Annotated in this window: 48 protein-coding genes and 1 pseudogene (1 of these 49 running past the window's edge); 24 read left to right on the top strand and 25 right to left on the bottom strand. The window is 63.6% G+C overall.

Going from position 1 to position 50,047, the window contains the following annotated elements:
- Positions 1–250 carry the 5' end (the start) of a beta-1,3-glucanase family protein gene (locus VMW12_00895; protein HUZ48275.1) on the bottom strand. 971 nt of this gene lie to the left of the window's left edge, so 250 of the gene's 1,221 nt are visible here — the first part of the coding sequence; the start codon lies at positions 248–250; its stop codon lies beyond the left edge, outside the window.
- A 284-nt stretch (positions 251–534) separates the two neighbouring features.
- Here VMW12_00895 and VMW12_00900 point away from each other — a divergent pair.
- Positions 535–843 (top strand): annotated as a pseudogene (locus VMW12_00900) (transposase).
- 124 nt (positions 844–967) lie between these two features.
- Here VMW12_00900 and VMW12_00905 read toward each other — a convergent pair.
- Positions 968–2,206 (bottom strand): NAD(P)/FAD-dependent oxidoreductase, encoded by a 1,239-nt coding sequence (locus VMW12_00905; protein ID HUZ48276.1) that lies wholly within the window; start codon positions 2,204–2,206, stop codon positions 968–970.
- Positions 2,207–2,316: 110 nt separating this feature from the next.
- On the opposite strand from VMW12_00905, the gene VMW12_00910 reads away from it, so the two are divergent.
- Both VMW12_00910 and VMW12_00915 read left to right on the top strand, forming a co-directional pair.
- Positions 2,317–2,646: a hypothetical protein gene (locus VMW12_00910; protein HUZ48277.1), complete on the top strand. Its 330-nt coding sequence runs from the start codon at positions 2,317–2,319 to the stop codon at positions 2,644–2,646.
- Entirely contained in the window at positions 2,643–2,990 is a 348-nt protein-coding gene (locus tag VMW12_00915; protein ID HUZ48278.1) for a hypothetical protein, read from the top strand. The genes VMW12_00910 and VMW12_00915 overlap by 4 nt, the downstream gene beginning before the upstream one ends.
- 5 nt (positions 2,991–2,995) lie before the next feature.
- On the opposite strand, the gene VMW12_00920 is transcribed toward VMW12_00915, so the two are convergent.
- From VMW12_00920 to VMW12_00930, 3 genes are all read right to left on the bottom strand, one after another.
- The gene (locus VMW12_00920; protein ID HUZ48279.1) at positions 2,996–4,156 is read right to left on the bottom strand and encodes a M20 family metallopeptidase; all 1,161 of its coding nucleotides are present in this window, start codon (positions 4,154–4,156) and stop codon (positions 2,996–2,998) included.
- Between the two features lie 102 nt (positions 4,157–4,258).
- On the bottom strand, positions 4,259–5,011 hold the full coding sequence (locus VMW12_00925) for a TonB family protein (protein ID HUZ48280.1): 753 nt from the start codon (positions 5,009–5,011) through the stop codon (positions 4,259–4,261).
- Between the two features lie 254 nt (positions 5,012–5,265).
- A complete protein-coding gene (locus VMW12_00930; protein HUZ48281.1) occupies positions 5,266–5,634 on the bottom strand; it encodes a hypothetical protein in 369 nt (122 codons plus the stop codon).
- A 413-nt stretch (positions 5,635–6,047) separates the two neighbouring features.
- Between VMW12_00930 and VMW12_00935 the strand changes: the two genes are divergently transcribed.
- The 7 genes from VMW12_00935 to VMW12_00965 all read left to right on the top strand — a co-directional run bounded on the left by VMW12_00935 (position 6,048) and on the right by VMW12_00965 (position 12,432).
- Positions 6,048–7,001 carry a thiamine pyrophosphate-dependent dehydrogenase E1 component subunit alpha gene (locus VMW12_00935; protein ID HUZ48282.1) on the top strand — a complete coding sequence of 318 codons (954 nt, stop codon included), beginning with the start codon at positions 6,048–6,050 and terminating at the stop codon, positions 6,999–7,001.
- A 43-nt stretch (positions 7,002–7,044) separates the two neighbouring features.
- Positions 7,045–8,070, top strand: coding sequence for a thiamine pyrophosphate-dependent dehydrogenase E1 component subunit alpha (locus VMW12_00940; GenBank protein HUZ48283.1), 1,026 nt, complete (start codon positions 7,045–7,047; stop codon positions 8,068–8,070).
- Entirely contained in the window at positions 8,061–9,062 is a 1,002-nt protein-coding gene (locus VMW12_00945) for an alpha-ketoacid dehydrogenase subunit beta (protein HUZ48284.1), read from the top strand. The genes VMW12_00940 and VMW12_00945 overlap by 10 nt, the downstream gene beginning before the upstream one ends.
- Entirely contained in the window at positions 9,062–10,426 is a 1,365-nt protein-coding gene (locus tag VMW12_00950) for a dihydrolipoamide acetyltransferase family protein (protein HUZ48285.1), read from the top strand. The genes VMW12_00945 and VMW12_00950 overlap by 1 nt, the downstream gene beginning before the upstream one ends.
- 99 nt (positions 10,427–10,525) lie before the next feature.
- Complete coding sequence (locus VMW12_00955; GenBank protein HUZ48286.1) at positions 10,526–10,888, top strand: hypothetical protein; 363 nt, start codon at positions 10,526–10,528, stop codon at positions 10,886–10,888.
- Positions 10,889–12,076, top strand: coding sequence for an aminotransferase class I/II-fold pyridoxal phosphate-dependent enzyme (locus VMW12_00960; GenBank protein ID HUZ48287.1), 1,188 nt, complete (start codon positions 10,889–10,891; stop codon positions 12,074–12,076).
- Positions 12,077–12,153: 77 nt separating this feature from the next.
- The gene (locus VMW12_00965) at positions 12,154–12,432 is read left to right on the top strand and encodes a hypothetical protein (protein HUZ48288.1); all 279 of its coding nucleotides are present in this window, start codon (positions 12,154–12,156) and stop codon (positions 12,430–12,432) included.
- Between the two features lie 19 nt (positions 12,433–12,451).
- Here VMW12_00965 and VMW12_00970 read toward each other — a convergent pair whose 3' ends face one another.
- The gene (locus tag VMW12_00970) at positions 12,452–13,318 is read right to left on the bottom strand and encodes a DUF4438 domain-containing protein (GenBank protein HUZ48289.1); all 867 of its coding nucleotides are present in this window, start codon (positions 13,316–13,318) and stop codon (positions 12,452–12,454) included.
- An 88-nt stretch (positions 13,319–13,406) separates the two neighbouring features.
- On the opposite strand from VMW12_00970, the gene queD reads away from it, so the two are divergent.
- The 6 genes from queD to VMW12_01000 are packed head-to-tail and all read left to right on the top strand — an operon-like array spanning position 13,407 to position 18,573.
- Entirely contained in the window at positions 13,407–13,778 is a 372-nt protein-coding gene (gene queD, locus VMW12_00975; GenBank protein ID HUZ48290.1) for a 6-carboxytetrahydropterin synthase QueD, read from the top strand.
- A 2-nt stretch (positions 13,779–13,780) separates the two neighbouring features.
- Positions 13,781–14,356, top strand: coding sequence for a 7-carboxy-7-deazaguanine synthase QueE (locus VMW12_00980; protein ID HUZ48291.1), 576 nt, complete (start codon positions 13,781–13,783; stop codon positions 14,354–14,356).
- Between the two features lies 1 nt (position 14,357).
- On the top strand, positions 14,358–14,963 hold the full coding sequence (gene mqnB, locus VMW12_00985; GenBank protein HUZ48292.1) for a futalosine hydrolase: 606 nt from the start codon (positions 14,358–14,360) through the stop codon (positions 14,961–14,963).
- A complete protein-coding gene (locus VMW12_00990) occupies positions 14,960–15,802 on the top strand; it encodes a 1,4-dihydroxy-6-naphthoate synthase (GenBank protein ID HUZ48293.1) in 843 nt (280 codons plus the stop codon). The genes mqnB and VMW12_00990 overlap by 4 nt, the downstream gene beginning before the upstream one ends.
- Before the next feature lie 15 nt (positions 15,803–15,817).
- On the top strand, positions 15,818–17,053 hold the full coding sequence (locus tag VMW12_00995) for a DUF1343 domain-containing protein (GenBank protein ID HUZ48294.1): 1,236 nt from the start codon (positions 15,818–15,820) through the stop codon (positions 17,051–17,053).
- A 2-nt stretch (positions 17,054–17,055) separates the two neighbouring features.
- On the top strand, positions 17,056–18,573 hold the full coding sequence (locus tag VMW12_01000) for a DUF2723 domain-containing protein (GenBank protein ID HUZ48295.1): 1,518 nt from the start codon (positions 17,056–17,058) through the stop codon (positions 18,571–18,573).
- On the opposite strand, the gene VMW12_01005 is transcribed toward VMW12_01000, so the two are convergent.
- A complete protein-coding gene (locus tag VMW12_01005; GenBank protein HUZ48296.1) occupies positions 18,550–19,116 on the bottom strand; it encodes a PilZ domain-containing protein in 567 nt (188 codons plus the stop codon). The two genes, VMW12_01000 and VMW12_01005, sit on opposite strands and share 24 nt — an antisense overlap.
- A 3-nt stretch (positions 19,117–19,119) precedes the next feature.
- On the opposite strand from VMW12_01005, the gene VMW12_01010 reads away from it, so the two are divergent.
- From VMW12_01010 to VMW12_01035, 6 genes are read left to right on the top strand one after another with little or no spacing between them, the layout of a single operon-like run.
- The gene (locus VMW12_01010; protein ID HUZ48297.1) at positions 19,120–20,502 is read left to right on the top strand and encodes an FAD-linked oxidase C-terminal domain-containing protein; all 1,383 of its coding nucleotides are present in this window, start codon (positions 19,120–19,122) and stop codon (positions 20,500–20,502) included.
- On the top strand, positions 20,499–21,701 hold the full coding sequence (locus tag VMW12_01015; protein ID HUZ48298.1) for an FAD-binding oxidoreductase: 1,203 nt from the start codon (positions 20,499–20,501) through the stop codon (positions 21,699–21,701). The genes VMW12_01010 and VMW12_01015 overlap by 4 nt, the downstream gene beginning before the upstream one ends.
- A 5-nt stretch (positions 21,702–21,706) precedes the next feature.
- The gene (locus tag VMW12_01020; protein ID HUZ48299.1) at positions 21,707–22,771 is read left to right on the top strand and encodes a DUF2600 family protein; all 1,065 of its coding nucleotides are present in this window, start codon (positions 21,707–21,709) and stop codon (positions 22,769–22,771) included.
- A 23-nt stretch (positions 22,772–22,794) separates the two neighbouring features.
- Positions 22,795–24,612 (top strand): M28 family peptidase, encoded by a 1,818-nt coding sequence (locus VMW12_01025; protein ID HUZ48300.1) that lies wholly within the window; start codon positions 22,795–22,797, stop codon positions 24,610–24,612.
- A complete protein-coding gene (locus VMW12_01030; protein HUZ48301.1) occupies positions 24,612–25,931 on the top strand; it encodes an aminopeptidase P N-terminal domain-containing protein in 1,320 nt (439 codons plus the stop codon). Before VMW12_01025 ends, VMW12_01030 begins: the two co-directional genes overlap by 1 nt.
- Positions 25,913–26,755 carry a TIGR01777 family oxidoreductase gene (locus tag VMW12_01035; protein ID HUZ48302.1) on the top strand — a complete coding sequence of 281 codons (843 nt, stop codon included), beginning with the start codon at positions 25,913–25,915 and terminating at the stop codon, positions 26,753–26,755. Before VMW12_01030 ends, VMW12_01035 begins: the two co-directional genes overlap by 19 nt.
- On the opposite strand, the gene trxB is transcribed toward VMW12_01035, so the two are convergent.
- The gene (gene trxB / locus VMW12_01040) at positions 26,752–27,690 is read right to left on the bottom strand and encodes a thioredoxin-disulfide reductase (GenBank protein ID HUZ48303.1); all 939 of its coding nucleotides are present in this window, start codon (positions 27,688–27,690) and stop codon (positions 26,752–26,754) included. The two genes, VMW12_01035 and trxB, sit on opposite strands and share 4 nt — an antisense overlap.
- Before the next feature lie 87 nt (positions 27,691–27,777).
- On the opposite strand from trxB, the gene VMW12_01045 reads away from it, so the two are divergent.
- Together VMW12_01045 and VMW12_01050 are read left to right on the top strand one after the other, a co-directional pair.
- Positions 27,778–28,662, top strand: coding sequence for an MBL fold metallo-hydrolase (locus tag VMW12_01045; protein ID HUZ48304.1), 885 nt, complete (start codon positions 27,778–27,780; stop codon positions 28,660–28,662).
- The gene (locus VMW12_01050; GenBank protein HUZ48305.1) at positions 28,663–29,370 is read left to right on the top strand and encodes a methyltransferase; all 708 of its coding nucleotides are present in this window, start codon (positions 28,663–28,665) and stop codon (positions 29,368–29,370) included.
- 14 nt (positions 29,371–29,384) lie between these two features.
- On the opposite strand, the gene VMW12_01055 is transcribed toward VMW12_01050, so the two are convergent.
- The 17 genes from VMW12_01055 to VMW12_01135 form a co-directional block, all read right to left on the bottom strand.
- Positions 29,385–29,756, bottom strand: a complete 372-nt coding sequence (locus VMW12_01055) for a hypothetical protein (GenBank protein ID HUZ48306.1) — start codon at positions 29,754–29,756, stop codon at positions 29,385–29,387.
- A gap of 11 nt (positions 29,757–29,767) precedes the next feature.
- Positions 29,768–30,541: an ABC transporter permease gene (locus VMW12_01060; protein ID HUZ48307.1), complete on the bottom strand. Its 774-nt coding sequence runs from the start codon at positions 30,539–30,541 to the stop codon at positions 29,768–29,770.
- Entirely contained in the window at positions 30,538–31,347 is an 810-nt protein-coding gene (locus tag VMW12_01065) for an ABC transporter ATP-binding protein (GenBank protein ID HUZ48308.1), read from the bottom strand. The genes VMW12_01060 and VMW12_01065 overlap by 4 nt, the downstream gene beginning before the upstream one ends.
- Positions 31,257–31,982 (bottom strand): metallophosphoesterase family protein, encoded by a 726-nt coding sequence (locus VMW12_01070; GenBank protein HUZ48309.1) that lies wholly within the window; start codon positions 31,980–31,982, stop codon positions 31,257–31,259. Before VMW12_01070 ends, VMW12_01065 begins: the two co-directional genes overlap by 91 nt.
- 6 nt (positions 31,983–31,988) lie before the next feature.
- Complete coding sequence (locus tag VMW12_01075) at positions 31,989–32,822, bottom strand: hypothetical protein (protein HUZ48310.1); 834 nt, start codon at positions 32,820–32,822, stop codon at positions 31,989–31,991.
- A gap of 25 nt (positions 32,823–32,847) precedes the next feature.
- Entirely contained in the window at positions 32,848–35,247 is a 2,400-nt protein-coding gene (locus VMW12_01080) for a bifunctional YncE family protein/alkaline phosphatase family protein (protein HUZ48311.1), read from the bottom strand.
- A 70-nt stretch (positions 35,248–35,317) separates the two neighbouring features.
- Positions 35,318–36,799 (bottom strand): PLP-dependent aminotransferase family protein, encoded by a 1,482-nt coding sequence (locus VMW12_01085; GenBank protein HUZ48312.1) that lies wholly within the window; start codon positions 36,797–36,799, stop codon positions 35,318–35,320.
- Positions 36,768–37,460 carry a response regulator transcription factor gene (locus tag VMW12_01090; GenBank protein HUZ48313.1) on the bottom strand — a complete coding sequence of 231 codons (693 nt, stop codon included), beginning with the start codon at positions 37,458–37,460 and terminating at the stop codon, positions 36,768–36,770. The genes VMW12_01085 and VMW12_01090 overlap by 32 nt, the downstream gene beginning before the upstream one ends.
- A gap of 18 nt (positions 37,461–37,478) precedes the next feature.
- Positions 37,479–38,921, bottom strand: a complete 1,443-nt coding sequence (locus VMW12_01095) for an NAD-dependent malic enzyme (GenBank protein HUZ48314.1) — start codon at positions 38,919–38,921, stop codon at positions 37,479–37,481.
- 21 nt (positions 38,922–38,942) lie between these two features.
- Positions 38,943–40,271, bottom strand: coding sequence for a TldD/PmbA family protein (locus tag VMW12_01100; GenBank protein HUZ48315.1), 1,329 nt, complete (start codon positions 40,269–40,271; stop codon positions 38,943–38,945).
- Complete coding sequence (locus VMW12_01105; protein ID HUZ48316.1) at positions 40,264–41,670, bottom strand: metallopeptidase TldD-related protein; 1,407 nt, start codon at positions 41,668–41,670, stop codon at positions 40,264–40,266. Before VMW12_01105 ends, VMW12_01100 begins: the two co-directional genes overlap by 8 nt.
- An 18-nt stretch (positions 41,671–41,688) precedes the next feature.
- Positions 41,689–43,125 (bottom strand): D-alanyl-D-alanine carboxypeptidase/D-alanyl-D-alanine-endopeptidase, encoded by a 1,437-nt coding sequence (gene dacB, locus VMW12_01110; GenBank protein HUZ48317.1) that lies wholly within the window; start codon positions 43,123–43,125, stop codon positions 41,689–41,691.
- A 52-nt stretch (positions 43,126–43,177) separates the two neighbouring features.
- Complete coding sequence (locus tag VMW12_01115; GenBank protein ID HUZ48318.1) at positions 43,178–45,742, bottom strand: M1 family aminopeptidase; 2,565 nt, start codon at positions 45,740–45,742, stop codon at positions 43,178–43,180.
- The gene (locus VMW12_01120) at positions 45,739–46,497 is read right to left on the bottom strand and encodes an SDR family oxidoreductase (protein ID HUZ48319.1); all 759 of its coding nucleotides are present in this window, start codon (positions 46,495–46,497) and stop codon (positions 45,739–45,741) included. Before VMW12_01120 ends, VMW12_01115 begins: the two co-directional genes overlap by 4 nt.
- Positions 46,494–47,123: a DsbA family oxidoreductase gene (locus tag VMW12_01125; protein HUZ48320.1), complete on the bottom strand. Its 630-nt coding sequence runs from the start codon at positions 47,121–47,123 to the stop codon at positions 46,494–46,496. The genes VMW12_01120 and VMW12_01125 overlap by 4 nt, the downstream gene beginning before the upstream one ends.
- Before the next feature lie 52 nt (positions 47,124–47,175).
- Entirely contained in the window at positions 47,176–48,222 is a 1,047-nt protein-coding gene (locus VMW12_01130; protein HUZ48321.1) for a copper amine oxidase N-terminal domain-containing protein, read from the bottom strand.
- Between the two features lie 40 nt (positions 48,223–48,262).
- A partial coding sequence (locus VMW12_01135; GenBank protein ID HUZ48322.1) for an efflux RND transporter permease subunit occupies positions 48,263–50,047 on the bottom strand: 1,785 nt, incomplete at its 5' end.

Consider the following 50,047-nt stretch of genomic DNA (forward strand, 5'->3'; position numbering starts at 1 on the left):
TCGCAACATATATGCGCGCCCCCTTCAACTGAGGCAGGAAGACCGTCTCCGAATTTCCCGTACCGCCCGACCAGGCGATCGGAATGACCGAAGAACCTCCCGTCAACGGGTATATTGAACCATCGGCCTTGACGCCTTCGTAGGGAGTGTTGCCCGATCCGTTCTGCTGTCCGTAAATGTACACTCGAATGCTGCTCGACGTGACGGCCGGGTTGTTGTTGACGATCGTCGCAGCGATGGTTCCAGGCACGCCGGTGGGCTGCGCTGACGGCGAGGCGGAGGGGCTGGCCGACGGGCTGGTCGACGGGCTGGTCGATGGCCCCGGTGCTGGCAACGAAGGAGCTACGACGTTTCCTCCGCCGCACCCGGCAATAGCGATTGCAGTAAACGCTAGGATCGGGAAAAGGAAACGCCGCATCGCTCTCACCTCATGTGCTCCTACGATTAGAAGCGCGCACTTCTCAAGAACTGCGAAAGACCCCTGCGGTGTAGTGTAAAGATTAGCTATCGTCCTGGTATGATTTGTACATGAGCATGCGCGGGCAAATGACGTTAGCGACAACCGGGTTCGAGCGGCATTCGAAGGTGACTCGGCGCGAGAAGTTTTTGCGAAAGATGGATCGCATTGTTCCCTGGAAGCGCTTGCGACAGATCGTCAAACCGTTCTATTTCAAGGGCGATGGCGTCGGACGCCGCCCCATCGAACTGGAGCGCATGCTCCGTATCTATTTTCTTCAATAGTGGTTCAACCTCAGCAATCCGGGAGTGGAAGAAGCGCTCTACGACATGCTCTCGATGCGCGCATTCGCGCATATCGATTTGAGCGAAGCCGGTGTGCCCGACTAAACGACCGCAGCGACCACGAACGGAGTAGATGATTTCGCACGAAGCGAAATCCGCGCGCGTCCCCGGAAAACCGGCATAGCCCGCCAGGCTTTTTAGACCACTACACGCGGCCGGACAGCCCTCAAGCGGTCCAGTCGAGCAATGCGTCCCACTCGGGCTTCGGGTAGTGCTCTTTGGCTTTGATGGCTTCGACGTACTTGCGTTTGCCGGCGCGATTGCCCTTACCGAGCATCAGGCCGCCGACCAAACGATCCTGCCAGAAGTAGAGCGCGCGATACCACTGCTTCTCCGCGTCGATTTTGTAGGCGGTCTCGATCTCGGGCTGCAGATCGGGCGAGAGGCCGAATTGCGTGATCGTCTGCCCTTTGAAAAGCAGCGATGAATACTCGGGGACGTCGTGATACTTCTGGCTGCCACCCATCATGTTGAGGGCGACGACTTTGCCGTGCGCGCCCGCATTGTTCCACGTGCCCATGCGATAGCGCATCTCCAATATCGGGTCGAAGAAATCGGCGATGTCGCCGGCGGCATAGATACCCGGTATGCTGGTTTCGAGTTCGTCGTTGCAGACGATGCCGTTCTTGCTCGTTTCGATTCCGGCCGCTTGCGCTAACTCGACGTTCATGGTGAGGCCGAAGCCGACGCCGTAGCAGTCGGCCTCGATTTCGAGGCCGCTCTTCGTGCGGACTTTGGTTGCCACGCCGTTCGAGCGGACGAAGCCCTCAACTTCCTCGCCGTAGTGCATGTGGACGCCGTCGGCTTTCGCCGCCGCATCGACGTAAGCGCCCGCAGCTTCGTCGAGCATGCGATGGAGGAAGCGCGGGCCGCGAATGAGCCAATGCGTCTCGACCTTGCGGGTGGAAAACGCTTCGGCGAGTTCGTAGGCGATGTACGATCCGCCGATTGCGACCGCGATCTTCGCGGTCTCCAAGTGTTCTGAGATCGCGCGCGTGTCGTCGAGATATTGAAAGTTGAAGAGATTGTGCGCTCCCTCGCTACCTGGAGCGCCGATCGGGTTCGGACGCCCGCCGGTGGCGATCAACAGGGCGTCGTAGGGATACGAAGCGCCGTTCGCGATAACGACGCGCTCTTCGGGAACGATGCGTTCGACCGGCGTGCGCAGTTTGAGCGCGATGCCGTGCTCCTCGTGCCATGCTTCGGTGCGCATCATGACCTTGGCTTCGGGAATCTGTTTGCGCAACATGGGCGGTAAGGAGATGCGGTTGTACAGCGGGTAGGGCTCGTCGCCGAAAAGCGTGATCTCGCAGGTGGGATCGTGCTTGCGTAATTGCTCCGCGGCCGTCGTCCCGGCAAAGCCGTTCCCGACGATCACATATCGGCGGACCTGTGTATCTAGCACCGCGGGCTCCTTTTCGCATACGATATGCGAGGCTCATTCGTTATGCTCGTTAGGTAGGCGGGATTCGCCCGCCGGCCCTGCAACAGGAGGGTATTCTGGACGTTCGGCTCGTGCAGCTCATGGCCTCATTCATCGGCGCGCGCAATCAATACACGCTGGTCAGGCTGGAGTTTGCCATGAAGTACGCCGAAGTTCCCGCGCCGCCGCCGATCGCCCGCCTCGGCGAGCCCTCCGAACGCGCTCTCTCGCAAGAATGGCCGGCGATCGAGGAGCAGCTCGAAAAGGCGCTGGCCTACGCGAAACGATTGGAGCGCGAGCGCGGTAAGAAGTTCGTAAACGACCCGGCTACCCAATGGCTCCTGCGGAGCGTGCGCGAAATGGACCAACTCAACCGCGCGATCCGCTGGGTGCTCACCGTCACCCAAAGCGAGGATGTATGAACGACGACGTCATGCGTAAGGTCATGGAACAAGCCAAGGACCTGCAGCAAAAAGTGACCGAGGCGATGGCCAAAGGCCAGGAGCAAGCCCAGCCGTATATGGAGCAGGCCATGAAGCAGGCCGACACGTTGCGCCAGACGCTCCTGACCCAAGCCCGCGATAGTGCCGACAGCACCCACGAGCAGACGAACAAGGCGCTCGATCAACTCGATGCTGCGCTCAAATCCGGCAGCGAGGCGCTCAAGGCGCAAGCCAACGCTGCCAAGCCGCTCTTCGACACCTTCTTGCGCAGCGCGCGAGAAGCCGTCGACCACGTTTCGAAAACGTTCGACAACAAGCCGTAGCGAGGCTAGCCGTGGAGCGCTAGGCCGACCATCATGCCGTAGCCGATTTCGAGCGCGCGCTCGTCGATGTCGTAGCGCGGGCTGTGCTGCGGCTCGTGCCCAATTTCGGGTCCTCGCACGCCGACGACGAAATATGCTCCCGGGCGCTCCTGTTGCATGTACGACATGTCCTCGGACCACATCATCAGGTCGTGCGGATCGACCACGTTCCGTTCGCCGACGAGTTTCGCTCCGACCGCGCGCACCACATCGTTCATCGCCGGATCGTTGACCGTCGGCGGATAGCCCCAGAGATACTCCAGTTCGTAATCCAAGCGCAGCGCGTCGCACAGCCCTTCGACGATGCGCTCGATGCTCTGTGGAATCTGGGCTCGCACCTCGGGATCGAAGCAACGCACGGTTCCGAGCATATCCGCATAATCGGGAATGACGTTAAACGTCGTTCCCGACGAGAGCTTGCCGACCGTGACGACGATCGGATCCTTGGGCGCATATTCACGGCTAGGAATCGTCTGTAGCAACGTCACCAGTTGCGCGGCACCGACGATCGGATCGACGGAGAGCTGCGGCATCGCGCCGTGGCCGCCGCGGCCTTTGAGCAGAATCGAGAAGCGATCCGAGGCCGCGAAGAACGCCCCGTCGCGTACCCCGACCTTGCCCGCTTCGAGCCCGCTATAGAGATGCAACGCAAAGGTCCGGTCAACGTGCGGATTTTCGAGCGCGCCGTCGTCGATCATCAGCTTGTTGCCGGCCGGCCCTTCTTCGGCCGGCTGAAAGCAGAACACGATCGTCCCGCGCACTTGCGCGCGCATCTGCATCAAATCGCGAGCGGCGACGAGCAGCATCGCCATGTGGCCGTCGTGCCCGCACGCGTGCATCACCCCGGCTCGGGTGGAGCGATACGGGACGTCGTTGGTCTCATCCATCGGCAGCGCATCCATATCGGCCCGCAACAATGTGACGGGGCCCGGGAGGCCGCCATGGAGCGTTGCCAGGATGCCGGTCTGCCCGACGCCCGTCCGCAACTCGTCGTAGCCGAAACTGCGCAGTTCGCGCTCGATATACGCGGCGGTCGCGTGCTCTTCCAGCGAGAGTTCGGGATGGGCGTGGAAGTGCCGGCGATACCGGACCAAATCAGCCACCGGCGCCTGCAATACAGCGGTCATCGAGCCGCAGTTCAACGAACGGTCAGCACCCTCCGCCCTTGCGGTCGCCGGCGAGAGAGCGCCTCGCATCGCGAGCGCTGGATCTCGCGATACTTGAGATGCTCAACGCATATTGAAGTCGAGCCGAAAGAGATAGAAGCCGGCCGCTGCGCTGCAAAATGAGCGACCTGCTTTATAGCTGCTTTTACGCACGGCTTTCAGCGCCGCCTCATCGAATTCGCGATAGCCCGATGGGGAATACACCCACGCATCGTCCAGCTTATCGTCGGCACCCACCGCAATCTCCACAAGCACGACGCCCCGATAGCGATCGTCTTGCATCGCGAGCGGAACGTCCGGCTGGGCGTAATGCGTCGCAACCGCGCCTAAGAACGGCTCTTTGCAGTCAAGCGGTCCGGGGACGCCCGCGATAGCGGCGGTCGCCACAGCGGCGTTCGGCCCCGGAGGCGCTTGCAATGCGTGTTTCGCGTCGATATCGGTATCTGGATTTATATGCAAGGGATTGTTCGCCATGCCGATACCGGCCGGAGCTTGGCAGGTCACGTCGCCCCTCGCATCCCAACCGAAAATTTGATCGCCGCTACTTTGCGCATCGCCCACATACATGTATTGCACCATAACGGGATGCGCGAAGCGCACGTATAGCACCGGCGACCGAAACACCGAGCGCGTGTACGCCGAGGTCCTACCGCGCATGTGCAGCGTTTGCTGCGTCAACGCAACCGAAGGAAACGCGGCTGTAAACCAACCGTCGCTCGTCTTAATGGTAACGTTGCCGCGAGCCGACCGAGCGCTGAAAGCCGCCAACCGATACGCGTAGAGACTCGACGGCGCACTCGCCCCGGAATCGGGCACGGCATACCCCTGCACGCGGGTCGGACAATACTCAGCGTAAGCAGACGCGTGGCCGCAAGTGAGCCATAGACATGCGGATAGCGCAATGAAAGCAACCGTTGTTGTTCTTCTCAAGCTAAGCCCTCGTACATAATCGGCGCAAAAGGTAATAGCAGCAGGGAATCGTCTGTAAAAACGCGCTGCTGCGGGAAAACTGCAGTTCGCAGCAAACGCTATTAAGCTTACAAATCCGACGGGCGCCCGGAGGCACACACTCATCCGGGCGGCACATATGCCTTAAAAACGATCGTGTCGACTGCGGGGCGCCAGGATCCGATCATTGCCATCGGATTGGTCGAAGCCTTTTCCAGAAAATATAACAGCCCACTTTTCCCAAAAAGCAGAAAACTTCCACGATTGCCTCGTTCGAAGAACTCCGCTTCCGCTAAAAGCCTGGAGTGCTCGACCGAGTGCGGAGCCGGCTGAACCAGATCGTGAAAGACAAATCTCAAATCGTGACACGGACCCTCTTCCACCACGCGACATGCCTCAAGCTGCTTGAGGTAAAATTCATTTCCGGCAAAATCAAGCGAACAAAGCCTAACCAAAACCTCGTACTCGTAGGGCGTAAGCTTGCGACCCACCGTAGGACTAAGGGCCTCCAACAACGATGTAGACGCTCCCTATTGCTGCAGAGAATCGGCTTAAACGCACTTTACCTCTCACCCTCGCAAGGTTAAAAATCCAGCAATTTTTGATCACTTGCCAAAAAAGGACGTACTTAGACGATAGTAACGCAGTAACTTTCGCCCAAACCCACTACGCAGTTATTACCAGCGCGAGAAGCCTCCTGCCTGTTAGCTTCAACCGCTTAGGAGGGTCGTGCGTTAGCGCCCCCCGCATTCGTACTGCTGCCTCGCGGTGCCGATGCCAATCCCTTCGCGCAGGATTTCGGGCTCGCGGCGGGCGAGTACGATGCGTTGTGGCTTCCAAAAACAAATCCCGCGAAGTGACGCGATTCGAGCGTCATGGGCTCGGCGACGAGCAACTGGTCGCGATGCTGCGCACGATGGTGATGCAGCGTACCCTCGAGAACCGCGGCTTTCAACTCAACCGCCAGGGCAAGATTCCGTTCGCATCGGCGAGCGAGGGGCATGAGGCAGTGCAGGCCGGCGCCGCGCTTGCCTTCGAGCGCGGCAAAGACGTCTACGTTCCCTACTATCGCGATCTCGGCTTGAACCTGGGGATCGGCCTGACGCCGTACGAGGTGCTGCTCTCGCTCTTCGCGCGCAAGGACGACCACAGCGCGGGGCGGCAGTTCCCGCACCACTACGGGAGCAAACGCCTGGGGTTGTACACGATCAGCTCGATCATCGCCGCCCAGATTCCGCATGCCGTCGGCGCTGCGTACGCGATGAAGTACCGCAAAGAAGATCGCGCCGTACTCGTCACCTTCGGCGACGGCTCGACCAGCGAAGGCGAATGGCACGAGTCGCTCAATTTTGCCGCCGCCCATCGCCTGCCGATCGTTTTTCTGTGCGAGAACAACCAATGGGCGATCTCGACCCCGCTCGCCAAGCAAATGGCTCAGCCAGACGTCGCGGCCCGCGCCGCCGGCTACGGGATGCCCGGGGTTATCGTGGACGGCATGGATCCGGTCGCTTGCTATGCCGCCGTGAAGGCGGCCCTCGATCGGGCCCGCACGGGCGGCGGCCCGACCCTGGTCGAGGCCAAGTGCTATCGGTTCCTCTCCCACACCACCGACGACGACGACCGGACCTATCGTTCGCGCGAGGAGGTCGAGGAGCAGCGCAAGCGCGATCCGGTTCCCGTCTTCGAGCGCACCCTGATCGAGGCGGGCGTCCTCACCGCGGAAAGCGCCGATGCCTTGAAGCGTTCGGTGCTGGCCGAGGCGAACGATGCTACAGACCGGGCGGAGGCGATGCCCTACCCGGCCACGGAAGATCTCTATACCAACGTGTACGCGGACGCGTGGCAGCCTTGGCGCTAGCCGCGCTATCCTAGCGCCCTCTTCATCTTAACAGGACCGATTCATGGCGAAAACCGAGACCAAGGCGACGAGCCTCGAGCGTCACGGGCTGACCGACGAGCAATTGCGGCAGATATTCCGCAACATGCTCATGCAGCGGCAGCTCGATAACCGTGGCTTTCAACTCAACCGTCAGGGCAAAGTGCCGTTCGCGCTAGGCAGCGAAGGGCACGAAGCCCTACAGGCGGGCGCGGCGATGGCATTTCATCGCGGCAAAGATATCCTCGCCCCTTATTACCGCGATCTTGGGCTGGCTCTGGGCATCGGGCTCACGCCGTACGAGATTCTGCTCTCGCTCTTCGCGCGCGCGGCCGATCACAACGGCGGGCGTCAATTTCCGAATCACTACTCGTCCAAGGCCGCCGGGCTGATGTCGTTCTCGTCGATTCTGGCGGCGCACATCCCGCACGCCGTCGGCGCGGCGTATGCGATCAAGTATCGCAAAGAGGCCGAACGCGCGGTGCTGGTGACGTGCGGCGACGGAACCACGAGCGAAGGCGAATGGCATGAATCCATGAATTTCGCGGCGGTTCACAAGTTGCCGCTCGTGATGCTGGTTGAAAACAACGAGTGGGCGATCTCGACGCCGCTCCACAAGCAGATGGCGCAACCGGAGATCTGGAAGCGCGCGGCCGGCTACGGTATGCCGGGTAAGCGCTTCAACGGATTCGACCCGATCGCCACGTACGGCGCGGTGAACGAAGCGCTCGAACGCGCGCGCTCCGGCGGCGGCCCGACGTTGCTCGAAGGCACCTGTTATCGCTATCTCGCGCACTCGACCGACGACAACGACATGACGTATCGCACCAAAGAAGAGGTCACCGAACATCGTAAGGACGATCCGGTGCCGCAGTTCGAGCGATTGCTCCTGGACGCGCGCGTGATGTCGATGGCGGATGTCGACGCGATGAAGAAAGACGTCCTTCGCGAGACGAACGACGCGACCGATCGTGCGGAAGCCATGCCCTACCCGGCAGCCTCCGATCTCTATACGCACCTCTACGAAGGAGCCTGGCAACCGTGGCAGTGACAACCTCATCGAAAGTCCTCAACAACGTCGAAGCGGTGCGCGAGACGCTCTACGAAGCCATGAAGGCCGACGACCGCACGATCATCTTGGGTGAAGATGTCGGCAACCGCGGCAACGTGTTCCTCATCACCAAGGACTTCATCAACGAATTCGGGCCGGAGCGCGTCATCGATACGCCGATCGCAGAAGCTTCGATCGTCGGCATCGCGGTGGGTATGGCGATGGAAGGGCTACGCCCGATCGCCGAGATTCAATTCGCCGACTTCATCTATCCGGCGTTCAACCAAATCGTCGGCGAGGCAGCCAAAACGCGCTATCGCAGCAACGGCGAGTACACGTGTCCGCTCGTGATTCGCACGCCGTACGGCGGCGGCGTTCGCGGTGCGCTTTCGCACTCGGTCTCGATCGAAGCGCTGTTCTATCACGTTCCCGGCCTAAAGATCGTCGCGCCGGCGTTTCCCGCCGACGTCAAAGGCTTGCTGAACGCGGCAATCGACGATCCCGATCCGGTGCTGTTCCTCGAGCATAAGAAAACCTATCGTCTCATCAAGGGCGAGGTTCCGGACGGCCACTACACGATTCCGCTCGGCAAAGCGAACGTTGTCAAAGAAGGCACGCAACTAACCGTGGTTTCGTATGGCCTCTACGTCCATTGGGCGCTCGAAGCGGCGCAGCAGTTGCAGAGCGAAGGCCTCTCGGTTGAAGTGGTCGATCTGCGTTCGATTCGTCCGATGGACAAAGCGACGATCTTGAGCAGCGTGGAGAAAACCCGCAAGCTGCTCATCATTCACGAGGACAATAAATTCGGCGGCATCGGCGCGGAGATTTCCGCGATGGTTGCCGAGGAAGCGCTCTTCCATCTCGACGCGCCGATCCGTCGCCATTGCGCGCCGGACGTGCCCGCAATGGGCTACGCGCTCCCGCTCGAGGAAGAGTATATGTCTTCGCCGGCCGAGATGGCGCAAGCGATGCGAGAAATGGTGAAATTCTAATGGCCACAACGATCACGATGCCGCAACTCGGCGAGACGGTAACCGAAGGGACCGTCGCGCAGTGGCTCAAGAAAGTCGGCGACAGCGTCGAAAAATACGAAGCCTTTGTCGAAGTCTCCACCGACAAGGTGAATGCCGAAGTGCCCTCGCCGGTTACCGGCGTCATCACGCAGATGCTCGTTAAAGAAGGTGAAACGGTTCCAACCGGCGCGCCGATCGCGATCATCGATGAAGTCGGTGCCGCGAGCGGCACCAACGCCGCAGGAACCGAACCGACGCAACAGGTTGCAAACGCTGCCGGTGCGCCCGCCGCCCCCGCTGCCGTCGCGCCCGCACACTCCGGGAACGGTTCGAGCAACGGGCAGCGCAATGCGACCGATGCCAACGCCGACGCGGCATTACGTTCGGCATCGCCCGCGGTACGCAAGCTCGCGCGCGAGCATCACATCGATATCCGTACCCTGAGCGGGTCGGGAGCGAACGGACGCGTCACCGCCGACGACGTGCTCACGGCCTCGCGCATGGGGCCCGCCGCCGCGGTCGGCCAGGCGATCGGCGTCGGGACCAACTTCGGTGCGACCGGTGCTCCGGCCGCGATGCCGGGCGCACCTTCGAAACCGCCTGCAGCGCCTCCCGCCTCGGGAACGTCAACCTACGCCGACCCGATTCCGGGAACGTTGATTCCGCTCAATCAGGCGCGACGCATCATCGCCGAGCGCATGGTCGAATCCAAGCACACGGCCCCGCACGCGTGGTCGATGGTCGAGATCGACGTGACGAATGTGTGGAAATGGCGCACGCGCGAGAAAGATCGCTTCGAACGTGAGACCGGCTACAAGCTCACGCTGTTGCCCTTCTTCATGCGAGCGGTCGTTGAATCGCTGGCCGCATTCCCGCTGATGAATGCCAAGTTCACACCCGAAGGGCTATATGTGAACAAGGACGTCAACATCGGCATTGCAATCGGACTTTCCACGAACTTGGTCGTACCCGTCATCAAAAATGCCGACAAACTCTCCGTTAAGGGTTTGGCGATTGCGGCGGGCGAGTTGATCGATAAAGCGCGTCGCAACAAGCTCGGCGTCGACGATCTCTCGGGCGGCACGTTCACCGTCAATAACAACGGCGCCAACGGCAGTTGGGCTTCCGCACCGATCATCAATGCGGGCCAGGCCGGCATCGTGACGATGGAGACGGTCGTCAAGAAACCCGTGGTTCGCGAAGACGATGCGATCGCGATCCGTCAGATGATGAATTCGTGCCTCTCGCTCGACCACCGCGTCGTTGACGGCTATGTCGCAAGCGGATTCCTCGCCGATCTCAAAAAACGCCTCGAACGCATGGGGCCCGACGGCGCATTGTAGCGCCCCATCGCCCCCATACGCTATCGAAGAGCGGCCGATACCATCGGCCGCTCTTCGGTTATCAAGGAGGTCGGCAACACCGGGCGCGAAAGGGCCACCATGGACGAACGATCCTACACGCACGTCGCCCGTATCTTGAATGCCTACGGGGTATGGACAAGTTGGTGTAGCGTCTTCCTCACGGAAGCGGGATTTAAATTAATCGGCATGCCGCATTTGGAGCGCTCGCTGCGCAGTTGCGGCTGGACGGGAAAAAGTCTCACCTTGCACACCGATATCGACGTCGGCGCCGGCTTTGGCTACGGCAATATTTTAGTTGACGAATCGACCCTCGGCGACCACGCCGACCGCTGGCTCAAAGCCGCGCAGGACCACGTGACCGAGCGCCACATGAGCTACGTGAACGAAGGCAAGCGCACGCTCTGTACGCCCACCCCCAAAACCCCGCGGATCACCCTTTAAGTGTACCCGGAGCGCGAGTTCGCGATCGAAACGCGGCTCTTGCACGCCGATCGCTCGCAGTCCGACGGCTCGAGTGTAGCGCCGCCGATCTACCAAACCTCCACCTTTACCTTTGACAGCCCGCAGGCGATGGCGCTCGGCGCCCAGACGCCGCAGCATCCCGGCTTCTACACGCGGCATGGTAACCCGAATCACGCGCAGGTGGCCGCGGTTCTGGCCGCCGTCGAGGGGGGCGAAGCCGCGCTGGTGGCGAGCTCGGGCATGGGAGTGATCTCCGCTACGGCCGTCGCGCTCCTGCAATCCGGCGACCACGTCGTCGCGCAACGCATGCTCTACGCGGGAACGCGCACGCTGATGACCGACCTGCTGCCCCGCTACGGGGTCGAGGTGACGTTCGTCGATCAGCACGATGCGGCGGCATTCGCTGCTGCGATGCGCCCGAATACGCGATTCATCTGGATGGAGAGCCCGAGCAATCCGCTCTTGGGCATCACCGACATCGCGCGCGTCGTCGAAATCGCGCGCTCCGCCGGCGCCCTAACCGTCATCGACAATACCATCGCGAGCCCGATCAACCAGCGACCGCTGGAACTCGGCGCCGACATCGTCGTCCACAGCGCGACAAAATATCTGGGGGGACACTCCGATTTAATCGCAGGCGCGGCGATCGGTTCGAAAGCGCTAATCGATCGCATTTGGAAGACGCACATCGTCCTAGGCGCAACCCTCGCGCCCTTCGAAGCCTGGCTGCTGTTACGCGGATTGCGCACGCTCGATTTGCGGATGGAGCGCCATAACGCGAACGGCCAAGCCGTTGCGGCGTTTCTCGCAGGCCACGCGCGCGTGCGTCGCGTCTATTACCCCGGCCTCGCAACCCACCCGAATCACGATGTCGCCGCCCGGCAGATGCGTGGCTTCGGCGGGCTGCTCAGCTTCGAAATCGACGGCGATTTCGACGACGCTCGGCGCGTCGTCGAGCGGCTTCGCCTCATACGCAACGCCGTGAGCCTAGGCGGGGTCGAGTCGCTGATCGCGCAACCCGCGGCGATGTGGCCGAACATCGGCGCCGCCGAAACCGCGGCGGCGGCCGCGATGGGCGTCATGCCCTCGCTGCTGCGCCTCTCGGTAGGGATCGAAAACGTCGGCGATGTGCTCGCCGATCTCGAATCGGCGCTCTCCGCGCTCTAGCTCGGGCCTAGCGAACCGGCGCCTCTGCGGGAATGTGCGGGTACCGGCCCGCGCACCGGCCGTGATAGGATGGAAGCATGAGCGCACAGCCCTTGGAGATCCGTATGGCGCACCTCGAAGGGGCCTACGAACAGATCGCCGAGCGCCTGACCGGGATCGATCGGCGCCTGGATTCGTTCGAGCACAAAATGGAGGCCCGCTTCACCCAGATCGATGGGCGATTCGGCCAAATCGAAAGCCGTTTTATTCAAATCGACGGCCGGTTCGCTCAAATCGACCGGAAATTCATGTGGCTCATCGGGTTGGGCGCCACCGCGTGGGTATCCACCATGCTCGCCGTTCTTCTGCACCGATAGGCCCGACCCGGGCACGAAGCTAGCGCAGGCCTAAGATCGTGGCGAGGTTGGCGGCCGCGTCGATTTCGATATCGATCGCACCAATCGATGAGGTGAGGAGCGTCGTAACGCCGGGCCCGTGGCCGGCAACGTAGGAGCCGCCGTGCACGACGACGCCGACCGAGATCGCGCCGGTGCGGTAGATGCGCCCAAACGAGTTGTCGGCATCGATAATCGCAACGAGGTCGCCGAGCCGCAACTCGCGCAAACCATATCGTTCGGCCATCGTGTCGTCGAACGTTTGAATATCGTAGTCACCGCGCACCACCGTTGCGCGACCAAGCCCCGATCCCATCACCGCAGCCGGAACGGTCCTCGCCACACGCGCGCGGATGCGTCCATCGCGCACGGCAAGGCCCCAAGCTTCAAGAAAATCCGGATCGGCATTGAACGCTTTGACATCCGGCGCGTCGAGCAATTCCAAACCGACCCCGCATCCCCACACTTGAATGCGGTCGCCGATGGCCATCGCGCGCATCACTTCCGGCGTAAAATCGATGATGACGTGCTCCACGCCGCCGTGCTTGCCCGTAACGCGCCCGGCCGCGCCCTTGGCTTCGCCGGAGATGACCCGCGCTTCGTTGCCGACGCATGAGAGCACGTTGAACGCCGTGTTGGCGCGGTCGTCGGGGTTGCGGGCGCTCACACCCGGCTCGATATGGTCGGCCCGAAACGCGAAGGCTCCGTCGCCCACGCGCACATTGGGGTTAATCCCGCCGACGCTGGCGACGATCAGCGGCTCGCCCTCGAAGCTGACGTCGTAGAGCCCGGTATTGATCAGGGCGGGGGCAGCCTCGCCAACCACGGCGGTGATGGGTAGTCGGTCGCGATTGGTTCGTATGGGCACAATGGCTCTTTTCCGACGGATGTCGCAGTGGCGCCTGGGTGGCCGGACTCTGCCCTCCCGGGCGCGAATCCGCTTCGGCGTCTTCCCCATGCAGATTCGCAAGCACTTCCGCTTTGAAGCGGCACACGTACTTCCGTACCATTCCGGCAAATGCGCCCGAATGCATGGGCACTCATACCGCCTGGAGGTCGCCGTGCGCGGCCCGCTCCAGAGCCAGGGGCCTGCCCGGGGCATGATCGAGGACTTCGATACCATCAAGCGAGTCGTCCACGAGCACGTGATCGACGCCCTCGATCACCAAACGCTCAACGATCTCATCGAAAACCCGACCGCCGAGCACATCGCGATGTGGATATGGAAACGGCTCGACCCGGCGTTGCCGGGGCTGGATGAGTTGGTGCTGTGGGAGACGGCCAATAGTTGCGCGGTCTTGCGCCGCAGCGATTTCGTCGCACCGTAGCCATGCTGCAACTCGCGGAGATCTTCTACAGCATCCAAGGTGAAGGCACGTGGGCCGGAACGCCGGCCGTCTTCGTGCGCCTCGCGGGATGCAATCTGGCGTGTTCGTTCTGCGATACCGATTACGCGCTCAAGTTTTTTGCAAGCGTGGAGGACGTGGTTCGAATGGTCGGTGAGGCCGGCGCCGGCTGCCCGATGGTCATTCTCACCGGCGGCGAGCCCCTCGCGCAAACGCAGACCGGAGCGTTAATCGCGGCGCTGCAGAGCGACGGCCGGCGCGTTCACATCGAATCGAACGGCACGCTCTTCGCGGATTTACCGAGCGACGTCTGGTTGTGCGTCTCACCCAAAGAACGCGTCGATCCGCGCATGGCCGCACGCGCGAATGAAGCGAAGCTCATCGTTGACGGGCGCGTGCCCGAGGAACATCTCCCGCTCTTCGCCGGCAAAGCGACGATTCTGCTGCAACCGGAAGGCAACAAACCCGCCAATATCGAGTTGGCGCTGGCTTACGCCAAAGCACATCCGCAACGCTTCCGGCTCTCGTTGCAAACCCACAAATTCATCGGCGTTCGATAACGTGCTGTTAATCGTGTGCGCGGTCGCCAAAGAGCTGGCATGGTTTGCGCCCCCAAGCGGCGCCGAAGTGCTCGTCTGCGGCGTCGGCCCGGTCGAAGCGGCCGCCCGCGTCGCGCGAGCGTTGGCGCACGGCCGCTACACGACGGTCGTCAACGCGGGGATCGCCGGCTCATTTCCGGGCGTCGCACCCGTCGGGCAGGGCGTCGTCGTCGCGCACGAATCGCTCGAACTCGATATCGAAACCGGCGAGCCGCTCGCCCTGCCGCACGGCGAGCGTACCATCCACCGAGCCGATTCCGACCCCTCGCTGGTAGCGATGCTGGTCGAGTGCGGCATACCGGCAGTGCGAGGAATCACCGTCGCGCGCGTAACGGCCACCGACGCAACCGCGGCGCGTCTGGCGGCCCTGGGGGCGCAGGTTGAAAGCATGGAGGGGTTTGCCGTGCTGCGGGCCGCCGAGATCGCGGGGGTTCCGGCCGTTGAAATCCGCGGCATCTCGAATATCGTCGGAGACCGCGCGCGCAGCGAGTGGAACTTCGATGCGGGCATCGCGGGTTTACGCAGAGCGATGCACGCTTTTCTTGCGCCGTCGGAAGCGCCGCGATGACCGCCGCGTCTCCACTCACGCTCGCCTATTCGCCCTGCCCGAACGATACGTACATCTTCGCCGCACTCACCAACGGGCTGCTGGAAAGCGCTCCCGCGGTTCGCGTCCATTTTGCCGATATCGAAGAGCTCAATAACGACGCGCTGCAAGGCACGTTCGAACTGACGAAAGTCAGTTACGGCGCAATTCCGTGGCTGATGGATCGCTACCGCATCCTGCGTGCCGGAGGTGCACTCGGGCGCGGATGTGGGCCGCTCGTGGTAACGCGCCCCGGCTTCGCACCCGATCTCGAGTCGCTCCGCGACGCCCACTTCGCGATTCCCGGCGAACGAACGACCGCATTCATGCTGCTCCAGCTCGCGCTCGGCGCGCGTCCGCGCGCCACGCAGATGCGATTCGATCGGATCATCCCGGCGATCGCCGCCGGCGAGATCGACGCGGGGCTGATCATTCACGAATCGCGATTCACCTACGCGGACGCCGGGCTGGCCCGCGTCGCGGACCTCGGCGCGTGGTGGGAGCGTACGACGGGACGTCCGATACCGCTCGGGGCGATTCTCGTGCGCAACGATCTCCCTCGCGATCGAGCGCTCGAGGTACATCGGGCGATCGAACGAAGCCTCGCTTTCGCGCGAAATAACGAAGCGCAGATCATGCCCTTCATTCGCGAGCACGCGTTCGAGATGAGCGACGCGGTCATGCGCGCCCACATCGACCTGTACGTCAACGCGTATAGCGCAGATATCGGAGACGACGGCATCGCGGCCGTGCACGAGTTGTTCGGGCGAGCGCGCGAGGCCGGTATTCTCCCCGCGGCGACGGAACCGGCCTTCGTCTAGGCGAAGCCCGGTTCCATGCAGAGAGGACGCTTTCTTCGCGGGGTAGGCTCGTTCGGCGCAGCGGTCGGGGCGTCGGCCGCCGGCCTGCGGGCGCAGCCGCTTCCGCCGGCCACCATCACGCTTGGTGACGAAGTCTTTCTGCAAACGGCGTGGCGCGAACTCGCCGGGGCGCGGATCGGCGTCATCACCAATCAGAGCGGCGTCACCTCGCGGCTCGAATCCATCGTCGATGCGATCCGCGCGAACCCGCGCATCCATTTGCGGGCGATTTACGCCCCCGAGCACGGGTTTCGCGGCGACCGAACGGCGGGAGCGTACGTCGGTTCGTACACCGATCCGCAGACGAAACTTCCGGTCTACAGCCTCTACGGCGCGCAACGCCATCCGTCGCCCGCAATTCTGCGAGACGTGGACGTCTTGCTCTACGACATTCAAGACGTCGGCTCGCGCGCGTATACGTTTATTTCGACGATGGCGTACGCGATGCAGAGTGCGAAGCGCGCCGGCAAGGCCTTCTGGGTGTTGGACCGTCCGAATCCGGTCGGCGGCATCGTCGTCGAAGGGCCCGTGCTGCAACCTGCGTTTGCCTCCTTCATCGGGCTCTACCCGATCGCGATGCGCCACGGCATGACCGTCGGCGAGCTCGCCAAGCTCTTCAACGAACACTTCGGCATCGGTGCCGATCTGCACGTCGTGCCGATGCGCGGTTGGCATCGCTCGACGATCTGGCCGCAGACCGGCCTGCAATGGGTACAGACCTCGCCCAACATTCCGGAATGGCGCACCGCATTCGTCTACCTGTGTACCGGGCTGATCGATAATGCGGGCGTCAACAACGGCGTCTATTTCACCAAGCCGTTTTTCTACGCCGGAGGACTCGGCGTCGACGGCACCGCGCTGGCCGCGCGATTGAACGCGCGCGATCTGCCCGGCGTGTGGTTTCGCCCGGCGGCCTGGTCGCCGGTGGCGGGCTTCTGGAAGGACAAAGAACTTTCGGGAGTGGAGCTGGACGTCTTCGAACCCGCGCGCTTTCTGGCCGTGCGCACGGCGGTCGAACTGTTGGTGGCGGTACGCGACATCGCTCCGCATCTCATTCGCATTCGGGCGGCCGACCTCGACCGCGACTGGGGAACCAACGAACTGCGCATAGCACTGGAACGCGGCGATAACGCCGATGCGATCCTCGCGCAATGGGATCGGCCCACCACGCAATTTCGCACCCTGCGCTCGAAGTATCTGCTCTACACCTAGGCGTGAAACCGCTGCGTTCGCCGTCGCTCCCTGCAATCGCGGCCGCGACGATCGCGGCCGTCACGTTCGTTGCGTGCGTACCGTCGCAACCGTTTGGGGGCGATGCGGCCGAGATGCAAACGGTACCATATATCTTGGGCATCGCGCATCCGACCGGCTTTCCGCTCTTCGTCTTGCTGGGCTTCCTTTGGTCGCACGCGTTCGCGTTCGGGAGCGTTGCGTGGCGGCTCAACGCGCTCTGCGCCATCTACGCCGGCGCGGCGGTCGGCATCGGTGTTGCGTGCGCCGGGCGGTTGGGAATCCGCTGGTGGATCGCCGTCCCCGCGTACTTCTGGTTTGCATCCACCTACGTGGTGTGGACGCACGCGACGCACGCCGACGTCCACGATCTTCTGCTCGCGCTGGAATCCGCCATCGTGTTTGCGACGATCGTGTGGTTGCAGGACGGCGATCGTCGCGCGCTTGTGGCGATGGCCGCATGCTGGGGCCTCGCGCTGGCGGATCATCCCAATGCGATCTGGCTCGCTCCCGGAATGCTCGTCGCGGTGCTGCTTCGCCGGCGGGACGTGCGACGCGGCGACCTCCTGCGCGCGGGCGCGGCCGTAGCCGCCGGCTTATCGCTCTACCTCTACCTTCCGCTGCGCTCGTCGTGGATCGTCGCACACGGGGACGATCCCGCCGCGCGACTCGCAGGCATCGACGGTGGGCCGTTTTGGAACGCCGGCAACCCGAGCACGTGGCACGGTTTCCTAACGGTCCTGACCGGCAGCAGCTTCGATACCGGGCACCATCTTCTCGGGATTTTCGCGCCGGCTCAGTGGCAGAGCTATCTCTGGGATATCTTCACGTTCACGCAAGGATCGTACGGGAGTTACGCGGTGGTCGTCGCCATCGTCGGGCTCGCCACGTGGTACGCACGCGATCGACGCGTCGCGCTCGTCGTCGGGCTGCTGTGCCTGGCCGCGATCCCGTTCTCCGTGGTCTATCGCGACGTCGAATCCGACGCTGCCCGCTATCGCCTGCTCGCGATCTGGTGGATTCCGCTCTTGCTCGCGAGCGCGGGCGGCTTCGGGGACGACTGGCGGGCCGAACTGCGACGCATCGGCATAGCGATCTTCATCGTTGCTTCATGGATCGGGACGTTGGCGGCGAACCACGCCGCATTGTTCAATAATCGCAATGCCGACGGGGAGCGTCATCTCATCACGCAAATCGCGGCCGCGATCCCGCGCGGCAGCATCGTTGTGACGACGTGGCTGGACGCTACCCCGTACGCTTATGGGGCCTACGCGGACGGATCGTTCGCCGACCGGACGATCGTGGCCGCGTGGCCGAACGACGAAGCGGCAAACTTCCGCCAATGGTCGAGCGTCGCGCCCGTGTACGTCGTCGTCCCGCAGGGCACCACGCTCACCGGCGGCACGTACGCAATCGCACGCACGATCGACCGCTATCACGTCGTGTATCGTTATGCCGGCCCGGCACCAACCCCGCGATTACGGAGTCTGACGCGACCGTAGGTAGTGCAACTGCCAGAGGTGGATGAAGCGTTGAAGCTCGTCTTGCATAGAGGGTTCCACCTCGACGAATTTCATGCCGTGCGCGAGCGCTTTCTCGCTTGGGACGAAAAACGTCGCCAGCACCTTTGCATTCATCTGCATCGGGTGAAAGGGCGGGGGCTGCACCTTGAGCGTCTCCGGCCGCAGGCCGAAGGGCGTCTGCTCGTAGACTTCTTTTTCAACCTTCAACTCTGCCAGAAACGCGTCGGGTAGCACGAAATCGAGTTCGAGTACCGATCCGGGAAGAAAATCTTCATCGCCGATCAATCGCAGGCCACCCGCCGAGAGATCGTTCGCGACCGCGTGGCGTCTACCGGGGCGCCCGCGTAGCGTGAATGAGACGTCGAACTCGACCGGCATGCGAAACGACGAGCGCTTTTGCGTGGCGGTCGGCTGCGCCTTGGCCAGCCGTTTCGGCTCCTTTTTTTTGCGGTTGAAAAAGAACACGATTGCCATGCGGTTAATGCGGGCAGGCCCCGCTTCCTGCTCGCCTAAACCAGCCAAGAGATGCTCGTACCACGATTGATCGACGCCATCGGCGCCGACGCCGTCAAGTTCGCGCCCGAAGACCTCAGCGTGTACGCATTTGACGGGTACACGCAAGGGCGGGCTCCCAGCGCGGTCGTGCTGCCGCGTTCGGTCGCGGACGTGAGCGCGGTCGTAAAGATTGCGCGTGAGTTTGGCGAGCCGATCGTTCCTCGCGGCGCGGGCACCGGTCTCTGCGGCGGCGCCGTCCCCATCGAGGGCGGTATCGTCGTCTCGTTCGCGCGCATGAATCGTATCCTCGAACTCGACGTGCGCGGCCGGCGGGCTCGCGTGCAGCCGGGCTTGGTCAATCTCGACCTTTCGACCCGCATCGCCGGCCACGGCTTGTTCTTCGCCCCGGATCCGTCGTCGCAAAAAGTATCGACGATCGGCGGCAATATCGGAACGAACGCCGGCGGACCGCACTGCTTGCAGTACGGGACGACGGTCAACCACGTATTGGGCCTGGAGATCGTCGATTCGTTCGGCGAAGTGTTCACGACGACGCTGGACGGAGCGGGCTACGACCTCACCGCGGCGCTCGTGGGCAGCGAAGGGACGCTGGGGATCGTCACGTCCGCCTGGGTGCGCCTGCAAAGGCTCCCCGAATCCGTCCGCGTCTGGGTCGCCGCGTTTCCGAGCATCGACGCCGCATCCGAAGCGGTCTCCGCCATCGTCGCAGCCGGCATCATCCCGACCGCACTCGAGATGATGGATCGCGTTATCGCGCAGGCCGTCGAAGCGGCCTTTCACGCGGGATATCCTACCGATGCCGGCGCCATTCTGCTGATTGAAAACGCCGGTTTCGAAGACGACATGCGTGCCTGCGAAGAGGGGCTGTACCGTATCGTCCACGCCAACGGCGCCCTTTCGTGGCACACCGCGCGCAGTCAATCCGAGCGCGATGCGCTCTGGGCCGGCCGCAAAGGTGCCGCCGGCGCGGTAGGGCGTTTAGCGCAGAATTACTACCTGCAAGACGTCTGCGTGCCGCGCAGCAAGCTGCCGCAGGCGTTGCGCGCGGTCGAAGCGGCGGCACGCGAGCATCGGCTCGTCGTCGGCAACGTGTTCCACGCCGGGGACGGAAATCTGCATCCGATGATCCTGTACGATAAGCGCGATGCCGTACAGGTCGCCGCGGTGATCGAAACCGGGAACGCGATCCTCTCTTCGGCCGTCGCCCTCGGCGGCACGGTGAGCGGCGAACACGGCATCGGCTACGAAAAGCGCGAGGCGATGACGCAGATCTACTCCACCGACGATCTGGCGACGATGGCGCGAGTCCGCGACGTCTTCGACCCTAAGCTCATGTTCAATCCGGAGAAAATTTTTCCAAGCGGAGCGCGCTGCCCCGAGGTCCGCGCGTGACGCCCTCCAGCCTGGAAGAGCTCTCCGACGTGGTGGCCTCGTGCAACCGCAACGGCGAACGCATCGCGATCGAAGGCGGCAACACGCTCGCCGGTATGGGTGTGCCCGTGCAACGGCCGTGCACGCGCGTGCGAACGGCATCGTTGACGGGGATCGTTGAGGACGCGCCGACCGATCTCGTCGTCGCAGCCCAGGGTGGAATCACGTTGCGCAATCTCGCGACGCAATTGGCGGCGCACGGCACGCATATCCCCTTCGACGCTCCCCTCGCGCACCAAGCAACGCTGGGCGGTACGCTCGCGGCCGGATGGCTGGGCCCGCGCCGTCACCTCTACGGGCGGCCGCGCGATTACGTGATCGGCTCCGTCGCGGTGTTGGCCGACGGTACGATCGCGCGCGCGGGAGGGATGGTGGTCAAGAACGTCTCCGGCTACGATATGAGTCGCCTGTACGTGGGCGCATTCGGAACGCTCGGAATCATCGCGCAGGCCAATTTAAAGACGACCGCTCTGCCGCCGCTTACGCGCATCTTCATCGCACCGTTGCCGGAGGGAACGCGACGACGCGCCCTTGCGAGCATCGCATCGCTGCACATCGTACCTGCAGCGGCATTCTGGGTAGAAGGCTTCCATCAATCGATCGACGGGGATGACGGGCACGAGGGCCGATTGATCGTGCTCTTGGAGGGCAGCGCCGCGCTGTTGGAGCGCTCGACGCGCGATCTTCGCTCGGCGCTGGGGCGAGCGGGCGTGCCCGAAACGCAGATCCTCGACACGGGCGCGCGCGAAGCCTTCGGACGCATCCTCGATGCGTACGTTAGCTGCTTGGGCGAGCGTTCGATCACGTACCGCATCTCGGCCCACAGCCAGAGCCTGATCGACCGCGTTCTCGCCGCGCGCCTTCTCGCCGAACGCTTCGAGCTACGCGCCGACACGCTGGTCGATGCCATGAACGACGACCTCATTCTTCGCGTCAGCGATTTGGATTCGCACGCGCTCGGAGCCAAAATCGCCATGTTCGACGACGCGCTCCACGACGACGAACCCGGCGCCACGGTGGTGGCGGGAGCGCACCCGCAACGCGCCTCGCTCAACGTGTGGGGAGAGCTCCCGGATGCCTTCGATCGCATGCGCGCGCTTAAAGCGCGCTTCGATCCGAACGGCACGTTGAATCCCGGCCGCTTTATCGGCGGCATCTAAGCGCAATGATCGACGACATTCGCTGGGCCGTACGCCACGTGCTCTCCAGCCCCGACCGCCTGCGCTACTTGCTCGCAACCGGCATCGAAGCGCCGTTCTATCTTGCAAGATTCTTGCGCGTCATCGTGCCGCAAGCCCGCGAACGCCTTGCGGCGTTGCGAACGCTCGCAGAAGCGATGCCCGACGATCGTTTGCGCGCGCAAGCGCTCGCGAGCATCGAAGGCAAATCCTATCACGTTGCCGGAGCGTGCATCCTGGCAACGTTTCTCCCGCCGGACGCCGCGCGCGAGTATATCGCGGTCGTCGCGCCGCTGGAAACGATCTACGATTATCTCGACAACCTCTGCGATCGCCATCCCGATGTCGACCCTGCCGCCTATCCGGTACTCCATCAAGCGATCGCCGACGCGTTGGATCCGAATGCAGCGCCTCGCGATTACTATGCGAACGGGCCGTCCGGCGACGATGGCGGCTATCTGCGCGCATTGGTCGAGCAAACGCAGCGCGGCCTCGCCAAGCTGCCGCACTACGAAGACCTCTTACCGTATTTTCGCGAGTCGGCGCTGCTCTATTCGCAGATGCAGACGTTCTCCCACTATACCAGTCCCGAACGCGAACTCGCCTGCGTGAGCTGGTACGAAGAGCACCGCGAACGGTTCAAAGCTCTGGACTGGCACGAGTTTGCGTGCGCCGCCGGATCGCAATTTCAAGTCTACGCCCCGCTGTTCGTCGCGTTCGAAGGCCGTCCCGATTTGGCCGGGCTCGCATACGACGCCTACTTCCCATACGTCAGCTCGCTGCACGTCATGCTCGATTCGTTCATCGATCAGAGCGAAGACGCCGCGCACGGCGAACTGAGCTTCGCCGCCGTTTACGACGGCCCGCGGCGTTTGCGCGAACGCGTGGCGTTCTTGGCGGCGGCCGGACGCCGAGGATTTGCCGCGTTACCGCGCCCCGAATGCCACCGCTTCGTTCTGCGCATCATGACGCTTTTTTATCTGACCCATCCCAAGGTCTTTACACAAGGGCTCGACCGCCAAGCACGATCTCTGCTCCGCGCTACCGAATGAAGGCGCTACCAAGGAGGCTCGCCATGCGTTACCGCTCGATGTTCGCCGCCGCGTGCGTGGCCGTGCTTCTCGGCTCGCCGCCCGCCGGCGCCGCCGGCAACTACGAAGGGTTGCTGCTCGATTTACCCAGCGCGCAGGGAGCGCTCAACGCGTCGGCCCGCCTCAACGAAGAATCACATTACGCGGGCACCCCGGGTGACAAACACATCGCGGACTGGATGCGCGATCAACTCGCCGCCGATGGTTTCGATGCAACCCTCGAGCCGTTTTTTGCCGAGATCCCCCAATCGCCGACGAAGATCGTCCTCTCCCTCTTGGAGCGGCCGCGCCGGGTCGATTTCGACCTGCGCGAATCGCCGATCGCGAGCGATCCCGACGGGACGCGCAAGAATGCGGGCGTGCTGCCCTTCAACGCGTGGTCGGGCAGCGGAGACGTTACCGCCTCGCTCGTCGATTCGGGGCATGGCACGCGCGCCGATTACGCCATCCTCGACCGCGCTGGTATCAGCGTCAGCCACCGCATCGTGCTCGTTGCTTACGGTGCGGAATTTCGCGGAACCCTTGCGCGGCGCGCCGAGCGACACGGCGCGGCGGGTGTGATTTTCTGGTCCGATCCAACCGATCGCGACGGTTCTTCCCACGGGCCTGCGTATCCCAACGGTCCGTATCGCCCGCTGGGTTCGGTGCAGCGCGGAAGCCTGGGCCTGCCGCGCCTGAACATTCCCGTCTTGCCGGTCAGCGCGAAGATCGGCCTGCGTCTACGCGCGGCGATGCGCAATCGCATCTCGAACGTCCCCGTCCGGCTGCGCGTCGACGCGGGCTACAAGTGGCAGATGCTCTGGAATACGGTCGGCGTGCTGCGCGGCAGCGATCCAACCCACTACATCGTCCTTGGCGCACATCGCGATGCGTGGGTCTATGGCGTTACCGACGATGGTTCCGGTATCTCCACGTTGCTCGAAACCGCCCACGCGCTGGGGTATCTCTATCGCAGCGGTTGGCGTCCGCGGTACTCGATCGTCATTGCGGGTTGGGATGGGGAAGAGATCGGCGAACTCGGCTCCGGGCAGTACGTGCGCGAGCACTTCGCGAGCCTGCGGAACGGTTGCCTTGCGTATATCAATGAAGACGAAAATGCTACCGGCCAGCGCTTCGTCGCATCGGCTGCCGCCGCGCTCGGCGCGAGCGTCATCAGCGCTACGAACGTGATTCCCGATCCGGCCCTCCCAAGCCAACGCCTTTATCAACGCTGGCAATCCCAATCGGGCGGCATCACCGTCCGCGGGCCGGGAGGCGGGTCCGATTTCGAGCCGTTTCTGTATGAAGCCGGTATCCCGACGATCGAGACCGGCTTCGTCGGACCGTTCGGCGTCTATCACTCCGCGTTCGACGATCTGCGCTATGCCGAGTCCCAAGCCGACCCCGGCTTCGTGAACCACCGCGCCATCGCGCAATTGGTGGGCATCCTCGCGTACCGGTTGACCGACGGCCCATTGCACTATCGGTTTATGCCATACGTCGCGCCGATGCGTTCGGCACTCGCCGCTTACGCGCGCCGGGGAGCGAGCGCGGCCGATCTCGCACCGCTCGCCACCGCGATCGCGCGTTTCGCCGGCGCGGCACGAACCGTCGATACACACGGTACCGGGGGCGGGAGCGAAATCGACGCGGTGCAAGCGCTCGACCGCCTCTATTACGGACGCGACGGGTACCGCCCGGTAGCCTTTCCCGACCTCGCGAAGGGCCTCGCGACCGGCACTCATCCCGCGATCGCCGCAGCGGCGGAACGCTCCGCAAAAACGCTCGACGCCATCGTTACCGAACTCCACCCGGAGAAATAATGCATCCGTACATCGACCGCCGTAACCGCCTGCTCGCATCGATTGCCGACGGCGTGGCCATTCTTCCCGCCGCGCGCCCGGTTGCGCGCAACGCCGATAGCGAATATGAATTTCGCCAGAACTCGACATTCTATTACCTCACCGGATTCGACGAACCGGATGCGGTGCTAGTCCTTGCGCCCGAACACCCGGCCCACCGCAGCGTGCTGTTCTTGCGCACTCGCGACCGCACGCTGGAGATATGGAACGGCAAACGTCTGGGCGTAGAACGCGCGGTCGAGCACTTGGGAGTGGACGCAGCCTATCCCCTCTCCGAGCTCGACGAACGGCTACCCGAATTTCTCTGCGGCGCACGTACGCTCTACTACGATATCGGTACCGACGACGCGCGCGACCGGCAAGTGCTGGCCGCCCGCGCGAGCGCCGAGGCGTTGACCCGCCGCCGAGGACGTACCGTATCGACCATCGCCTCGCCCGCCGCGATCGTCGACCCGATGCGGCTGATCAAGTCACCCGAGGAGATCGCCACCATGCGCTCCGCGGCGCGCATCACCGGCCGCGGGCACGAGGCGGCGATGCGAGCGACGCGACCGGGCCTCTACGAATATCAGATCGAAGCGATTCTCGAATACGAATACCGCTACGGCGGCGCGCGAAGCACGGCCTACGAATCGATCGTCGCCGGCGGCGAGAACGCCACGATCCTGCACTACAGTACCAACCGCGAACGATTGCTCGACGGCACCCTGCTTTTGGTCGATTCCGGATGCGAGATGGACAATTACGCCAGCGACGTTACGCGGACGTGGCCGGTGAACGGCCGTTTCTCCGCCGAGCAACGCGCGATCTACGACATCGTCCTAGCGGCCAACGAAGCGGGCATCGCGCAGGTGCAACCCGGCCGTTCCCAACGCGCATTCCATGAAGCAGCGGTACGAACGATCACGGAGGGCCTCATCGACATCGGGCTGCTCGCGGGCAGTCTCGATGAAAATATCGAACGCGAACGCTATCGTGACTATTACATGCACGGTTCGGGGCATTGGCTCGGGCTGGACGTGCACGATGTTGGACGCTATCGCGACGATGAAGACCGGCCGATTCCGCTCCAACCGGGGATGGTTACCACGGTCGAGCCCGGGATCTACGTACACGCGGACCTGAATTGCGACGAGCGTTTCAAGCGGATCGGCGTGCGGCTGGAAGATAACGTTCTGGTAACGCAGGACGGCAACGAGAATCTCACCGAGACGATTCCCAAACGCATCGACGCAATCGAAGCTATCGTTGGGAGTGCTCCGTGCGCGTCGGTCTCTTAGGTGCTAGTGGGTTCATCGGGCAACATCTAGCCGAACGCCTGCGCGCTCGCGGCGATGAGGTCGCGAGCGCGACGCTGCGCGACCCGGCGGCGGCCGCCGCGCAACTCGCCGGCTGTCATACGATCGTGAATTTGGCGGGAGAGCCGGTTGCGCAACGCTGGACTCGCCAGGCCAAGGAACGCATCGCATCCAGCCGGGTCGAAGCGCCGCGGGCCTTTATGGCCGCACTCGCGCGGGGTGCCGAACGGCCCACCGCCTACATTTCGGCGTCGGCGATCGGGTTTTACGGCAGCAGCGAGCAGGCGACGTTTACCGAAGAATCGCCACCGGGAGACGACTTCTTGGCCGACGTCTGCGTGCGGTGGGAAGCGCAGGCACAGCGCGCTTGCGAGCTGGGCATGCGGACCGCGCTGGTGCGCACCGGGCTCGTGCTCGCTCTCGACGGCGGCGCGCTCAAGCAATTGCTGCCGCCCTTTCGATTGGGCCTAGGCGGCGTGGTCGGCAGCGGCAAGCAATGGTATTCGTGGATTCACATCGACGACGTCGTCGGCATCTATATCGCCGCGATCGACGGATTGGACGGCGTTCTCAACGCCACGGCTCCGGAGCCGGTGACGAATGCGGAGTTTACTCGAACGCTGGGCGCCGCGCTGCACCGCCCCACGATCCTTCCCGTGCCGCCCATCGCGCTGCGAGCGATGCTCGGCGAGGGCGCCGGCATCGTTCTCCTCGGGCAGCGCGTCATTCCGCGGCGCACGCAATCGCTCGGTTATCGCTTCGCTTACGAGTCGCTCGGCGACGCGTTGCGCAACCTCTTAGGCTAGAGGACGGTCTCCCGCATCGCAAACTCGTGGGCTTCGAGATACTTTTCGGCATCCATCGCGGCCTTGCAACCCGAACCGGCCGCGGTAATCGCCTGTTTGTAACGCAGATCGTTGACGTCGCCGCCGACGAAAACGCCCTCGACGTTCGTGTTCGTCCCGTTCGGCGACAGAATGTATCCGGCGGCGTCGAGATCGATCTGACCGGCGAAAATCGCGGTATTCGGGATGTGCCCGATCGCGATAAAGAGCGCATCCGCATCGAACTCCGAAATCGTTCCGTCGACGAGATTTTTCAGCCGTAGCCCGGTCATCTGCGTGGTGCCCAGAACGGCTTCGACCCCGGTGTTCCAAATAAAGTCGATCTTTTCGTGGGAGAGCGCGCGCTCCGCCATAATCTTACTGGCGCGCAACGAATCGCGGCGATGAATGACCGTCACCTTGCTGCCGAAGCGCGTCAGAAAGAGCGCCTCTTCCATGGCGGAATCGCCACCTCCGACCACGACGATACGTTTATCGCGGAAGAACGCGCCGTCGCACGTCGCGCACGTGGAAACGCCCCGGCCGCGCAGCAATTCCTCGCCCGGGATATCGAGCCAGCGAGCGCTCGCTCCGGTAGCGATGATCACCGTTTCGGCATGGTACTCTTGCTCCGCGGTTCGCACGATCAGCGGTTGCCCGCCGAAATCGACATCGGTAACGTCGACGTTTTCGATGCGAGCGCCGAAATGCTCGGCTTGCTCGCGGAATTTGATCATCAGATCGGGGCCCATGATCCCATCGGGAAATCCGGGGTAGTTCTCGACCTCGGTCGTGAGCATGAGCTGGCCGCCGTACATACCCCCGGCAAGCACGAGCGGCGAAAGATTGGCGCGGGCCGCATAGACGGCGGCGGTAAGTCCGGCCGGCCCGGACCCGATGATGATGACGCGTTCCATAACGATTCGCTTCGACCGCCCGCCCGCCGGTTCCGGTTGCGCTCCCGCAACAAGGGTCGCGCCACGACGCTGCCCAAGCGAGCCACGATGGAACACGCGCGACCCGCCCTCCCGCTCGAGGATCATTTCGGCGACATCGTTCGCAAGGCGATGCGCGGCATCGGCCTGGACGAGCGGCGCCTCGCATCGGCCGCCGGCATCGATATCGCGCTCGTGACGCAATGGCTCCGTAGCGACGCCCCACCCATCGTCGATGATGCGCAAGCGCGCTCGATCGCGCGCGCCCTCGGCTTGGACCCTGGTAGGCTGGCCGACTGCGCGGCGCAGGCATGGTATCCGCCGGCGCTGGAGGTCGCGAACGTGCGCCGGCATTCGCAAGAGCCGCAGCCCAGTAACGGCTACGTCTTCTTCCTTGAAGGCGAGCGCCGCGCCGCGCTCGTGGACCCAGCCGGCGCACCGCAGCATCTGCTCGACGTGCTGCGCGACGGCAGCTACCACCTACAGTACATCCTCATCACCCACAAACACGCCGACCATTGCGACGCCACCGCCGATGTCGCGCGGGCCTTTCCGAACGCGCAAATCGTCATGCACGCGCTCGACGCGCCCGCGATCGGATCGCTCGCCGCGAATTCGCTCCCCGTCCGAGATGGCGCGGAGCTGCCGTTCGGCGACGACGCCACGATTCGCATGGTGCACACGCCCGGTCATACCGATGGATCGTCGTCCTATCTCTTTCGCTCGACGCTCTTCAGCGGCGACACACTCTTCGCCGGCAGCGTCGGCGGCGCGTACGGCGACGCCAGCACCTATGAGGATTTACTGCACGGGATCGGCGCCAAGCTCTTCACCCTTCCCGAACACACCGTCGTCATGCCCGGGCATGGGCCGCCGACGACGCTCGGCCAAGAACGCAAGCACAACCCGTTCTTCCACGATGACGGCCATCCGCATCACGAAACAGCGCACTAAATGGCATCACCGTGGTGGTATCGCGCGCGTGGATTTATCATCGCGTCGATGTATATCGTGGGGTTCGTGCTGGGGCCGCCGCTCGGCGCGCCCTTTGGGCTCGGTCGCATCCCGGCGTTTGCTTGGATCGGGCTACGATTCGGCAGTGAGGGCCCGGCCCGGGTGCTCGCGCTCGCAACGCTTTGCGTTTTGATATGTTTCCTGCTGCGTGCGTGGGGATCGGCCTATCTGAGCGCGTCCGTGGTCTGGAATGCCGATGCGAAAACCGATGCGCTGTTGGTCGACGGGCCGTTCCGCTTCGTGCGAAACCCGCTCTACCTGGGGAATTTCTTTATGGCGCTCGGCTTCGCGTCGATTGCGCCACCCATCGGCGCGGCGATTATTCTGCTCGGGAATGCCCTCTTTATGATCCGGCTTTCGAGCTACGAGTCCGATGAGATGCGGCAGCGCTTCGGCGACCTCTACGCGTCGTACGAGCGCGCGGTTCCATCGTTGCTGCCGCGCCTGACGCCCGCAAGCGTGGCCGGAAGCTCGCGCGGTACGCCACGGGTGGCGCAGGGGCTGCGTTCGGAAATCTTCTCCGGTATCGCCACCCTCGCGATGATCGCATACTTCGTGTTTGGGAACCGAGCCCTACCGATCTTTTATGGCATGCTCGTCGTCGGATGGGTCGCGCAGTCCCTCCAAACGCGCCGCCTCTCGGCGTGAAGCGGGGCCGCTCGTCAGCGAGCGGCGGCCGGGACCACGGCGGTGGCGCCGTCGTTGCTCACGATCGTCGCGCCGCTCTTGCTCGGCGCGTCCTGGGATTCGCGAATCAATTCGAATTGAAAGACGGCGACGCCCGATTTCGGGAGCCTGAGCGATACTTGCATCGGAGCGCAGACGTTCGCCGTGCAAAACGCCGGTATCCAACCGTTCGCGACGTTCTTTGCGCGCAGGAGCAATTGGTTGCCGGGTTTTCCGGTAACGGTTAGCCGCGATTTCGCCGCCGCCGAGGAAACCGAGGTCGGGAAGTTGCCTCCCGTCCATGGAGAAACGACCAACGTGGTCGGGTGGCCGGCCAGTGCGACGAGTAGTGCGAGACTTGCGAGCATCGTGAACGTCCTTACGTGCGAAGTTTGTAGCCGGACGAGACCATCCGTAGCGCGATGGCGAGCGCGACGACGGCGAGAACCCCGATCATCGCGGTCGAGAACCACGGGGCGAGATAGCTCTGGCCGGTATAGCTGTACCGGAATGCGTCGATGGTGTAGAAAATCGGATTGAAGAGTTCGAGATTGCGCAGCGACTGCGGCAGCATCGTAGCCGCGGTAAAGACGCCGCCGACGAACGTAAGCGGCGTGATGATAAAGGTCGTGAGCACGGCGAGGTGATCGAATTTCTCGGCCATCAAACCGAAGATCAAGCCCATCGTCGAGAACAGGATCGAAACCAGCACGAGCACCGCGAAATAGAGCGGCCAATCGCGCGGCAGGGTGTGGACGAGCACCGCGCCCAGGATGGTAATGAGCCCGGCGATCAAGAGCGAGCGCGCGAGACTCCCCAGAACGTAGCCGAAGACGATTTCCGTAGCGGACATCGGCGCGATGAGCATCTCCTGAATCGAGTTCATGAAGCGCCCTTGGAAGATCGAACTCGAGCACTCCCCATACGACGAATCGATCGTCTGCAGCATGATGAGCCCCGGTATCAAAAATTGCGCGTAACTCACGCCTTGCACGCTTTGGATGCGGCTGCCCAGCGCCAACCCGAAGACGAAAACGTAGAGCAGCGTCGTGATGATCGGCGGCCAGATCACCTGATTGATGATCTTGATGCTGCGGATCATCTCGCGCTTGATCAGCGTCCACAGGGCGACGTAATTAAACGAGTCGGTCATGCTCTGGTCAGTTCCAGGAAGACGTCCTGCAGGCTCGAGCCGCGGGCGATGAGCTCCGCGGTGGGTTGCTGCGCGACGATTTTTCCGGCGCGGACGATGGCGATCGTCTTACAGAGCGCCTCGGCCTCTTCGAGATAATGCGTGGTGAGAAAAATGGTCAGCCCATCGTCGTTGAGTTCGCGCAACAGGCTCCACAACTCGATGCGCAATTCGACGTCGACGCCGGCCGTAGGTTCGTCGAGAATCACCAACTTCGGGCGATGGATCAGCGCTCGCGCCAGCGTCAATCGCCGTTTCATGCCTCCCGAAAGCTTGGTGTACTCTTGCTTGGCCTTCGATGCGAGGCCGAAGCGTTCGAGCAGCATGTCGGCGCGTTCGGTCACCTCGCGCCCGCGCAAGCCGTAGTACCCGGCTTGAAAAATCAGCACGTCGCGAATGGAGAGGTAACGATCGAAGTTGTATTCTTGCGGCGCCAACCCGACGAATCGGCGCGCGGCGCGCCAATCGCTCTGCGTGTCGTGCCCGAAGATGCGAATCGAACCGCTCGTCTTGCGAGCCAGGCCGACGATCGCGTTGATCGTGGTGGTTTTCCCGGCACCGTTCGGGCCGAGAAAGCCAAAGAACTCGCCGGATTCAACCCGTAGCGAAATGTCGTCGACGGCGGTAAAATCGCCGTAGCGTTTGACGAGATGTTCGATCTCGATAGCAGGCTTTTCTACGGGATGAATCCTTTCAAGCGTTTGTACCGGTGGCGGCGAAGCGTTGCGATCAACTCCGCGCTTCCAGGAATCCCTGCGTCGACCAATTGAGTTGCAACCTTCTTCACATCGAAGTCCACCCGGCGATGTTTGGCCTCCCAGCCGCCGCTGCGTTCGGTGAAAATCGCATAGCAGGACCGCGCATCACCATCCTTGGGCAGGCCGGCCGAAGCGACGTTCACCAAAAGTTTACCGCGCCACACCCGAACGTACGGCAAGTGCAGGTGGCCGAACGCAATCGCGGTCGCCCGTTCCCGGCCGATCAGCCGTTCGAGCGTCGCGTCGTCGGCGTCGGGCCAGAGTTGCTCCTCGTCGTTGGTCGGGTTCGCATGGCACACGAGCAATTGGTTTTCGTCCTCGCCGATGCGCAAAGCAACCGGCAAATCGCGCATCCATTCCAGCCACTTGTCGCCGACTTCCCGTCGCGTCCAAGCGATCTGCGCGTCCTCTTGCCCCGAGCCGTCGGCATCCCCGGACGCAAGGTAGCGTTCGGTATTGCCCCGCACGCATTTGGCTCCCAACTCTTCCAGGCGCTGCAACACTTTCTTGGGTTTGGGGCCGTCCAGACACAGGTCTCCCGCACCGACGATCGCATCCGCGCCGCCCTGAGTCTGCAAGTCGTTCAGGCAAGCATCGAGCGCGACGAGATTACCGTGAATATCGGAAAGAACTGCTACCCGCACGCTCCGTTAATCTCGCGTCAGGCCTAAAACGAGCATGGACGGCGTGAGGCCGATTTTTTCGAAATCGTAGAGGTCGATGCCCTCGACGACGATGCCCGCCTTACGTAACTTGGAGAGCGCGCTGCGATACCGCACGTCGGCGATCACGTGGCGCTCGCCCAAGCACAGCACCCCGGCGCCGAGATTCTCTCCGCGCTCGAGCACGATGATCGTGAAACCCGCAAACCCGGCCGGATCGACCTGATCGCAGGAAAGAACGATCGTGTCCTTCGCGACGGCGCTGGCCACCGCACGGAGCGACGGCACGCCCGGAGCGAGTGCGACCTCAACCACGCGATAGCCGTGCGCTTTCGCAACGGCGCCGAAGCCGCTTCGCCCCAAGGCATTGCCGCGAGGGCCCACCCCGACGAAGGCCGTGTTGCCCGCGAGCAGCACGTCGCCCCCATCCAACAATCCGGGCGCGGCGATATGTCCCGCAAGCGGTACGTCGATGCGTGCAAAGGCCGCTTCCATCCGGTCGGCCTCGCCGCGGCGGGCCATCGCGGTGGGACGCATGAGGACGGCTCCGTCTTCGAATGCGACCGCCGCATCGGCTACGGCGACTTCGTACGGGTCTTCCCCGCCCGGCTCCAAGACGATCGTCTCGACGCCGAAGTACGACAACGTTTTGCGAAGGATCTCGTGCTGTTCCAGCGTTCGCTGATAGATCGCTCCCGGTTCCCCGGGCATCGTCTTGGCACGCTCGATGCTCGCCGAGGGCCGCATCAGCACGGCCGAGCGAAGCTTACCAGTGGGCGTACCGATCAGTCGTGGTCCAAAAGCGATTGCGTCTGTCTTCATAGCTCTCTTTAGGTTTCAGGCGAATCTACGGCAGCGCCTGGTAGGGCGCCGGATATGGGACATCACCAAAAAAATCGGCCATGTCCGTGGCTAGGAAGTCATTCAACGCCAGGGGCGGCAAGCCCAGCAGCTCTTCTTCGGTCTTTAGGACACTCACGACCGAAAGGTGGGCACGCCCCACGTAACCCGGCTTCGAGAGCGGCGACACCACCAGCGCGAAGCTGCGCTGGCCGTTGACGTGGTCGGTGGCCCGGCCGGTTCCGTCCGGCACGATGAAGATCGCCGTGGACGACCAGTGCGGCGTATGCGAGAGGAAGTCGACGATCGTGCCCAGCGCGCGATCCGCGTCCGACGCCCCGGCTCGGCCGGGAACGGCCGGGAGCCAGACGTAGGTGAACGTCGGCTGCGTATCGGCCTGCACCAGGCGGCCCATGTCGGCGACGAACTCCTTTGCGCGTTGCACGTCGGAGATCGCGGGGTTGTAGCCGGGATAGTTGAGATCGACATTGCCGTCGAGCGCTGCTAACGCGGGAACGTCGAGGGTGTACAGGCCTCCCAAGCCGCCCGGGCCGGGAGCGTTGCGTGCGTGCTCGGACGAACGCCCATCGTCATAACCCGAGAGTTGCACGGCTTCGCCGTAATCGCGAAAGGTGATACCGGCGCGCGCGAGCGCGTTAAACGTGTATCCGCTGCGCGGGTAGTTGTCGGGGTCTTGCCCGTGAGCGTCGAGCGGCTTGCGTCCGTCGTTGACGCGCAGCGTGCGCTCGGTGTAGAGCGTCGCGGTCCCGCCCAAGGCGAATTGCCGATTGGCGTCGCGATTGGAGTCGTCGGCATAGAAATTGTCGGCTAGCGCATAGTTCAGCGCCAACGCATGCAAGTTCGGCGTGACGCTCTGCGGGTAGACGCTCAGCGCCGGATCGACGTTTCCGTGAGGCGTGCCGTCGGCGTTTTTCAAATCGCCGAACATCGCATCGAACGTCGTGCCGCCGATCGAAATAGTCACCACGCGATCGATCGCATGACTCTTCTCCTGCGAGCGCAGCGGCGGAACGATCGCATTGGGCTTGGCGACCGAAACGGTACGTTGGTACCGCAGGGCGGTAAGCGTCGTCTTCATGAGATTGAGATGACGCAGATCGATGCGCTCGAACGTCCCCCAGCCATCGACGCCTTTCGTGTTGACGACGTAGAGAAAGTGCCCGTCGTTCGAGAGCGCGAGCGCGGTCGGATACCAGCCGGTGGGGATCAGCCCGAGGCGGTGCAGCACGACCGGATTGTGCGCGTCGAGCACGGCGATCGAGTCGAGCCCGGCGAGCGCGACGTAAAGGCGCTTCGCATCCGGCGAAAGCGCGACCGCGCTCGGCTCCGTGCCGTACGGCGCGTTGGGAAAGAGACGCAGGTCTAAGCCGTCCAGCACGTGCGGCGTGCCCGTCAGGCCGAGGATCACGACCCGATCGTCGTTGGAGAGCGCCGCGTACGCGAAGCGGCCGTCTTTACGCAGCGCAATGCTTCCCGGGTGCGCACCGCCGACGACCGTGGTTCCGTCCGGAACGGGGTCGAGCCGAATCGTTCCGTTGCCGTCCGCGGCGCCGAAATCGCCGTTGCCGGCGAGCGAGAGAATCGAGAGCGACGATTGGCGATCCGGGTCGCCGGTGACGTTCTGAAATTGCGGCGCCTCCGCCGGGCGCGCGAGCGGATGGTATCGCTGCAAGCCGCCATTCGTAACGTACGCGCGTGCGTTCGTCGCTACCACGTCGAATGGCGAGTAGCCGACTTCAACGCTGCGAATGACGCGGCGATCGGCGACGTCGATAGCGGTAACGCTATCGCCGAGCGTATCCGCAACGTATGCGGTGCGACCGTCCGGAGAGACGTGAATCGAGCCGGGATAACTCCCCGCCGGTAAAGCAATCGCAGCGGGTTCGGCGGTGAGCCGCCCGCCGGAGAGATCGAAGACGCGGACGCGGTTGTTCGTTCCGTCCGACGCGAGAACGATGGTTCTAGCCGGCGCCTTCGGATCGCGCAATACTGCCACGCCGACGTAGAAATCGTCGCCCGCGCGTTGATAGACGGCGGTCACGCGCATCGTCTTCGTATCCACGACGGCGAGCGAGAACCCGGCGACGATCGGCGAGGCGGAGTCGGGGCTCGTCTGATCGGCGCGCTGATCGTCGTTGGAGACAACGGCGTAACGGCCATCGGGCGAGAGCGCCACGCCCAGCGGGTTGGTCCCGACGAACACCGTCGCTCCGACGGGAGCCGCGATGCGACCGTTGGGAAGCACGGCATCGGTCGGATGGCCCGGCGATGCTCCGGCGGGGCGTTGGCCGGCCGGGGCGGAGTAGACGGTGAGCGGTGCGGTGCGATGCACGGCACCCAGCAAAACGGCGGCCAGTGCTGCCGCCGCGAGGACACGGATATTCACCGCTCTAGGCTACGGACGCCGGGCCGGATGACCCTGCCCGGCAAGCAATCTCCAACGCCCAGATGCGTTATTAGTCGTTCTCGAGCTTGCGTAGGGCACGGCCCAAGCGACCCAGCCCCTCCCCGGCGATCTCCTGCGTTAGATGACCGAACGAAAGCCGCAGGGCCGGCGGGCCGCTCCGGGTGGGGTAAAACGGCTCCGCCGGCATCACGAGCACGCCTTCGCGCGCGCACGCATCGAAGGCCGCCTGGGTTGAGATGCGCGCAGGCAGCGGCAACCACACGTTAACGCCGGCATGCGGCGGCCGCACGTTCGACCACGACAGTTCTCGCGAGAGCGTATCGACGAACGCGTCGCGGCGATTGCGATAGAGCGTCCGCGACGCGCGCAGATGGCGCGCGTAGGCGGGCGAGTTCATAAATCGCCAGAGAGCGCGTTGCGTGAGCGTCGAGGTAAACACATCGGCGCGCACCTTGGCGACTTCCAACGCTTCGGCGATGGCACCCTTGGCGTAGAGATAACCGATTCGCAGGGCCGGAAAGATCGATTTCGAGAGCGACTCCATCACGATGACGCGCCCATCGGTATCGAAGGCTGCGAGCGGATGCGGCGGGCTTGCATCGTAGGTCAGTTGCCACCCCGTCTGGTCTTCAAGCAAAATCACGTCGTAACGCCGCGCCAGCGCGACGATCTGTTTCGCGCGCCGCTGCGAGAGGATCGCTCCGGTGGGATTCTGGGCGATCGGGCTGACGTAGAGCATGCGCGGGCGATACTCCGCAAAAACGCGCTCCACGTCGTCGATGCGTACTCCGTCTTCGTCGCTGCGCACCTCCACGTACGTGACGCCGCGCGCGTCGAAGACGCCCAGCGTACCCGAGTAAGCGGGGCTCTCGCTGGCCAGCACGCTGCGTTCGTCGAGCAATACGTTCGCCACGAGATCGGCAGCCTGTTGCGCCCCCGAACACACGATGATGTCCCGCGCGTCGGCGTCGCATCCGCGCGAGCGTAGCAAACTCGCCAACACCCCGCACAAGTCGGGGTCGCCCGTCGACGAGCGATATTGCATCGCCTCGGGCGGATCGTCGAGGAGCGTGCGTTGAAATGCCCGCCCAAAATCGTGGAGCGGAAACGATTCCGGAGCCGGGTGGCCGGTCGCGAGCGAGATCGCTCCGGGAGCGTTCGCGCGCGTGAGTTGCTCCATCACGCCCTCTAGCCGCTGCGCCCGCGCGAAGCGCCCGATGTCGGGCTCCCAACGCCGCGCGAACGGCATCTGCGGGTCGGGCGGCGGCGCGACGAACGTGCCTTTGCCAACGCGCGAAACGACGCGGCCGCGCGCCGCCAGCAATTCGTAAGCCTGCGATACGGTTACGAGCGCGCATTGCAGGGTTAGCGCGAGATCGCGCATGGCGGGCAGACGCTCGCCCGGAGCGAGTCGCTCCGCTTCGATCGCGCCGACGAGTTGATCGGCGAGTTGGACGTAGAGAGGCCGCGGATCCGCGGGAACGAGCCGAAGATCGAGACTATTTTTTGTCGAGTCGGTAGCCAATGCCACGCACGCTCGCGATTTCGAGCGGTGCATCGATCTCGCCAAGCTTCTTACGCAGAGCCGCAACGTGAACGTCGACGACGCGCGTCGGGACGCCCGACGTATCGTTCCAGACTTGTTCCAGGATCTGCGCGCGCGTCAGCAAACGCCCCTCGGCTTCAGCCAAGAACCACAGCAATCGAAACTCGAGCGCGGTCAGCGACGTGGTCGTATCGTTATTCAGAACCGTGTGAAAATCGCGATCGAGCAACGCGCCGCCGAGTTGCAGCGTGTTCGGTTTCTCTTTTTTGACCGAGAATTTTTCGCGACGGCGCAGAAATGAAGCGATGCGCGCGACCACTTCGTTGCCGGAGAACGGCTTGGTGATGTAATCGTCCGCTCCCAGGCCCAAGCCCAGCAAAATGTCCTGTTCTCGGGAGTGGCCGCTGACCATCAAGATAAACGCGTTGTTCGAATTCGAGAGCGACGTGCAGACGTCTAAGCCCGAGATGTCGGGCAGGCCGACATCCAAGATGACCACATCCGGCTTCATCGAATCCGCCAGTTCCAAGCCCTCGGCACCGCTGGCGGTGACGCGCACTTCGTAACCGGCGCGTTCGAGCACCGTCTGCTCCAAACGAGCAACGTCCTCATCGTCCTCGATGACCAAAATCCGGGCTAGTGCCACAGCGCCCCTCCGTAGGTGCTAGACGTTCGCCTCAACGTCTTCTTCGTTCATTACCATCGACCGTCGGGCTACGCCTTCATCGATCGCGGTATCGGCGACGGCTTTGGCCACGATATCCACGACCCGCGGGTCGAAAACGCTGGGGATGATGTACTCGGCGCTGCGCTCCTCATCGGTCACCATCGAGGCGATCGCATAGGCCGCCGCGAGCTTCATCCGCTCGGTAATCCGGCTGGCCCGCACGTCGAGCGCCCCGCGAAAGATCCCCGGGAAGGAGAGCAAATTGTTGACCTGATTGGGGAAATCCGAGCGTCCCGTCGCAACGACGGCGGCAACCGGAGCCGCCGCATCGGGCATGATTTCGGGGGTGGGGTTGGCCATCGCGAAGACGATCGGGTCGCGAGCCATGGTCGCGATATGCTCGGGCTGCAGAATGCCGGGGGCCGAAACCCCGATGAACACATCGGCTCCGGGGAGTACGTCGGCTAGGCTGCCGTGGCGGTTTTCCCGATTACAATGTTCGGCGAGCCAGCGCCAGTGCGAGTTGTCGTACCGGTCGTCGCGATTAAGGGCCCCCGCTCGATCGACCGGGATCACGTCGCGAACGCCGGCCTCGAGGAGCATTTTAATCGTTGCGGTGCCCGCGGCCCCGCTACCCGAGACGACCACTTGGAGATCGCGTAATTCCTTGCCGACGACGCGAGCGGCGTTGATGAGGGCCGCGAGAATGACTACCGCGGTGCCGTGCTGATCGTCGTGCATCACCGGGATGTCGAGCCGCTCGATGAGCTTCTGCTCGACTTCAAAGCAACGCGGTGCGGAGATATCTTCCAGATTGATGCCGCCGAAGACCGGCGCTATGCGCACCACGGTCTCGACGATCTCATCAACGTCGGTCGTATCCAAGCAAATCGGGAATGCATCGATACCGGCAAACTGCTTGAACAGCATTGCCTTGCCTTCCATCACCGGTAGCGCACCCAGCGGGCCGATGTTCCCCAAGCCGAGTACGGCCGTGCCGTCGGAGACGACGGCGACGGTATTCCGCTTGATCGTTAATGCGAACGCCTTGGCCGGATCGGCCGCAATGGCCATTGAAACGCGCGCCACGCCCGGGGTATAGACGATCGAAAGATCCTGGCGCGTCTTGACCGGAATCTTCGGCTCTATGCGTATCTTGCCGCCAAGATGGGCGAGAAAGGTCGAATCGGAGATCGAGATGATACGAAAACCCTCGAGTCCTTCAACCGCGCGCCGCACCTGCGCCGCGATTCCGTCGGAGCTCACGCTGACCGTCACGTCACGGACGACTCGCGTACGCGTGACCGATCGCATATCGACCGCGGATATCAAACCGCCGGCATCGCCGATCGCGTTGGCGAGCAATCCGAACGAACCGTTCTCGTTCGGCATCTCGACGCGCATGATGAGCGTAAAACTGATCGAAACTTGCGGCATCATTCCCCCTAGGTTTCCGCTCGACTATCTTCCGCTGACGGTCATCTCCGCGACACGAAAGGACGGTGCGACCACCGATCCGTCGAATCGCAGGTCGTTCGCGACCGCGTCGATTCCGGCAAGCATCGCGTCGAATTGGCCGGCAATCGTAAATTCGTCGATTGGATATGCGAGTTCACCGCGCTCGATGTAGAATCCGCGTGCGCCTCGGCTGTAGTTTCCGGAAGCGTGCTCGGTTGCAAAGCCGATCGTATCGAGAATCAGGACTCCACGCTCGGTCCCGGCCACGAGCTCGTCCAGCGATCGCGTCCCGGCCTCCAGATAGAACGAGTTTGCCCCGATGCCGCCGCCGGTCGAGTTCCCGGTCGTCTGCCCCCCGAGCTTGCGCGCGTAGTAGGAGTCGAACAGGAACGTCCGCAGTACCCCCCGCTCAAAGACGGGCGTGCGGCGCGTGGCCACTCCTTCACCGTCGAAGGGCGAGCTGCCGAGCTTTCCGGGCATGCGGCCATCGTCCACGATGGTAACTAGGTCGCTGCCGATTCGCTCGCCGACCCGGTCGGCCGCCCAGGAATTTCCGGTGGCTACGTTCGCGGCGGAGATCGCTTGGAAGAGATCGTCCAGGACGGCCGCGGCGACGTCCCGCTCGAAAATGACCGGCAACCGCATGGTCGGCGGCTTGCGCGCCCCGAACATCTCCGTCGCGCGCCGCGCGGCGACCCGGGCCACCCGTTCGACGTCCTCGAGCTCCGCGAGGTAGCGCGCGCCGGTGCCGTAGTGCGCGGTACGCTTGAGCGGGCCGTCTTGAGCGACCGGGCCGCTCGACCGGCTCGCTCGCGTCGATCGATACGAGGCCTGAAAACCGGCGGAATTAGCGAGCGCAAGGGTCGATATCCCATCGCCGTAGTGCGACCCGCTCGAGTTTTGTATGCGTGGATCTTCGCGAATCCACCGCTCGAGCGCCAGGGCATCCTCAACCTTCGCGGCGTCTTCGCGCTGCGCGATCGCCGCATCGTAGAGCGCCAAATCGGGGAGATCGGTCGCGCACGCATCCGGAAGCCCGGAGAACGGATCGGGCGCGATCACGCCGGCCTGATCGACCGCGCGCCGCAACGCCGCGCGCATGGATTCCGGGGAGAAGTCCGACGTCACGAGCGTCGCGTTTCGCGACCCGGTGAAGACGCGCACGTGAAGGCTCTTGCCCGTCGACCCCTCGAGCTTGGCCACGTTTTCGCCGCGCGCCTCGACGTGGAGCCGGCGAACGCTCGAGACGGTCGCTTCGGCCTGCTCGGCGCCGAGCGAGATCGCCAATGCGACGGCGCTCGTCGCATGTTCCAGCGCCTGCGCTTCATCCATGCTGGGTCCCTCCCACGGTGATGGATGCGATCTTCACGGTCGGCATGCCGACGCCGACCGGGACGTACTGGCCGCCCTTACCGCACGTATAGTGCCGTCGCGCCAACCGGCTGTCGTTCCCGACGGCGACGACTTTGGTCATCGCATCCGGACCGTTGCCGACGATGGTGGCGTTCTTCACCGGCGCCGTCAACTTGCCGTTCTCGATCAAATACCCTTCGGCGATCATAAAGACAAAGTCGCCCTTGCTGATCTCGACCTGTCCGCCGGCAAACGATTTCGCGTAGATCCCGCGTTGCGTCGATCCGAGGATCTCATCGAGCGTGGAAGATCCGTTGGGCATGTAGGTATTGCACATGCGAGGCTGCGGAAGAAAACGGAACGATTGTCGCCGTCCGCTTCCGGTCGGCGCGACGCCCATCAGCTTCGCGTTATGACGATCCTGCATGTAGCCGCGCAGGATCCCGTCCTCAACCAGCACCTTGTGCGCTCCCGCGATGCCTTCGTCATCGACGCTCACGCTGCCGCGCTCGTCTTGCAAATTCCCGTCATCGTAAATCGTCACCAATTCGCTCGCCACGCGTTCGCCGACCCGGCCGCTGTAGAGTGAGGTGCCTTGACGGTTAAAATCGCTCTCGAGCCCGTGGCCGACGGCTTCATGAAGCAAGACGCCGCCGCCGCCCGCGCCGACGACCATCGCCATCTCTCCGGCCGGCGCCGGAACCGCATCCACGTTGATCGCCGCGATGCGCGCGGCTTCCGACGCAAGCTCTTCGGGCGTGACGCTTTCAAAATACGCAAGCGACGTACGACCGCCGTCGGCCGCGTACCCCGAGCCGCGCTCCTCATGCGCGCTGGCGATCGCCTGGATGCCCAACGTTACCATGGGACGATGATCGGTTGCGAGCCGCCCATCGCTCGAGGCGATCCATACGTCTTGCAACTCGTCGACAACGTGCGCGTTCACCGCCACGATGCGCGGATCGTAAGCGCGCGCGGCGATGTCGGCTCGCGAGAGCAAGTCCGCGTAGCGTTCCGAGGGTGCGTGCTCGCGGCGCGAGCGGTCGTAGATCGCCGGTACTTGGACGCCGGTGAGATCGATGCGCCGTTCGCTTCCGTTCGGCGAAGAACGCGCGACGAGCGAGGCGGCATCGGCCGCCCGCAACAGCGCCTCGATCGAGAGATCGTCGGAGTACGCGTAGCCCGCCGTCTCACCGACGATGACGCGAATCCCGACCCCTTGCGTGATCGAATACGAACCGTCGTGGAGTTTTCCGTCTTGGAGCCGATAGGCGACCGTATGCCGCCGTTCGCAGAAAACGTCCGCATACGCGCCGCCGGAGCGCAGCGCTCGTGAAATGAGGCGTTCGAGGATATCGCGGTCGAGCATCGGCTCCATGGAACTTTCCTAACCGTTCTAAAACGTCGAGATGCGATCGACGGCACGTACGATCGCCGAATCCGGGTCGCCCGGCGACCCGTTGATGAGGAACGCGAAGATCACGCGCCCGTGGTGGCGCGTATTGACGTAGCCGGCCAACGACGATACGCCCGTGATATGGCCGGTCTTGGCTCGGACGCGGCCGAGGGCACTGGTGAAGTCGTAATCGGTGAGGGTCCCGTCGCGTCCCCCTTCCGGTAGCAGATCGTACAACGAGTGCAACGGCCCGCGGGATTCATCATAGGCAAGCACCGAGGCGATGGTCAGTGCGGAGACGCGATTGACGCGAGCGAGCCCGCTTCCGTCGACGACGTGAAGCCCCGGGGTCGGGATCGCGTGCCGGCGGAGGAACCGCCACTCCGTCGCGATGCCGCCGCGATCGTCGCCCGCGCTCCCGTCCTGCAATCCGACCGTGCGCAGCAACTGCTCCGCGTAGTGATTATCGGAGACATAGAGCATATGTCGTTCGAGCGTTCGCAGATCCGCAGATCGGTGGTCCCAGAGCACTTGGCTTTCCAGCGGCGCGCGTTCCACGACCGGTTGTTTCGCGGTCGCGATCCCGCGGTCGAGCAACATGCGTTGCACGACCGCTCCGACGTACCGCGGAATGCCATGCACCGGAAGCCAGAATTTCTCTTCCACCGCGGCCGGAATGGTACCGTCGAGCCGAAAGTGATTCGCCGCCAGATCGGCCGCGATGATCACATCGTCGCTGGAGTTGCTCGTAGCAACCTCGCCACGCAGATGGATGGCGCCGCTCGCGGGCACGACGACCACTCGCGCCGCTTGGCCGGGCGCCTGCCCGTAAACCCGAAATTCGGCGGTATCTTCATCGAGCGAGATCGCGCTGGTCGGCGCGTCGTAATCCTCGTTGGCATCCGCGCTATCCCAGTAAGGATTGATTTCCGGCCCATGCAGCGCGCTCGCATCGATGGCAAGATCGCCGCCGATCCGTCGCAAGCCGGCGCGTTGCAGTGCGGCAACCCCGGCGGCGAGATCGTTACTGCGCAGCGATGGGTCTCCCGAGCCCGCGATCCAAAGATTGCCCGCCAACGTACCGTCCGATGCGATCGGGCCCAGCGCGGAGGCGATCGTATGAAAGTGGTACGATGGCCCCAGCAGATCGAGCGCTACCGACGCGACGATCAGCTTCTGCACCGACGCGGGAGTAGCCGCGGTGGTGTCGTGATCTTCGAAGATGGCATGGCCGCGGGCATCGAAGACCGCGAGGCTCCACCGATCGGCTCCGGCGAGCGCCGGGGCGAACGCCGCGTGCAATTGGGAGCGAAGACGCGCTCGTTCGCCCGCCGTCCAAGACGCGGGGGTGGGCGTTGCGCGCGCGATCGCCGCAGGCGTCGCGACGGGACTCCGTTGCGCTGCGGGCTTCGCGGGTTGGTGCGTCCGGCGCAGCACGAAGAACGCCGCGATCGCGACGACGAGCCCGAGCAGAGCGATGAGGCGGCGCCTACGACCGCGGCGAGAGCGCTTCGATCTTATCCTGGATCTTGCGTTGTTCTTCACGTACCGTATCGAGTTCGTCTCGCAACGAACTCACCTGAGCTGGGACCTTTTTGCTTTCGCGAATGCGCGCGGCCGCTTCGGTGGCGTCTCGGCGGACGCGTCCGTCGAACGCGCTATCGGCGAGCCGATCGAGCGCCGGTAACAAGCGCGCGTCCTCCAGCGTCTCCGCGGCGCCGATAGCCGCTAGTTGCACCAAGAACATCTCGTCATCGATGAGGCGCGCCAACGCGTCGACGCACGCCGTGCGCTCGGATTCAACCAGCGACGCATGACGTCCGATCGCCGATGCGGCGGCGCGGCGCAAACCTTCATCTCTCCCGAGCTTGGAGGCATCGATCAACGGCGAAGTCGCGCGCGGATCGGCGAGCTCGGCGAGGCCGCGGGCCGCTCCGGCTTCGACGACCGCATTCCACGTTCGTTCGGCCAAAGCGCGCTCGAGGATCGCAAACGCACGGTCGTCGCGCGTCTTTCCAAGCGCCGTCAGCGAGGCGGCCCGCACGAAGTACGATGCATCCGAACTCGCCGGAGCGAGCAATGCCGATGCGACGGCCCGTTCGCGATACGCGCCCAGAGCCGCAGCCACGGCAACGCGCACTTTGGGGTGGGCGTGCGTCAACGCTCCAAGTAACAACTCCATCCCCCAGGTGCTTTTGGTTGCGCCGATCGCCGCCGCCGCTTCCGCGAGTACGCCCCAAAACGGATCGCGGGCGAAGGCGTCGCTCAATCCTTGACGCGCGGCATGCGAACCGTCTTTGGCCAAGGCCCGCGCCGCGCGAATTCGCGCGATCGGATCCGGATCGCCGCGCAGCGACGCCGCCGCGCTATCCGCCGCGCCGGTGTAGGTGATGCTGCCCAAAAGGAACGCCCCCGGATCGAAGCGCACGAGTTGCGGTTCGTTCTCCAGCGGAACGGTTACGGTTTCATGCGCGCGCTCGACGCGTACGCGTATCCGTCGCTCTCCCGGCAGCGGTGCGTGGCCGCGGTCGCTCGTAAGGGGGTCGGGAGCGCTCGCACATATACCGATTTCTACATCGAAAGTATACGCCGGATGCTCCGCGTCGATGTGTTGCTTTTGGTCGATCGTGAGCGTGAGGCTCTTGCGCTTCGAATCCCACGCCGTCTGCATCTCGATCTCCGGATGTCCGGAGCTAAAGACCCACCGGTCGAAAAACTCGCGCATGTTGCGGCCGGTGGTCTCTTCGATCGCGCGGATGAAATCGATCGTTTCGACGTTGCGGCCGGCGTTCTGTTTAACGTAGTGCCGGATCGAACGCCAAAAACGTGCGTCGCCCAATTCCCCGCGGAGCATATGCAAGACCGCGGCACCTTTTTCATAGAGGTGCCGGTCAAAGAGTTCGATCGGGTCGCGGAAGCGATTGCAGACGATCGGCCGCCGGTAGCGCGTGGCGTCTTCGTCGATGTATCGCGCGACGCATCCGAATACGTCGTACAGGTATTCGTCATAACCCAGATCCGCTTCGCGCCACACGCACTCGAAATAGGTGGCGAAGCCTTCGTTGAGCCACGCCTGCGACCAGTCGCGACAGGTGAGTAAATCGCCGAACCACTGATGGGCCAGCTCGTGCGAAACCAACGGATCGCTCGAAAAATCCAAGTGTGCCGTCTGGTCGTGGAGCGTCCGATCGGTCTGCGTGGTGGCCGACGTATTCTCCATGCCGCCGAAGATGAAATCGCCAACGGCGATCTGCGAATACCGCGCGAACGGGTACGGCGTGCCGATCCGTTCTTCGAACGCGTCGATCATGCGCGGAGTATTGCCGAAAGCACGTTCGCCATCGGCCTCGCGCCCCGGCAGCACGTAGTACCACACCGGGACCGCCCGCTCGCCTGCCGCCCGCTGCTCGATCTCGACGAAAGGTCCAACCACCAGCGTGATGAGGTACGTGCTATGCGGTACGTCCTGCCGGTAGGTAAACGTCGTCGTCCGCTCGGCATCCTTGCGCTCGAGGAGCGCGCCGTTGCCCAGCGCAAACGTGCCTTTCGGGACGACGATCGTCGTCGAGGTCGACTGCTTGGCGTGCGGGTAATCCAAACACGGAAACCAATAGCGCGCGTTCTGATCCTGGCTCTGCGTCCACGCGTGTGCGACCTTCTCCGGGTACGCTTCCGACGGCGCGATAAAAAACAATCCGTGGCGCGGATCGTTCGCGCGATACGTTACCGCAAAGGCCGCTTCCTCACCGGGAGCGATGGCGGGCTCGAAGCTGATCTGCAACGAGCCGTCTCGACGCACGAATTGCAACGGTGCTCCGTCGCGCCGGACCGATTCGATCTCGAGATCGATCGCATCGAGCGTAAGCGCGCCGACCGGTTCGTCGAGCGCGCGCACCGTCGTCGTGCAGATCCCATCGAGCCGGCGTTCCGGCAAGCGCGGTTCGAGAAAGAGATCGATGTGGAGGACGTCTACGAGCTTGTCGGGCCCATACTGCAAGCGGGCCCCCGGCAGCGCAAAGGAGCGGTGCCCATCGGATTCATCGCGGTATTTCATTGGTCCGACGCGTTTCGCTCGGCGGCCCCCTTCAACCCCCCGGTAACGCCGATCACGGCACCGGTGATGAAATCGCGATCGGCGTCGACCAGGAAGCGCACGGTATCGGCGACGTCTTGGTAGCTTCCCGGCCGTCCGCGAGGGGTGCCGGCAATCAATTCTCGCGCTCGAGCGCGATCGATGCTCTTTTGACGAATGTCGCCCGGCTCGATGACGTTGACGGTGATACCGTAGCCCGCTTCTTCGAGCGCCAAGGAGCGCGCGAACGCTACCACCGCGCTCTTTGCGGCTTGATGTAACGAGAAGCCGCGGAACGGAACCGTTTGGCTTGCGCCGTTCATGCCGAAGAATACGACGCGCCCGAATCGGCGCTCGCGCATCGAAGGCAGGAGCGCGTGCGCGCACAACACCGCGCTGCGAACGTTGCCGTCGAACATTTCATGGTACTCCGCCATCGTCGTCCGTTCGAACGGCCGCACGACGAGCGGGCCTACCGCATGGACGAGCGTGTCGAAGGGGCCGCTCTCGCGCACCAAGGTGTCGAGCGTGGAGGCGATCGTTCGCTCGTCGTCGAGAAAATCGACGCGCGTTGCCGTCGCATCCGCCCCGGCCGCGCGAATCGCGGCCAGCGTTTGGTCCGGGGGCGTCGTTCGGTACGTGATCGCAACCAGTTCGAATCCCGCAGCCACAAGCTCCGGGGCGATACCCGCGGCCAAGCCCGACGCGGCGCCCGTAACCAAAGCCCGCCGGCTCACGGCCGGTCGCCCGGCATGGCCTGCATCTGCCGAAGTATTCGTACGAAACTCTGCTCGTCGACCGCGCCCGGCACCATAAACTCGCCGTTAAAGAGAAACGACGGTACCCCGGTAATACCGATCTCGATCGCCTGCATGAGTTCTCGCCGCACGTCGTCGACGCCGGCGTCGCCGTCGAGATACGCAGCAATCTGCTCGCGATCGATGCCGATGCTTGCGGCGCGATCCGCCAACACGTTGCGATCGCTCACATCGAGCCCCTCGGCAAAGTACGCATGGTAGAGCGAGCGTTCGAGCTCGGAGCCCTTCCCGAGCCGCTGCGCGTATGCGATCGCGCGATGCGCATCGAAGGTATTTGCCGTAATCGCCCGCTCGAGATCGAAATCGAGGCCGTCGGCACGCGCCGTCGAGGTGACGCGTTCGACGATCGCCTCGGCTTCATCGCCGAATTTGCGCCGGTAGCGGTCGATCGCGGGGACTCCCGGGATAGGGGCTTCGGGGTCGAGTTGGTATGGATGGATGCGCAACGCAACGTCCACGCCCGCCTGCGCCAGCGCACGCTCGAAACGCGAAACGCCGATGTAGCACCACGGGCACGCGACATCGGTCCAAAGATCGACTTGCATGCAGCGGCGCTTCGGGAGCGCTCAACGCGTTCCCCCGAAGCGCCCGGAAGCGCTACGTGCTGTAGTTGAAGGAACGCTCGATCGAGGCGCCACCCGGTGCGGTCGATTGAATGAGCACGCGGACGCTCCCGCCGTTGACCGCATTGATCGAGATGTTGGCGCGAAAGACACCGTTACCGTCCGCCGTCGTATCGGTCTGGAACGTGCCCGTTCCAACTTGGAGGAGGCCTCCCATGGCCGAGGCTTGACCCGTGGCCACGATGTGGACCTGCGATCCCGGCAGGGTCCGCCCGGTTAGGGCGAAGCTCGACGGTACGACGCCGCCGGCCTGCGGCTGCAACGCGCGAATGTAGTTTTGGGAAGTTGCCGCGCCACTGTTGAATGCCCAACCGGTGGCAAAGCTTGCCCCGGCTTGCGTCGTTCCGGTCACGCGCACGTGGTGCGTGCCGCTTGAAAGCGCGAAGGGCGGCGTCACGTCAAACCCGTTCGGATTCGCATAGACGTTCGCCGTTACGTCGCGACCGTCGATCGCCACGCGCAGGGTATTGCGGTTGACCGGTTCGCTAAACGCGGCATGGATAGCCGGGTAGGCCGTTTGAACGTTGCCCGTCGGACGCTTCGCCGTAAGCGCGAATGACAGGTTGTTTTGCGCCGGAGCCGCTCCGCCGGACCCGTTGCCCGATCCATTGATGGTGACGGTCGAACTCGCTTGGTCCCAGCTGACGGCCGCGCCGAGCGCCTGCGCGACGAACCGCAACGGAACCAGCGTTCTCGCTCCGACTTCGAACGGTGCCACGTCGAGATACTGCGTTTGCCCGTTCACCGTCGCCTGCGTCGATCCGATATGCAGCGAGATCGAGCGTCCGTTTCCGGTTGCATTGATCAGGCCGTTCGAATACACCACGGTCGCACCGAGCCGCTCGAACACGCCGCGGAGCGGTACGAATACGCGGCCGGCCTGCTCGATCGGCGGCTGGTCGAACTGCATCTGCGAGCCGTTCACGACGACGGTGACCGGATTTGCCAGCGCGATCGCCGGCTGGGCGAGGAGCGCGGCTGCGGTGGCCACGCCCAGGAAGCGTACAATCTTGCTCTTCATCGGCTGGTCTATACCCAGCAAAACCTCAGGCTAAAAGCATCTACACCGTGGAGGCTGGAATCGGTCCCAATTCCTCACGTAGAGCTCGCCGATCGGCGCGTCGCTCGAACGACCCCATCCAACTATTATAAATCATCGGCACGAGGAAGAGCGTTAAAACGAGCGAGCTGATTAAACCGCCGATGATCACGGTGCCGATCGCCTGCCTCCATTCGCCGCCTTCGGCGAATCCCAATGCAAGCGGAAGCATACCGAAAATCATCGCCGCGGTCGTCATGACGATCGGGCGAAAACGCGTCGTGGCGGCTTGCAAGACCGCGTCGCGCACGCGCATACCGCGTTTTACGAGCGTATTGGAGTAATCGACTAACAGGATGCCGTTCTTGGCAACCAATCCGAAGAGCATGACGATACCGAGCATCGAGATGATGTTCAACGATTGGCCCTGCTGCGGCTGTAGCCGTCCCATCAGCGCCAGGAAGATCAACGCCCCGATGATCGCGAGCGGGACCGAGAACATCACGATCAACGGCTCGAAGAACGAGCCGTAGAGGATGACCATCAGCATGTAGACCAGCGTGAACGAGAGTGCCAGCGCCAGAAGCATGTTGGACATCGTCTCTTCCATGAATTTCGAATTGCCTTGCGCGGTGAGGCCGACTCCCTGCGGTAAGAATCCGGGCTGCCGCAGCCTGCGCTCGAGCGGGCTCGTGACCGCGCCCAGCGAGTATCCGGGCAGCACGTCGCCCAGCACGTTGACGACGCGTTGCCGATTCAAACGCTCGATTTTCGTCGGTGCGAGCGTCCACGTGAACGTGGCGACATCCGAAAGCGGTACCAGCGTACCGTCGGCCGCCCGGACTCGCACGTTCTCGAGCTGCGAGACCTCGCTACGATCGGCCCGCGGATACTGAACGCGTACGTCGATGAGCCCGTTGGGAGTGCGCACCTTGGTGGCAACCGCGCCGTCGACCGCAATACGAGCGACGTTCGCCGCATCGGACGGGGAGACGCCGAGCAATTCGGCCTTGCCCGCATTCACGTCGACGTTCAAACGCGGCGCCGCGACCTCGGCCGACGTTTGCACGTTCACCGAGCCGGGAGTATCGCGCAAGAACTGCGCGACCTTTTCGGCGGCTGGTCCAATTTCGTTCTCGGGGCCGGTAAGCGCGTAGAAGATCGCGGAGCCGTTGCCGCTGTCGCCGGCGACCTGGAGCACGCCGCCCGGAACCAGATAGGCAAGCTTGCGAATCTTCCCGGCCGTCGTGTTGGTATCGCCGCGCCGATTGTCTTGCATCGTCGCGTTGAGGGTGGCGTAGTTGCCGCCGATCGAGCTACCGTGCCCGGAAGGCTTGCGCCCGACCGTCGAGCTCACAGACTTGATGCCGTCGAGCTTCATCACCGCGTCCTCGAGCTGCACGACGTATTTGTCGGTCGTCGCAATCGGCGTCCCCGGCGGATAGGTGACCGTCATGTCGATTGCGCCGTTCTGTTCGGCGGGAAGGAAATCGAAATTCACCGGACCGAGCGCCACCATCGAGACGCCCAGGACCAGCGGGATGACGATCGTCGCGATGGTGATGCCGCGATGCGTTCCGAGCGTTGCGAACCCTGTGGAACGCTTGGAGCGGCGCAAAAAGCGCGCGATACCGTAGCAAACGAACAATCCTAGGAGGACCGCGCCATCGACCACCATCGTGGCCTTCCCAGCTCCGGCAACCAAGGAGATCGCATTCGCGAACAGCAGGACGCAAACGAACACGACGAAGGTTCCGTGCTCCAATCCGAACGGCAAGAGCACCGAGCGATAATAGTTGAGAAACCG

Source organism: Candidatus Dormiibacterota bacterium (assembly GCA_035532835.1).
In the GTDB taxonomy this organism is placed as follows: Bacteria; Vulcanimicrobiota; Vulcanimicrobiia; order Vulcanimicrobiales; family Vulcanimicrobiaceae; genus DAHUXY01.

Bases quoted from the DNA above. Each gene is read 5' to 3' on its own strand.
- VMW12_00950 (HUZ48285.1), top strand. From the start codon at position 9,062: ATGGCCACAACGATCACGATGCCGCAACTCGGCGAGACGGTAACCGAA.
- VMW12_01055 (HUZ48306.1), bottom strand. From the start codon at position 29,756: ATGCTCGCAAGTCTCGCACTACTCGTCGCACTGGCCGGCCACCCGACC.
- VMW12_01100 (HUZ48315.1), bottom strand. From the start codon at position 40,271: ATGGATGAAGCGCAGGCGCTGGAACATGCGACGAGCGCCGTCGCATTG.
- VMW12_00915 (HUZ48278.1), top strand. From the start codon at position 2,643: ATGAACGACGACGTCATGCGTAAGGTCATGGAACAAGCCAAGGACCTG.
- VMW12_01025 (HUZ48300.1), top strand. From the start codon at position 22,795: ATGCGTTACCGCTCGATGTTCGCCGCCGCGTGCGTGGCCGTGCTTCTC.
- VMW12_00920 (HUZ48279.1), bottom strand. From the start codon at position 4,156: ATGACCGCTGTATTGCAGGCGCCGGTGGCTGATTTGGTCCGGTATCGC.
- VMW12_00965 (HUZ48288.1), top strand. From the start codon at position 12,154: ATGAGCGCACAGCCCTTGGAGATCCGTATGGCGCACCTCGAAGGGGCC.
- VMW12_01020 (HUZ48299.1), top strand. From the start codon at position 21,707: ATGATCGACGACATTCGCTGGGCCGTACGCCACGTGCTCTCCAGCCCC.
- VMW12_01115 (HUZ48318.1), bottom strand. From the start codon at position 45,742: ATGAAATACCGCGATGAATCCGATGGGCACCGCTCCTTTGCGCTGCCG.
- VMW12_01045 (HUZ48304.1), top strand. From the start codon at position 27,778: ATGGAACACGCGCGACCCGCCCTCCCGCTCGAGGATCATTTCGGCGAC.
- VMW12_01095 (HUZ48314.1), bottom strand. From the start codon at position 38,921: ATGATGCCGCAAGTTTCGATCAGTTTTACGCTCATCATGCGCGTCGAG.
- VMW12_01105 (HUZ48316.1), bottom strand. From the start codon at position 41,670: ATGGAGCCGATGCTCGACCGCGATATCCTCGAACGCCTCATTTCACGA.
- VMW12_00990 (HUZ48293.1), top strand. From the start codon at position 14,960: ATGACCGCCGCGTCTCCACTCACGCTCGCCTATTCGCCCTGCCCGAAC.
- VMW12_01075 (HUZ48310.1), bottom strand. From the start codon at position 32,822: ATGAAGACAGACGCAATCGCTTTTGGACCACGACTGATCGGTACGCCC.
- VMW12_00995 (HUZ48294.1), top strand. From the start codon at position 15,818: ATGCAGAGAGGACGCTTTCTTCGCGGGGTAGGCTCGTTCGGCGCAGCG.
- VMW12_01130 (HUZ48321.1), bottom strand. From the start codon at position 48,222: ATGAAGAGCAAGATTGTACGCTTCCTGGGCGTGGCCACCGCAGCCGCG.
- trxB (HUZ48303.1), bottom strand. From the start codon at position 27,690: ATGGAACGCGTCATCATCATCGGGTCCGGGCCGGCCGGACTTACCGCC.
- VMW12_01030 (HUZ48301.1), top strand. From the start codon at position 24,612: ATGCATCCGTACATCGACCGCCGTAACCGCCTGCTCGCATCGATTGCC.
- queD (HUZ48290.1), top strand. From the start codon at position 13,407: ATGCAGATTCGCAAGCACTTCCGCTTTGAAGCGGCACACGTACTTCCG.
- VMW12_00935 (HUZ48282.1), top strand. From the start codon at position 6,048: ATGCTGCGCACGATGGTGATGCAGCGTACCCTCGAGAACCGCGGCTTT.
- VMW12_01010 (HUZ48297.1), top strand. From the start codon at position 19,120: ATGCTCGTACCACGATTGATCGACGCCATCGGCGCCGACGCCGTCAAG.
- VMW12_01125 (HUZ48320.1), bottom strand. From the start codon at position 47,123: ATGCAAGTCGATCTTTGGACCGATGTCGCGTGCCCGTGGTGCTACATC.
- VMW12_00940 (HUZ48283.1), top strand. From the start codon at position 7,045: ATGGCGAAAACCGAGACCAAGGCGACGAGCCTCGAGCGTCACGGGCTG.
- VMW12_00955 (HUZ48286.1), top strand. From the start codon at position 10,526: ATGGACGAACGATCCTACACGCACGTCGCCCGTATCTTGAATGCCTAC.
- VMW12_01050 (HUZ48305.1), top strand. From the start codon at position 28,663: ATGGCATCACCGTGGTGGTATCGCGCGCGTGGATTTATCATCGCGTCG.
- VMW12_01060 (HUZ48307.1), bottom strand. From the start codon at position 30,541: ATGACCGACTCGTTTAATTACGTCGCCCTGTGGACGCTGATCAAGCGC.
- VMW12_00980 (HUZ48291.1), top strand. From the start codon at position 13,781: ATGCTGCAACTCGCGGAGATCTTCTACAGCATCCAAGGTGAAGGCACG.